At 36.7% G+C, this 55,402-nt stretch carries 73 protein-coding genes, 1 tRNA gene and 6 pseudogenes (2 of these 80 running past the window's edge); 44 read left to right on the forward strand and 36 right to left on the reverse strand.

What is annotated here, in order from left to right; all coding sequences use genetic code 11:
- The 4 genes from ACWYN3_RS10375 to ACWYN3_RS10390 form a co-directional block, all read right to left on the reverse strand.
- On the reverse strand, positions 1-133 hold the 5' end (the start) of the coding sequence (locus ACWYN3_RS10375) for a PAS domain-containing sensor histidine kinase (RefSeq protein ID WP_456221079.1). The gene continues 1,247 nt to the left of window position 1, outside the view; 133 of the gene's 1,380 nt are visible here — the first part of the coding sequence; it begins with the start codon at positions 131-133; its stop codon lies beyond the left edge, outside the window.
- 8 nt (positions 134-141) lie between these two features.
- Positions 142-633 (reverse strand): hypothetical protein, encoded by a 492-nt coding sequence (locus ACWYN3_RS10380; protein ID WP_456221080.1) that lies wholly within the window; start codon positions 631-633, stop codon positions 142-144.
- 290 nt (positions 634-923) lie between these two features.
- On the reverse strand, positions 924-1,121 hold the full coding sequence (locus tag ACWYN3_RS10385) for a phosphatase PAP2 family protein (protein ID WP_456221081.1): 198 nt from the start codon (positions 1,119-1,121) through the stop codon (positions 924-926).
- Positions 1,088-1,570, reverse strand: a complete 483-nt coding sequence (locus tag ACWYN3_RS10390; protein ID WP_456221082.1) for a phosphatase PAP2 family protein — start codon at positions 1,568-1,570, stop codon at positions 1,088-1,090. The genes ACWYN3_RS10385 and ACWYN3_RS10390 overlap by 34 nt, the downstream gene beginning before the upstream one ends.
- Positions 1,571-1,790: 220 nt before the next feature.
- Here ACWYN3_RS10390 and ACWYN3_RS10395 point away from each other — a divergent pair, with 220 nt between their 5' ends.
- The 4 genes from ACWYN3_RS10395 (at position 1,791) to ACWYN3_RS10410 (ending at position 3,178) form a co-directional block, all read left to right on the forward strand.
- A complete protein-coding gene (locus ACWYN3_RS10395; protein ID WP_456221083.1) occupies positions 1,791-2,366 on the forward strand; it encodes a Crp/Fnr family transcriptional regulator in 576 nt (191 codons plus the stop codon).
- Between the two features lie 96 nt (positions 2,367-2,462).
- Positions 2,463-2,663 (forward strand): MauE/DoxX family redox-associated membrane protein, encoded by a 201-nt coding sequence (locus tag ACWYN3_RS10400; RefSeq protein WP_456221084.1) that lies wholly within the window; start codon positions 2,463-2,465, stop codon positions 2,661-2,663.
- On the forward strand, positions 2,660-2,899 hold the full coding sequence (locus ACWYN3_RS10405) for a MauE/DoxX family redox-associated membrane protein (RefSeq protein WP_456221085.1): 240 nt from the start codon (positions 2,660-2,662) through the stop codon (positions 2,897-2,899). The genes ACWYN3_RS10400 and ACWYN3_RS10405 overlap by 4 nt, the downstream gene beginning before the upstream one ends.
- A gap of 84 nt (positions 2,900-2,983) precedes the next feature.
- Positions 2,984-3,178: a DUF6520 family protein gene (locus ACWYN3_RS10410; RefSeq protein ID WP_456221086.1), complete on the forward strand. Its 195-nt coding sequence runs from the start codon at positions 2,984-2,986 to the stop codon at positions 3,176-3,178.
- A gap of 131 nt (positions 3,179-3,309) precedes the next feature.
- Here the strand turns inward: ACWYN3_RS10410 and ACWYN3_RS10415 are convergent, their stop codons facing one another.
- From ACWYN3_RS10415 to ACWYN3_RS10445, 7 genes are read right to left on the reverse strand one after another with little or no spacing between them, the layout of a single operon-like run.
- Positions 3,310-4,113: a RagB/SusD family nutrient uptake outer membrane protein gene (locus ACWYN3_RS10415; protein WP_456221087.1), complete on the reverse strand. Its 804-nt coding sequence runs from the start codon at positions 4,111-4,113 to the stop codon at positions 3,310-3,312.
- Between the two features lie 17 nt (positions 4,114-4,130).
- Complete coding sequence (locus ACWYN3_RS10420; protein ID WP_456221088.1) at positions 4,131-4,721, reverse strand: RagB/SusD family nutrient uptake outer membrane protein; 591 nt, start codon at positions 4,719-4,721, stop codon at positions 4,131-4,133.
- 10 nt (positions 4,722-4,731) lie between these two features.
- Positions 4,732-6,597 carry a TonB-dependent receptor domain-containing protein gene (locus tag ACWYN3_RS10425; protein WP_456221089.1) on the reverse strand — a complete coding sequence of 622 codons (1,866 nt, stop codon included), beginning with the start codon at positions 6,595-6,597 and terminating at the stop codon, positions 4,732-4,734.
- Positions 6,598-6,632: 35 nt separating this feature from the next.
- A complete protein-coding gene (locus ACWYN3_RS10430) occupies positions 6,633-7,142 on the reverse strand; it encodes a hypothetical protein (protein WP_456221090.1) in 510 nt (169 codons plus the stop codon).
- Entirely contained in the window at positions 7,123-7,944 is an 822-nt protein-coding gene (locus ACWYN3_RS10435) for a TonB-dependent receptor plug domain-containing protein (RefSeq protein ID WP_456221091.1), read from the reverse strand. The genes ACWYN3_RS10430 and ACWYN3_RS10435 overlap by 20 nt, the downstream gene beginning before the upstream one ends.
- 3 nt (positions 7,945-7,947) lie before the next feature.
- Positions 7,948-8,088, reverse strand: coding sequence for a hypothetical protein (locus ACWYN3_RS10440; protein WP_456221092.1), 141 nt, complete (start codon positions 8,086-8,088; stop codon positions 7,948-7,950).
- A gap of 20 nt (positions 8,089-8,108) precedes the next feature.
- Positions 8,109-9,332, reverse strand: a complete 1,224-nt coding sequence (locus ACWYN3_RS10445; RefSeq protein ID WP_456221093.1) for a TlpA family protein disulfide reductase — start codon at positions 9,330-9,332, stop codon at positions 8,109-8,111.
- Between the two features lie 647 nt (positions 9,333-9,979).
- Between ACWYN3_RS10445 and ACWYN3_RS10450 the strand changes: the two genes are divergently transcribed.
- Together ACWYN3_RS10450 and ACWYN3_RS10455 are read left to right on the forward strand one after the other, a co-directional pair.
- Positions 9,980-10,309 (forward strand): hypothetical protein, encoded by a 330-nt coding sequence (locus tag ACWYN3_RS10450; RefSeq protein ID WP_456221094.1) that lies wholly within the window; start codon positions 9,980-9,982, stop codon positions 10,307-10,309.
- The gene (locus tag ACWYN3_RS10455; protein WP_456221095.1) at positions 10,306-10,581 is read left to right on the forward strand and encodes a hypothetical protein; all 276 of its coding nucleotides are present in this window, start codon (positions 10,306-10,308) and stop codon (positions 10,579-10,581) included. The genes ACWYN3_RS10450 and ACWYN3_RS10455 overlap by 4 nt, the downstream gene beginning before the upstream one ends.
- Before the next feature lie 44 nt (positions 10,582-10,625).
- On the opposite strand, the gene ACWYN3_RS10460 is transcribed toward ACWYN3_RS10455, so the two are convergent.
- Positions 10,626-11,768, reverse strand: coding sequence for a histidine decarboxylase (locus ACWYN3_RS10460; RefSeq protein ID WP_456221096.1), 1,143 nt, complete (start codon positions 11,766-11,768; stop codon positions 10,626-10,628).
- Between the two features lie 164 nt (positions 11,769-11,932).
- On the opposite strand from ACWYN3_RS10460, the gene ACWYN3_RS10465 reads away from it, so the two are divergent.
- From ACWYN3_RS10465 to ACWYN3_RS10545, 17 genes and pseudogenes are all read left to right on the forward strand, one after another.
- Positions 11,933-12,193, forward strand: coding sequence for an Lrp/AsnC family transcriptional regulator (locus ACWYN3_RS10465; RefSeq protein WP_456221097.1), 261 nt, complete (start codon positions 11,933-11,935; stop codon positions 12,191-12,193).
- Positions 12,194-12,227: 34 nt separating this feature from the next.
- Positions 12,228-12,404: an Lrp/AsnC ligand binding domain-containing protein gene (locus tag ACWYN3_RS10470; RefSeq protein ID WP_456221098.1), complete on the forward strand. Its 177-nt coding sequence runs from the start codon at positions 12,228-12,230 to the stop codon at positions 12,402-12,404.
- Positions 12,405-12,536: 132 nt separating this feature from the next.
- The gene (locus ACWYN3_RS10475; protein ID WP_456221099.1) at positions 12,537-13,070 is read left to right on the forward strand and encodes a GNAT family N-acetyltransferase; all 534 of its coding nucleotides are present in this window, start codon (positions 12,537-12,539) and stop codon (positions 13,068-13,070) included.
- A 60-nt stretch (positions 13,071-13,130) separates the two neighbouring features.
- Complete coding sequence (locus tag ACWYN3_RS10480) at positions 13,131-13,460, forward strand: ArsR/SmtB family transcription factor (RefSeq protein WP_456221100.1); 330 nt, start codon at positions 13,131-13,133, stop codon at positions 13,458-13,460.
- A 38-nt stretch (positions 13,461-13,498) separates the two neighbouring features.
- Entirely contained in the window at positions 13,499-14,032 is a 534-nt protein-coding gene (locus ACWYN3_RS10485; protein WP_456221101.1) for a DUF6428 family protein, read from the forward strand.
- A gap of 13 nt (positions 14,033-14,045) precedes the next feature.
- Positions 14,046-14,465, forward strand: coding sequence for an arsenate reductase ArsC (locus ACWYN3_RS10490; protein ID WP_456221102.1), 420 nt, complete (start codon positions 14,046-14,048; stop codon positions 14,463-14,465).
- Between the two features lie 13 nt (positions 14,466-14,478).
- Positions 14,479-15,563 (forward strand): annotated as a pseudogene (gene arsB / locus ACWYN3_RS10495) (ACR3 family arsenite efflux transporter).
- A 222-nt stretch (positions 15,564-15,785) separates the two neighbouring features.
- The gene (locus ACWYN3_RS10500; protein WP_456221103.1) at positions 15,786-16,721 is read left to right on the forward strand and encodes a carboxypeptidase-like regulatory domain-containing protein; all 936 of its coding nucleotides are present in this window, start codon (positions 15,786-15,788) and stop codon (positions 16,719-16,721) included.
- Positions 16,722-16,834: 113 nt separating this feature from the next.
- Positions 16,835-17,356: a hypothetical protein gene (locus tag ACWYN3_RS10505; RefSeq protein ID WP_456221104.1), complete on the forward strand. Its 522-nt coding sequence runs from the start codon at positions 16,835-16,837 to the stop codon at positions 17,354-17,356.
- A 152-nt stretch (positions 17,357-17,508) separates the two neighbouring features.
- Positions 17,509-17,691, forward strand: a complete 183-nt coding sequence (locus ACWYN3_RS10510) for a hypothetical protein (RefSeq protein WP_456221105.1) — start codon at positions 17,509-17,511, stop codon at positions 17,689-17,691.
- Between the two features lie 44 nt (positions 17,692-17,735).
- Entirely contained in the window at positions 17,736-17,897 is a 162-nt protein-coding gene (locus tag ACWYN3_RS10515) for a hypothetical protein (RefSeq protein WP_456221106.1), read from the forward strand.
- A 52-nt stretch (positions 17,898-17,949) separates the two neighbouring features.
- The gene (locus tag ACWYN3_RS10520; protein ID WP_456221107.1) at positions 17,950-18,204 is read left to right on the forward strand and encodes a hypothetical protein; all 255 of its coding nucleotides are present in this window, start codon (positions 17,950-17,952) and stop codon (positions 18,202-18,204) included.
- Positions 18,182-18,598 (forward strand): hypothetical protein, encoded by a 417-nt coding sequence (locus ACWYN3_RS10525; RefSeq protein WP_456221108.1) that lies wholly within the window; start codon positions 18,182-18,184, stop codon positions 18,596-18,598. The genes ACWYN3_RS10520 and ACWYN3_RS10525 overlap by 23 nt, the downstream gene beginning before the upstream one ends.
- Positions 18,599-19,192 carry a hypothetical protein gene (locus tag ACWYN3_RS10530; RefSeq protein ID WP_456221109.1) on the forward strand — a complete coding sequence of 198 codons (594 nt, stop codon included), beginning with the start codon at positions 18,599-18,601 and terminating at the stop codon, positions 19,190-19,192.
- 47 nt (positions 19,193-19,239) lie between these two features.
- Positions 19,240-19,701, forward strand: coding sequence for a sensor histidine kinase (locus tag ACWYN3_RS10535; protein WP_456221110.1), 462 nt, complete (start codon positions 19,240-19,242; stop codon positions 19,699-19,701).
- Positions 19,694-20,212, forward strand: coding sequence for a LytR/AlgR family response regulator transcription factor (locus tag ACWYN3_RS10540; RefSeq protein WP_456221111.1), 519 nt, complete (start codon positions 19,694-19,696; stop codon positions 20,210-20,212). Before ACWYN3_RS10535 ends, ACWYN3_RS10540 begins: the two co-directional genes overlap by 8 nt.
- Positions 20,213-20,250: 38 nt before the next feature.
- Entirely contained in the window at positions 20,251-20,448 is a 198-nt protein-coding gene (locus tag ACWYN3_RS10545; protein ID WP_456222951.1) for a LytTR family DNA-binding domain-containing protein, read from the forward strand.
- A gap of 86 nt (positions 20,449-20,534) precedes the next feature.
- Here ACWYN3_RS10545 and ACWYN3_RS10550 read toward each other — a convergent pair whose 3' ends face one another.
- The 5 genes from ACWYN3_RS10550 to ACWYN3_RS10570 form a co-directional block, all read right to left on the reverse strand.
- A complete protein-coding gene (locus tag ACWYN3_RS10550; RefSeq protein ID WP_456221112.1) occupies positions 20,535-21,152 on the reverse strand; it encodes a sensor histidine kinase in 618 nt (205 codons plus the stop codon).
- Entirely contained in the window at positions 21,149-21,610 is a 462-nt protein-coding gene (locus ACWYN3_RS10555; RefSeq protein WP_456221113.1) for a PAS domain-containing protein, read from the reverse strand. The genes ACWYN3_RS10550 and ACWYN3_RS10555 overlap by 4 nt, the downstream gene beginning before the upstream one ends.
- Positions 21,611-21,621: 11 nt before the next feature.
- Positions 21,622-22,587, reverse strand: a complete 966-nt coding sequence (locus ACWYN3_RS10560; protein WP_456221114.1) for a PAS domain-containing protein — start codon at positions 22,585-22,587, stop codon at positions 21,622-21,624.
- An 85-nt stretch (positions 22,588-22,672) separates the two neighbouring features.
- On the reverse strand, positions 22,673-23,134 hold the full coding sequence (locus ACWYN3_RS10565; protein WP_456221115.1) for a hypothetical protein: 462 nt from the start codon (positions 23,132-23,134) through the stop codon (positions 22,673-22,675).
- Between the two features lie 11 nt (positions 23,135-23,145).
- Positions 23,146-23,508: an NmrA family NAD(P)-binding protein gene (locus ACWYN3_RS10570; RefSeq protein ID WP_456221116.1), complete on the reverse strand. Its 363-nt coding sequence runs from the start codon at positions 23,506-23,508 to the stop codon at positions 23,146-23,148.
- A 399-nt stretch (positions 23,509-23,907) separates the two neighbouring features.
- Between ACWYN3_RS10570 and ACWYN3_RS10575 the strand changes: the two genes are divergently transcribed.
- Together ACWYN3_RS10575 and ACWYN3_RS10580 are read left to right on the forward strand one after the other, a co-directional pair.
- Positions 23,908-24,198: a hypothetical protein gene (locus ACWYN3_RS10575; protein WP_456221117.1), complete on the forward strand. Its 291-nt coding sequence runs from the start codon at positions 23,908-23,910 to the stop codon at positions 24,196-24,198.
- Between the two features lie 59 nt (positions 24,199-24,257).
- Complete coding sequence (locus ACWYN3_RS10580) at positions 24,258-25,097, forward strand: FAD-dependent oxidoreductase (RefSeq protein ID WP_456221118.1); 840 nt, start codon at positions 24,258-24,260, stop codon at positions 25,095-25,097.
- Here ACWYN3_RS10580 and ACWYN3_RS10585 read toward each other — a convergent pair.
- The gene (locus tag ACWYN3_RS10585; protein WP_456221119.1) at positions 25,039-25,527 is read right to left on the reverse strand and encodes a VOC family protein; all 489 of its coding nucleotides are present in this window, start codon (positions 25,525-25,527) and stop codon (positions 25,039-25,041) included. The two genes, ACWYN3_RS10580 and ACWYN3_RS10585, sit on opposite strands and share 59 nt — an antisense overlap.
- 191 nt (positions 25,528-25,718) lie before the next feature.
- On the opposite strand from ACWYN3_RS10585, the gene ACWYN3_RS10590 reads away from it, so the two are divergent.
- Together ACWYN3_RS10590 and ACWYN3_RS10595 are read left to right on the forward strand one after the other, a co-directional pair.
- Entirely contained in the window at positions 25,719-26,204 is a 486-nt protein-coding gene (locus ACWYN3_RS10590; protein WP_456221120.1) for an amino acid permease, read from the forward strand.
- Positions 26,198-27,184, forward strand: a complete 987-nt coding sequence (locus ACWYN3_RS10595) for an APC family permease (RefSeq protein WP_456221121.1) — start codon at positions 26,198-26,200, stop codon at positions 27,182-27,184. Before ACWYN3_RS10590 ends, ACWYN3_RS10595 begins: the two co-directional genes overlap by 7 nt.
- Positions 27,185-27,219: 35 nt before the next feature.
- Here ACWYN3_RS10595 and ACWYN3_RS10600 read toward each other — a convergent pair whose 3' ends face one another.
- From ACWYN3_RS10600 to ACWYN3_RS10625, 6 genes are all read right to left on the reverse strand, one after another.
- Complete coding sequence (locus ACWYN3_RS10600; RefSeq protein WP_456221122.1) at positions 27,220-27,612, reverse strand: hypothetical protein; 393 nt, start codon at positions 27,610-27,612, stop codon at positions 27,220-27,222.
- 35 nt (positions 27,613-27,647) lie between these two features.
- On the reverse strand, positions 27,648-28,583 hold the full coding sequence (locus ACWYN3_RS10605; RefSeq protein ID WP_456221123.1) for a hypothetical protein: 936 nt from the start codon (positions 28,581-28,583) through the stop codon (positions 27,648-27,650).
- Positions 28,584-28,654: 71 nt separating this feature from the next.
- Positions 28,655-29,695, reverse strand: coding sequence for a hypothetical protein (locus ACWYN3_RS10610; RefSeq protein WP_456221124.1), 1,041 nt, complete (start codon positions 29,693-29,695; stop codon positions 28,655-28,657).
- Position 29,696: 1 nt separating this feature from the next.
- Positions 29,697-29,945: a hypothetical protein gene (locus ACWYN3_RS10615; protein WP_456221125.1), complete on the reverse strand. Its 249-nt coding sequence runs from the start codon at positions 29,943-29,945 to the stop codon at positions 29,697-29,699.
- A gap of 427 nt (positions 29,946-30,372) precedes the next feature.
- Positions 30,373-31,230, reverse strand: coding sequence for a hypothetical protein (locus tag ACWYN3_RS10620; protein ID WP_456221126.1), 858 nt, complete (start codon positions 31,228-31,230; stop codon positions 30,373-30,375).
- 40 nt (positions 31,231-31,270) lie between these two features.
- On the reverse strand, positions 31,271-31,738 hold the full coding sequence (locus ACWYN3_RS10625) for a hypothetical protein (protein WP_456221127.1): 468 nt from the start codon (positions 31,736-31,738) through the stop codon (positions 31,271-31,273).
- 517 nt (positions 31,739-32,255) lie between these two features.
- Here ACWYN3_RS10625 and ACWYN3_RS10630 point away from each other — a divergent pair.
- The 3 genes from ACWYN3_RS10630 to ACWYN3_RS10640 all read left to right on the forward strand — a co-directional run bounded on the left by ACWYN3_RS10630 (position 32,256) and on the right by ACWYN3_RS10640 (position 34,509).
- Positions 32,256-33,194, forward strand: a complete 939-nt coding sequence (locus ACWYN3_RS10630) for an OPT/YSL family transporter (RefSeq protein ID WP_456222952.1) — start codon at positions 32,256-32,258, stop codon at positions 33,192-33,194.
- A gap of 65 nt (positions 33,195-33,259) precedes the next feature.
- The gene (locus tag ACWYN3_RS10635) at positions 33,260-34,225 is read left to right on the forward strand and encodes an OPT/YSL family transporter (protein WP_456222953.1); all 966 of its coding nucleotides are present in this window, start codon (positions 33,260-33,262) and stop codon (positions 34,223-34,225) included.
- Between the two features lie 211 nt (positions 34,226-34,436).
- A tRNA-Lys gene (locus tag ACWYN3_RS10640) sits at positions 34,437-34,509 on the forward strand.
- Positions 34,510-34,583: 74 nt separating this feature from the next.
- Here ACWYN3_RS10640 and ACWYN3_RS10645 read toward each other — a convergent pair.
- Positions 34,584-34,973, reverse strand: coding sequence for a hypothetical protein (locus ACWYN3_RS10645; RefSeq protein WP_456221128.1), 390 nt, complete (start codon positions 34,971-34,973; stop codon positions 34,584-34,586).
- Positions 34,974-35,115: 142 nt separating this feature from the next.
- Positions 35,116-35,724: a hypothetical protein gene (locus ACWYN3_RS10650; RefSeq protein ID WP_456221129.1), complete on the reverse strand. Its 609-nt coding sequence runs from the start codon at positions 35,722-35,724 to the stop codon at positions 35,116-35,118.
- Between the two features lie 629 nt (positions 35,725-36,353).
- On the opposite strand from ACWYN3_RS10650, the gene ACWYN3_RS10655 reads away from it, so the two are divergent.
- Both ACWYN3_RS10655 and ACWYN3_RS10660 read left to right on the forward strand, forming a co-directional pair.
- Positions 36,354-37,484, forward strand: a complete 1,131-nt coding sequence (locus tag ACWYN3_RS10655) for a DEAD/DEAH box helicase (RefSeq protein WP_456221130.1) — start codon at positions 36,354-36,356, stop codon at positions 37,482-37,484.
- Positions 37,485-37,761: 277 nt separating this feature from the next.
- Positions 37,762-38,145: a DoxX family protein gene (locus ACWYN3_RS10660; protein WP_456221131.1), complete on the forward strand. Its 384-nt coding sequence runs from the start codon at positions 37,762-37,764 to the stop codon at positions 38,143-38,145.
- Between the two features lie 70 nt (positions 38,146-38,215).
- On the opposite strand, the pseudogene ACWYN3_RS10665 reads toward ACWYN3_RS10660, so the two are convergent.
- From ACWYN3_RS10665 to ACWYN3_RS10675, 3 genes and pseudogenes are all read right to left on the reverse strand, one after another.
- A pseudogene (locus ACWYN3_RS10665) lies at positions 38,216-38,982 on the reverse strand (3-keto-disaccharide hydrolase).
- A 60-nt stretch (positions 38,983-39,042) separates the two neighbouring features.
- A complete protein-coding gene (locus tag ACWYN3_RS10670; protein WP_456222954.1) occupies positions 39,043-39,213 on the reverse strand; it encodes a helix-turn-helix domain-containing protein in 171 nt (56 codons plus the stop codon).
- A gap of 1 nt (position 39,214) precedes the next feature.
- Positions 39,215-39,907 (reverse strand): hypothetical protein, encoded by a 693-nt coding sequence (locus tag ACWYN3_RS10675; protein WP_456221132.1) that lies wholly within the window; start codon positions 39,905-39,907, stop codon positions 39,215-39,217.
- Between the two features lie 124 nt (positions 39,908-40,031).
- On the opposite strand from ACWYN3_RS10675, the gene ACWYN3_RS10680 reads away from it, so the two are divergent.
- The 6 genes from ACWYN3_RS10680 (at position 40,032) to ACWYN3_RS10705 (ending at position 43,279) form a co-directional block, all read left to right on the forward strand.
- The gene (locus ACWYN3_RS10680; RefSeq protein WP_456221133.1) at positions 40,032-40,226 is read left to right on the forward strand and encodes a carboxymuconolactone decarboxylase family protein; all 195 of its coding nucleotides are present in this window, start codon (positions 40,032-40,034) and stop codon (positions 40,224-40,226) included.
- On the forward strand, positions 40,219-40,446 hold the full coding sequence (locus tag ACWYN3_RS10685; RefSeq protein WP_456221134.1) for a carboxymuconolactone decarboxylase family protein: 228 nt from the start codon (positions 40,219-40,221) through the stop codon (positions 40,444-40,446). The genes ACWYN3_RS10680 and ACWYN3_RS10685 overlap by 8 nt, the downstream gene beginning before the upstream one ends.
- A gap of 36 nt (positions 40,447-40,482) precedes the next feature.
- Positions 40,483-41,112, forward strand: coding sequence for a zinc-dependent alcohol dehydrogenase family protein (locus tag ACWYN3_RS10690; RefSeq protein ID WP_456221135.1), 630 nt, complete (start codon positions 40,483-40,485; stop codon positions 41,110-41,112).
- Positions 41,112-41,504 (forward strand): zinc-binding dehydrogenase, encoded by a 393-nt coding sequence (locus tag ACWYN3_RS10695; RefSeq protein WP_456222955.1) that lies wholly within the window; start codon positions 41,112-41,114, stop codon positions 41,502-41,504. The genes ACWYN3_RS10690 and ACWYN3_RS10695 overlap by 1 nt, the downstream gene beginning before the upstream one ends.
- Before the next feature lie 423 nt (positions 41,505-41,927).
- The gene (locus tag ACWYN3_RS10700; protein WP_456221136.1) at positions 41,928-42,242 is read left to right on the forward strand and encodes a serine hydrolase domain-containing protein; all 315 of its coding nucleotides are present in this window, start codon (positions 41,928-41,930) and stop codon (positions 42,240-42,242) included.
- 14 nt (positions 42,243-42,256) lie between these two features.
- Positions 42,257-43,279 (forward strand): serine hydrolase domain-containing protein, encoded by a 1,023-nt coding sequence (locus tag ACWYN3_RS10705; protein ID WP_456222956.1) that lies wholly within the window; start codon positions 42,257-42,259, stop codon positions 43,277-43,279.
- A gap of 230 nt (positions 43,280-43,509) precedes the next feature.
- On the opposite strand, the gene ACWYN3_RS10710 is transcribed toward ACWYN3_RS10705, so the two are convergent.
- Positions 43,510-44,337, reverse strand: a complete 828-nt coding sequence (locus ACWYN3_RS10710) for a metallophosphoesterase family protein (RefSeq protein WP_456221137.1) — start codon at positions 44,335-44,337, stop codon at positions 43,510-43,512.
- 197 nt (positions 44,338-44,534) lie between these two features.
- Between ACWYN3_RS10710 and ACWYN3_RS10715 the strand changes: the two genes are divergently transcribed.
- The 6 genes and pseudogenes from ACWYN3_RS10715 to ACWYN3_RS10740 all read left to right on the forward strand — a co-directional run bounded on the left by ACWYN3_RS10715 (position 44,535) and on the right by ACWYN3_RS10740 (position 49,320).
- On the forward strand, positions 44,535-45,344 hold the full coding sequence (locus ACWYN3_RS10715; protein ID WP_456221138.1) for a DUF6597 domain-containing transcriptional factor: 810 nt from the start codon (positions 44,535-44,537) through the stop codon (positions 45,342-45,344).
- Between the two features lie 75 nt (positions 45,345-45,419).
- Positions 45,420-45,800 carry a VOC family protein gene (locus ACWYN3_RS10720; protein WP_456221139.1) on the forward strand — a complete coding sequence of 127 codons (381 nt, stop codon included), beginning with the start codon at positions 45,420-45,422 and terminating at the stop codon, positions 45,798-45,800.
- 83 nt (positions 45,801-45,883) lie between these two features.
- Complete coding sequence (locus ACWYN3_RS10725; protein WP_456221140.1) at positions 45,884-46,492, forward strand: hypothetical protein; 609 nt, start codon at positions 45,884-45,886, stop codon at positions 46,490-46,492.
- A gap of 255 nt (positions 46,493-46,747) precedes the next feature.
- Positions 46,748-49,029, forward strand: a pseudogene (locus tag ACWYN3_RS10730) (TonB-dependent receptor domain-containing protein).
- 107 nt (positions 49,030-49,136) lie between these two features.
- A pseudogene (locus ACWYN3_RS10735) lies at positions 49,137-49,211 on the forward strand (YegP family protein); the annotation flags it as partial.
- 52 nt (positions 49,212-49,263) lie between these two features.
- Positions 49,264-49,320: a hypothetical protein gene (locus tag ACWYN3_RS10740; RefSeq protein WP_456222957.1), complete on the forward strand. Its 57-nt coding sequence runs from the start codon at positions 49,264-49,266 to the stop codon at positions 49,318-49,320.
- A 102-nt stretch (positions 49,321-49,422) separates the two neighbouring features.
- On the opposite strand, the pseudogene ACWYN3_RS10745 reads toward ACWYN3_RS10740, so the two are convergent.
- From ACWYN3_RS10745 to ACWYN3_RS10770, 6 genes and pseudogenes are all read right to left on the reverse strand, one after another.
- Positions 49,423-50,611: pseudogene (locus tag ACWYN3_RS10745) on the reverse strand (glycoside hydrolase family 88 protein).
- 111 nt (positions 50,612-50,722) lie between these two features.
- Positions 50,723-51,709 carry an alginate lyase family protein gene (locus ACWYN3_RS10750; protein WP_456221141.1) on the reverse strand — a complete coding sequence of 329 codons (987 nt, stop codon included), beginning with the start codon at positions 51,707-51,709 and terminating at the stop codon, positions 50,723-50,725.
- 243 nt (positions 51,710-51,952) lie between these two features.
- Positions 51,953-54,429 (reverse strand): annotated as a pseudogene (locus ACWYN3_RS10755) (glycoside hydrolase family 2 TIM barrel-domain containing protein).
- Positions 54,430-54,431: 2 nt separating this feature from the next.
- On the reverse strand, positions 54,432-54,773 hold the full coding sequence (locus ACWYN3_RS10760) for a malectin domain-containing carbohydrate-binding protein (RefSeq protein ID WP_456222958.1): 342 nt from the start codon (positions 54,771-54,773) through the stop codon (positions 54,432-54,434).
- Positions 54,746-55,240, reverse strand: a complete 495-nt coding sequence (locus ACWYN3_RS10765; protein WP_456221142.1) for a DUF4982 domain-containing protein — start codon at positions 55,238-55,240, stop codon at positions 54,746-54,748. The genes ACWYN3_RS10760 and ACWYN3_RS10765 overlap by 28 nt, the downstream gene beginning before the upstream one ends.
- A gap of 17 nt (positions 55,241-55,257) precedes the next feature.
- On the reverse strand, positions 55,258-55,402 hold the 3' end of the coding sequence (locus tag ACWYN3_RS10770) for a glycoside hydrolase family 2 TIM barrel-domain containing protein (RefSeq protein ID WP_456221143.1). It continues 317 nt past the right edge of the window; 145 of the gene's 462 nt are visible here — the last part of the coding sequence; its start codon lies off the right edge, out of view — the gene reads right to left on this strand; it ends in the stop codon at positions 55,258-55,260.

A 55,402-nucleotide genomic window follows, 5' to 3' on the forward strand; every position in this document is an offset into this window, starting at 1 on the left:
TACTGCTAAAGGGAATTCCTGAAGTATAAACTTGTTGTAATAAATTTGGAAATACCTGGTCAGTGATTTCTGGCATAAACTCTAATAAAGGCAACCCCAGAATAGAATTATTCCGACCCCATAAGTTCAGCATTCCTTCATTTAAACCTCCAGTATCATTTCTCTACCAGATAAAATACATAACGCAACAGGGATATGGCTGATAACACTGGAAAGCTCCGGATGGTGCTGATGTTCAATATCTTTCTTGTCTTTTTGACGCTGAATAGTAAGGATAACATATTGAAAATGATCATCTTTAGCCCCTACCGGCGTAATTTCAAGATCCCAGTACTTTACAGTTTTTCCACTTACAGGAGTGCAATACTTAAAATCATGGAGATATACTTTTTGTTTATGCTCAGCCGATTGAATCAGGCTATTTCTGAGCAAAGTTAAGTTATCAGCATCAGTGTTTTCTGTTTTAAACACATCCCAGATATTTTTCCCGATATTACTTACAGCTGTATTATAGCTGGCAAGTTTAAAAGCATGATTATCACAGATGATTTTATAATCTGAATCAACGGCATTTAATAATAAACGCGGCGATGGTGTCTCGAAAAGAGCTTGAAAAAGAGCATCAGTTAGCATAGTTATCCATAAAATATATCATCAGATTTTAAAAGCAGTAAATATATTAAACCTTTATAACTCATTTTGAGTATAAAAGTTTTGTATATAATTATATTATTGACGTCAGTTTAAAAAAAGCCAATTATAATCGATAATATACTATTCGGTTGAAAATGGGTGTGAATTCACCTCAGTTTTAGAAGGCATATATAGTGAGTCCATCTATTTTCAGGAAAAGGCGGACTCACCGTGGACCCGACGTGGACTTGACGTGGACTCACACGCATGTTCGTACGAACCGAGGTACATTATGCCTGTGCTTTTTTTAAATATAAAACGCTGATTATATATAAGCAGATTAAACCAAGAATCAAACCACCTAATACATCGGTAAACCAATGAGCTCCCAGGTATATTCTTGAAAACGGTATTGTTAAGATCAAAAATGCCGATATTACTACTACAGTTACTCTCACGATATTGTTAATCTGTTTAAGATTCCACATGAGTACCAATAAAAACCCAAAGAAATGGTATAAAAGAGTGTATGCCCACTTGGAAAACTCTGTTGCCTGGCAACTTCTACTATTCTGACCAGGTTCACAGTTGGTCTTGGCCTGTTCACGATGAGCTTTATGATCGTACTGATTGCTCCGGAGGTAAATGTTAGCAGAACAAATATTGCTTCTCTACGTAATTTAAACAAGTAAAAAGTCATTGCAACCAGTAATCCAATGAACATGGGAACAGGAAAAGCACCAAACCAGCTTATAAATTTCATTGCACTGTCTAATCCAGGACTCTGAATTGACTGTACAGCTGTTGAAATCCCCAGGTCGATAGTTGATGGTGGAAATAAGGCTACTATAAAGGTTAAAAAAATAAATCCTGAACACAGGATCACGAATAACCAGATCAGAACTCTTTTTCTATTTGATGTTAAAGTATTTCCCAATTTATGCAAGATTACAAAAAAACAAAAGTACAAATCCTATTCACAAATCGATTATCTAATAGTTTAAATGGTTTGTCAATATTTTTTGATCAAAAAATTAAATCAAAAAATATATAATAATTTATCCAATTAAATTAAGTTAGTAAGTAACAGGAAATATTATCATTATATTGTTACTATAGCCTGTCTCATTATTGGCCAGGACAGCAACCCGAAAATCATGGAAAAAGAAAGATTATTTAACCTTTTCAGTCAGTATCACCCCGTATCAGAAGCCCTTAAAGAGTATATGGGTAAGGTATTAGTAAAAGAAGACGGTATCAAGGGGCATCACTTGATAAACGCCGGACAGATACCGAATAGTTGTTGGTTTATGATTAAAGGCTCGGCAAGGGTTTATATTGACACACCCGCTCAGCAAACAACTATTTGGTATTGGTATCCCGACCAGATGACATATGCTCATTCTGGTTTTTCTACTCAAAAAGCAACAAATGAAAATATTGAATTGCTGGAAGATTCTATCTGGTTTAGTTTAGCGTATACTGCCATCCCTAAATTAATCAGGCTGTTTCCTGCATTTTATAAAATTGAATTTGGGTTAAAAGAACTGCATCAACACGATTTGCTTGAACAAAGCGTGGATCTGAAAGTATTAAATGCTGAAGAACGCTTCGTTAAACTTTTCGGACGTTTTCCTTCTTTAATGAATACAAGCTTACAGAAAGATATTGCTTCTTACCTGGGCATGGCCCCTGACACATTAAGCCGGTTGCGTGGTAAAATTAAGTTTTGATATAACAACCCGACCAAAATCAGACCTACTGATCCTGGTCATTTTCTGATTTAGGTCGGGTTGTTTAGCAGGTATCTTTAATAAAAGAAAGATATCATGAAAAAGCCACTAATTATAGAGGTGATTTGCGGAAGTCTTGTTTTGCTTTTTGCTTATACAGCATTTAGTAAACTGGCTGATTTTGAAGATTTCCAAAGGCAGTTAAGCATGCAGGTATTTCCGCCATTCGTGGTGGAAGTTTTGTTGTATCTCATCCCTGGGATAGAACTAGTAGCGGTTATTTTAATTATAGTGTGAAGGGTTCTCGTTTGTTGGGATTGATTTTGTCTGCCTTGCTTATGGTATTGTTTACAGGATATATCGCTCTGGTATTATCCGGTTATTATGACCACATCCCTTGTTCCTGTGGTGGTGTACTGAATAGTTTGGAATGGCGGACACACTTGTGGTTTAATGTATTTTTTCTGGTTCTTGCAGGCGTTGGGTTAATGTTTCAATATCAAATTCTAAAAGGAGGCAGGATGAAAAAATGAGAAAAGTGGTTAGGTATGCCTGGGATAGTTCCAGGATACAGGATGTAAGAAAACAAGAATCGTTAACAATTAAATCTTAAAAAAATGAAAAATTTAAAGTTCAATTTACCTGTAGTGGCTATGCTGCTAGGGTTAGGTGTCGTTTTTACTCAAAGTGCTTTTAAAACAGATAAGAAGCTTTTGAATTTTTATGGGTATAATTATACGACGGGGCAATGGATACCTGAGAATCCAAATTACACCTGTAAATCGCATCCGAAATCTCGTTTGCAAATTTAAATTCGTGGGTGTACCTCAACTAGGTGAAACCCCATACAATACTTCAGCAGAACCAACGGGTGATAGGGGAAATTATGTCCCAATTGACTAGACAATGGTAACAATCAGTTGAGTATAAAGCAGAGCCGGCATTAACACCCGGCTCTCTTTTTTATCTTGGATTTTGAATCATACCATCTTTTTATTTCATTATCTGGAAGTGAGAACACATACCGCAAATCATTCGGCTTCAACACATATATTTTACCATTTATATTCCTTCGCAGTTCTATTGCATAAATAGGGTCTTTGTTTAACCTTTTCAGATCATCCCACCTTAAACCTCTGGTAATCAACTCCTTTTTACGCTCTTCTAAGATAACCCGCAAGGCTTCAGCCTTGTTAGAAGCTACTTTATCAATGTAAGTACTTTTTCTCCATCTTGTTAGGAGCAATTTATTCAGCGTAGCCATTGCTTCTTCAATCCGGTTTTGCCTTGCCATACATTCAGCACTAATTAAATACATTTCATCAGTAGCTAAACCGGCAAAAAGCACGTTATTATTATTCCCTGCATAAGTTCCTCTGAAAGTCATTCGTTCATTTCCAGAACGTTCCCGAAAAAAAAGCAATTTTCTTAAATCATTGTTATTATAAGTTTTATAAAGAAATGGATCAATAATTATATTAGAATCAAAAGTTGGAAAAGTGTAGCTTATAATTCCTGAAAAAAAAAGTATCTCCAAATTTCCAACAGGAAAAGCCGATGGGAAAGGGCGGGCTGTACCAACTTGACTAATTGTATTGTAATCAATTAATTTACTTTGAAGTGCAAGACAAGAATCTGCATATTTACCTGCATTGCTATAATCCTCCATACTTAAAAACACTCTTGCCAATAGCGCTAAAGATGCCTTTTTATCCGGACGCGTCTTAACCTCCTCATTTAAGGCCAATAAATCATTTGCTATAGTTATATCTTTAATGATCTGACCATAAGACCTTTAAGACTTGCTCTTACGGAAGGTGTATTGATAGCTGATTTTAATCTAAGTGGAATCCCCGGAAGCTGACCAGCATTTTGTTTATCATATTGTGCAGCAAATAGTTTAGTCAGGTTATAAAATGCAAAGCCACGATAAAAATACGAGATTCCCTTAAGCCTATTCCACTCCTTTTTATCTTTTTCTGGTGGGTTAAGTTTTTCAAGTGTCTCCAGAGCTATATTAGCATAAAAAACCTGCTTATAAGGAATGGACCAATCGGTCACATCGACTTCCCCCGGATAAATATCTTTTTCCCATAAATAGCTATTTCGTTCAAAAATATCCAGGACTGACAATGTACTTTCATCCGTTATATATTCATCACCACTTATCACATGAAGACCAGGAGAAATATTAAATACCTGACTACTATTATCAAGCAATTGCTTAACATCAAGTAAGGTTTCAGGGATCAGTAAAGCTTTATCAGGCTTTTTATCTAAAAAACCCTTTTTGCAGGCTATCAGATTCAATGTAATTAATAATAATAAAAAGCCATTATATAGTTTGTTTCTCATATTTATATCATTAAAAATCAATTTTCAAACCCAAAGCAATAGTTCTTGGTAATAGTATATATTGATAATCCGGATCAATATTTTTATTATTTGCAGTCCAGATCAGACCAATATTATTCGCATAGATAAAAATCTGAGCATGCATAAATGGTAAGGTCTTGATATTCTCTTTTGAAAAATCATAACTTATCTTCACATCCTGCAAACGAAAATGGTCCCCCTTTTCTACCAATACCTCAGAATATGCGTAAAAATCATTCTGGTTGAAGTTTCTAACTGCTGGCAATGAAGGAATTTGTGTAAATTTCTCATCCCCGGGCTTCTGCCATCGCTTGCCAAAATCTCCATGCCCACCCATTCCCTGAAGGATATTACTATAATTGACTGAATTACGTCTAAAATAATACCCTAACCTAAAGCTCACATTGGCGGAAACAGAGAAGTTTTTATAAGAGAATGTATTTCTGATTGCTCCATAGTAACTAGGCCGGGACGGCCCATTATAAATGATTTCTTCTAATTTGGTGTTTTGAACAATCTTATCGTAATCATTACTAACCTTCCCATCAAGATACCCTTGCGCATCCCCTGTATTACCATTTAAGCCAGCCCACTTATAGCTGTAAATAGCATACAAAGGCTGACCAACTATCGGAAAGCTGCCGTCAACACTACCAGCGAGGTAATTAGCAACTAATACTTTAACATCATATTGACTAACCACTTCTTTATTGTAATTGAAAATGAGATTTGTATCCCACTTGAACGCTCTATCAATATTCCTGTTATTAACCGTTAATTCTACACCTTTGGATCTTGTACTGGCGGTGTTACTTCTAAAAACGGCCACACCGGTAGAGCTGGGGAACGGTGCATTGCCTATCAGATCCAGACCATACTTATGATAAAAATCAATAGTCCCGGAGAAAGTGTTTCCTTTACCTCCAAAGTCCAGCCCCACATTAATAATTTTAACCCTCTCCCATCTCAGCTCTGGATTCGGAGGGTTTATAATACGGGCAAAAGGTAAACCTGTGTAGGTCCCACTACCATTTTCATACTTAGCGGTTGTATAGCCAGAAATACTTTTATCAATATTTCCATTATAACCATAAGTCAATCTCAATTTTAAGTAGGGAAGCCAGGTCAATTTATAAAATTTCTCCCGATCAATATTCCATCCTATTCCTGCTGAATATAAGGGAACGCTTTTTTGATTAGTTTTCACCCCAAAAAGGTTACTCTGATCTATTCTGCTACTGACGGTCAGCGAATACTTTTGCCTCCACGTATAAGCAGCATTGGCATAAAAAGATAAAAAGCGATCAGTTAAATCATTTCCCATTTCACTATTGGGTACCTGTATAAGATTATCTTCATTATAAGATTGCGGAAACCGATTTATATAATCTACCGGTTTACTAATTGCGTGAACGTTATCGTAACCATATAAACGATATGAATTACTCCTGCTGTTCATATTGTTAATTTCGTAACCTCCTAATGCAGTTAACTGATGGCTACTACTCCAGTTTTGATTAAAGTTCAACTGGGTTCTGAAATTATGATGGTTAGTTTCTGAATAGCTTTTATCCAATATATCACCTAAAGGAATATTTCTGGTCAGGCTTCCATCAGGATTTATAGCAGTAAAACTGTTAATCAAATTACGGGTATAGTAACTGTCAGCTAATCGCTGAATATTATATTCGCTGTTACTGCGGGTATACTGATACAAAACCTCAGCTCTTAAAGTGGGGAATAATTTATAGTTTATCCCAAAGTTAAGTCTGTAATCACTAGCCTTATTATCATTTTTGATCCGATTGATCTCCTCCAGAGGATTAAAATTCCAATCCAAAAACCCTTTTTTCACTGAGGATGTCAGAAATGACTGTCTGTAGCCACTTGTTATACTAAGAGGATTACCCCGGTCTCAGCTAATCGTGCTAATCGTGCATAAGGATAAACAGATGAATTGTTGAATCTGATAGCAGACTCTCCGCTATTGTTATTCTCAGTTTTACTATTTGTAAAATAAACACCCGTCGTCAACTCCATCCTATCTTTCAATACTTTGAATGTATGATTCGCATTTAAACTGAGTCTTTTGTATCCATTACCTACCAGACTGCTCTTATTCTCATCATAACCGACAGATAAATTAAAACGCTGATTATCTTCGCCACCCATTATACTGATTGCATACTGCTGATTAAAACTGTTCCGGTATAAATACCTGCTGATATCCCGCCTTACATCCTGATCTTTTAAAGCGCTGATCTGACCATCAGCCTCTTTTCCCTCTATTTTACCATCTCTTTTTGCAATCAACAATTCAACTACGGGTGATATCGGAGCATTGATAAGCGAATTTTCCACATTTTTATAGAACCCCTGGTTAAATAATTTTTGCTCCATTTCGATATAATCTGCAGAAGTCATTTTTAGGTTCAAAAAAAAGATCAGGTCTTCCGCTTGTTACCACATTCGCATTAAATGATATTTTTAGCGGCTGTTTGTATTTTCCTTGTTTTGTATTGATTACGATAACACCGTTACCAGCTCTGGCCCCCCAGATTGAGGCCGCCGCCGCATCCTTTAAAACAGTTATGTTATCTACATCATTTGGATTAATATCATTGATATCACCTTCATAAGGAAAATTATCGATAACAATCAATGGCTTTTTATTAGCAAAAAGGGTACTCTGTCCGCGAATGCTAATGCTGTTTTCTCTTTGTGCAGTAGTCGTATTCTTATTAAAGATCAACCCCGGAACCACATCAGCCAGTCTGCTAAGCACATCCGTACCTACACTTCTATTAAATAGTTTATTATTGACTACCGAGAAAGATCCAGTAGTCCGTTCTTTAGCTATTTTTTGATAACCAGTACTGACGACAATGTTTTTCAGTTGATTCTCTTCTCTTTCCAAATTGACTATCAGATCATTGGGGTATGGAAACCCCAGTGTGATTTTTTTTGATCTATATCCCACATAGCTGAAATAAAAATCACGAGCCCCATCTGGAGCATGTATAGTAAATTCTCCCTTATCACCAGTAACATATACCTTGTTACCCGGATCTATCTTTATAATTGCACCAACCAAAACTGACTGGTCTTCTCCAGATAGTACTTTACCTCTTAAAGGCTGCTGAGCCATACCTGCTAATGCAAGTATTTGCAAACTCAGCAAAATACAGATACATCTGATCATGATTTATTTAATCAGCTGTTTTTCACCTTTTTTATTAGATAGAGGTTCCTTCATAGTATCACTTATGATGAGCATTTCCAGCTTTCGTTCTACCTCTTTAAACTGCAATCCATACTCCTTGATTGCTGCATTAACCTTATTCATATTTCCCAAACCACCTTTAATCAAGATGTCAACTTTGCCTTTATAGTGAGTTTCATCAATAATCGGCATTGGAGAAGTTGCTGATAGAAAAACTGCAGCTGATCAACAAAAGCCTCCAGGGAAATATTTTCGAGTTTCATTCCGGTCGGATCAAAATCCATAACTGGCTTAGCCAAAGGATCTTTTGTTTTGATCTTATCATCTGAAGTTGTCCGGGTAAGTGCCAGACATTTAACCATTCGCATTTCTACCTTTGCCTTATATTGAGGAAAGAATCGTTTTAAATCTTCTTTCATAATCTGAAAGAACTGATTAGCCATATAAGCAGGAACAAATAACTCATAAGTGAATACGTTTCCCTGCTTCATCCATTCCGTTGCAGGCGCACCTTCCATATCACAGTTCAATTTACCAGCATCTCTCACTTCAAATACAACACGATTACTATTGTTGAATTTAAAACTTCCTTCACCGTAGGCACATTTATAGAACCATGGAATACTACTATTAAATATGACCACCCGCTTACCTTGTGTACGGGTAGATGGCCCGAAAAAACCACCATTGCCCAGATCATCACTATACCCGGCAAAGACTGAATGATAGACCAGATTCTTTCCATCACCACCGTTATTATTGATTAAGAATGGTTTTGTACGGTCGAAAGGCACTTTACTGATCACATCAGCTTTCACAGCCAGCTTCATAGTTTTATTAGTCAGACTTTCTGTAATAATCGCTTCCGTTATTTCATCATCCCCCGTAATAGCCTTCACTATCCCATCCGGCCCTATCCATACATAATGTGGCAATTGCTGATGGGGAAATAAAAGATGAAGATCCTGATCTTCAAAAATTGAGGGAATGGTATACCCTGCTTTCTGCTGTTCTGTAAAGAGGGTCAGAAAAGGCAATACTTCCTTTTCCGCCTGATAAGTCACAGACAGGAACTGCAGCTTTCCATCAAATTTGCGCTGCAGCAAATCCATTTTAGGCAGCATAGCCACGCAAGGAGAACACCAGGTAGCCCAGAAATCAAGGATCAGTAACTTTCCTTCAAAATCTGAGATCTTAGCCGTTTTTGTTTTTTTATAGTTATGCATATTTTTCAGCAGAATATCCGGTACCTTCTGCCCTATCTGCAGCCCGTTTTTATTTGGAACAACAGGTTTATCCTGCTGTGTATAGCCATTAAAATTTAGGCATAGCAGAGCCAGTACGATGTTTATCGTTAATTTTTTCATTGTGGTTTCGATTAAAATTGATAATTGGTTGACATCCTTATCCCCGGTTCAGGATAAAGAAAATTAACAGCCAGCTCATGGCTATTTACTAATGATCAATCAGGTGGTTCAATGATTTTGACGTTTTTTACATTCATTTTGAAGTGATATATTTAAGATTTACCAGAATTCTGAAAAAGCAAGCCCATTAAGCTTATTCTAATGAATAAGCAGATCAGTTTCAAACCCATAATTACATGAGTTTTCAACGACAGCCCGTTTAAATTAAATTATGCGTATTAGTGATTCTCATTTATATTTGAATAATATAACGAGTCTTTTAGTCAGATTCACTCTATGAAGAGAGCTAGCCAACCGATGCGCTACCTTACCAAGCCAGCATAAACACAGCCTGACATAGGATTGCACGAGATGTAACAGTGTATAATCTATCATCTCTCCTGATATTTAAATCAGTTTTTGTAAATGAGATCATTGACACAATACCTAAAAAAAAATAAAGTATTTCAAAAAATATTTATTATTATGTCTCTTTATATCATTATAATTTCTATTTAAGTAAAATCATATAGTAAATATACGACTATAAAATTAGAATGCAAATTATTTGAATAATTTTTAGGACTAATTATTTATTCCTTTTGATCATGGATGATCAAAACACATCTGATTATAACAAGGCAATCAGAACACGCTTGCTCAGAATTATGGAAGTAGCTGGATTAGAGAGAACTGGCTTAGCTGAATTCACTAAAATTTCAGACAGCCATTTATATGCCCTGCTCAACGGAACAAGAAATATTACAGGAGAAATAGCGGATAAAATTGGTGCGGGATTTAAATTACATGGGGGGCACAAATCCTCAATCTCAACTTCGAAATCCCTGCTCAAATCAGAAAATCTGCCGCACTACTTGAATTTTATGAATTGTATTCAGGCAATCCGGAATTTTTTATTGAGACTAAAGCTACAATGAAAGACGCCTATTACATTGAGCATACATTATTATACACCTCATTATTTGAGAAATCAGTATACGTCTGGCAAGTAAAGGAAGCCTGCAAAGAAGACAAGAAAAACCTCACAAGCAAACAGATTTCTCAGAAATTGAACTACCTGGTTCAGAAAAAAAAGCTGATCGCTACCAAAAGAAAATTGAAGAAAAAGAATGGGGAGGATGGTGACAGAGAGGTCCTTGTTTATCGCAGAACTGATACAGATCAAATTGATCCGGTGGAAAAAAAGTAAAGGCAGAGAATCCACATTCTCTGCCTTCTGAATTAACTTATTAACTAACCTATAACCGGTGCTTTCGCAACCAGGTCTTCTTTTAAATCAGCCACAAAGTGGTCGATTTGTGCTTTACTTACGCCAGGCATACAAATCACATGACTATTACCATCTTCAGTTGCAATCTGCCATTTTTGTCTTAAAGCAATTGAAGGTGCAGGAAATACAACAGTAAGTGCAGATGGATTAGTCCATGCTTTAACACCAATATCATTCAGGCTTTTAACTGTATAAGCTGCAATTTCCAGACATTCGAGTGCACGTTGCTTCAATCCTTCCTTACCTAGTTTCTTAATCGCATACCACATAAAAATAGGACTATGACCATTACGGCTACCAGTAATTGTCGTATCTACTGTTCCGATATAAGGAATAGCCTTCCCTATTCTGTCTTTATAATTCTTTTTTACCAATACCAGTCCGCAAGGAATAGGCGAACCGATAAATTTATGTCCGCTAATAGCCATGCTATCTGTACCATTATCGAAATCAAATCCTGGTTTAAGATCCAGTAAAGCACTATACGTACCAGCTAAAGCAGCATCACAATGGATATAATGATTTTTAATCGCCTGTCTGCGCAAAATCTGCTGAATCTGCTGTAAATCATCTTTAGCTTCCATCATCGTTGTACCAATGTTTGCCAGGATAATTACAGGCTGATCACGGTGCATCTGTACCATTGCATTTAGATCTTCATAATCCATTTCTCCGTTTGCCTGCGTTCTTATCACAATACTGCGCAGATTAAGCAACTGGATATTCTTTTGCACACTATAATGAGTCGCTTCTGAATAGTAAACAATACCATTTGGATACAATTCTCTTGCTACATACAAACCATATAAGTTACCTTCAGAACCGCCATTAGTAACATATCCCCACCAGTTCTTTGCAGGTGCGTTAAATAATTCAGCGAAGAATTCCAGCACTTCAAGCTCCAGAGAACGGGAGTTCAGATCGTAGGTTGACTCAACCCATGGATCTCCGACGTTATTCAATGGCAATTTAAGCAGCGGATATAGTTCAGAATAATCGAAATCCTGCGCAATTGGATATCCGATAAAATATTTTGAGCGTTCCTCAGCCATTTTCATGTAAGTACTCAGACGATCATTATCCTGAGTGTTTAATTGTGTTTTCATTTGGTGGTCTGTCTATATATGGTATTTAATTCTTCAAAATTAGACACATGCAATATTATTTTCTTTGATTAAATGAAATTCAGAAAAAACAACTGTTTGAGAATGCTATCACAGTAAAAAACATCATATTTGTCACTTACTAAATCCTATTTCAGTAAAATACAATGATTGATAAATTAGATAAACTGGACACCCGTATATTAAATATCCTCCAAAAAGATTCTTCGTTAAGCACAAAAGATATTGCCCACCAGATTGGACTCAGTGTTTCTCCTACGCACGAGCGTATCAAAAGGCTCAAAACAGAAGGATATATTGAAAAATACGTAGCTTTAGTAAACCGGGAAAAACTCGGCAAACACTTACTTGTACTCTGCACGGTCACGCTAAAAGAACAATCCATCGAAACGCTAAAATTTTTTTGAGGAAGCAGTTATTCAATTTAAAGAGGTCCTGGAAGTGTTATGTATCGCTGGCGGACAGGATTATTTACTAAAAATTGTGGTTGATGACGTGGATGATTATCACACTTTTGTGGTTACCCACCTCTCCTCTTTATCCAATATATCTACTTTAAGCAGCAGTTTTGTCTTAAAAGAAATCAAGCGGGAAACCGCATTTTATCTTAATCCATAAAGTCATCTTAACGAAGAAGAACCTTAAATATAAATAGCAATGAAACCATCATGTGCAGCAGAACATCAACCGAAATGAGCAAAATCGGGTAGCACATGATAGCTTCATCACCATTAAAACCAAATTATACTGATGAAAAATCTGGATTTCTCAAATTTCCCCCAATTAAGCACTTCACGCCTAAAATTAAGAAAGCTGGAAGATGCTGATGCCCCGGCGATCCATGAACTGCGTTCGGACCCTGCTGTCAACAAATTTATCGGAAGAACAGCATCAACCGGAATAACTGATGCTTTAACTCATATAGCCATGATTAACAAGCTTATACAAAACAACAGCAGCGTTTATTGGGCGATCACCCTTAAGGACACACTGATAGGTACCATCTGTTTGTGGAATATCGATATTCCCAAACAAACTGTCGAAATTGGCTACGAATTAATTCCCGGATACCAGGGCAAAGGACTGATGACCGAAGCTATAAAAGCTGTGATTCATTATGGATTTGAAGAAATAAAGGCAGAAATTATTACAGCCTTCCCCTCTACTGATAATATCAGCTCAGTCAAAATCCTGGAAAACAACGGTTTCAAATTAAGTGATGAACACTACGCTAATTCACATGAAACGGTTGAAAACATACTTACCTATCTATTGAAAAAATAAATTAATAATGAAATCGTTTGGATAGCATAAATATACATCGTAATATTGCAATATATAATTATGGGACTTACAAGGACAGAAATATTTACAGACGAGCAAAATCAGTTGTCACAATTGCTAAAAGCAATGGCACATCCTGCTCGTATAGCTATCCTGCAAAGGATCTTAAAATCAAATACCTGCATTTGTGGTGATTTAGTAGAAGAATTAGGTTTAGCACAAGCAACAATTTCTCAGCATTTGAAAGAACTTAAAAATGCAGGTATTATACAAGGGACGATTGAAGGCGTTAGCGTATGCTATTGCATCAATCCAACAGTCTGGAAACAATTAGAATTACAATTAGGAGCTTTTCTTGGATCGTACAAAGGCGAAACAAACTGCTGTTAACCTTTTTTTAACCTCATCAATCGTTAAATTGCAATATTATGAATATAACAGAATTAACTAACTGGAACGACTTTAAAACAACATTACAACAGAACCCCGATCTGATTCTGCAATTTCAATATGCAGCAGATCAATGGGTAGATGCATCTTACCATATCACTGAAATCAAACAGGCACCTATTGTTTCTGTAGACTGCGGCGGCGTCATGAATTCATGGACAGAAATAATAGTTCAGCTATGGGAACCAGAAGTTAAAGACAGCGAAAGAGCTATGCAGGTACAGAAAGCATTATCAATTGTTAACCTGGTAGAGAAATCTCTGCCCCTAAATCCTTTAGGCATAGTAAAGATAGAATTTGGAAATTCAGCTTATGATACCAGGCAAATGTATCCGGGTAAGATAACAGTTGAAGGTGAAAATCTGGTTGTTAACCTTACACCAGATTTTACACAGTGTAAAGCAATTGGAAGAGGTGAAAGTTGTGGACCTGCAGTTGAAAAACCAAAATTCCAATTATTCAATTTAGCCGATGAAGGTCAATCGTGTGCACCTGGTTCCGGATGTTGCTAACTCAATCATCAATATGAAAAAAGTATTAGTATTATGCACAGGCAACAGCTGCCGGAGTCAATTAGCTGAAGGTTTTTTAAGATTTTTTGCCGGTGACAAAGCAGAAATTTATAGTGCAGGAATTGAAATCCATGGCGTAAAATCCAAAGCAGTTAAAGTGATGGATGAAATCGGAATCGATATATCAGCTCATACTTCCAATAATGTAAATGAATATACCAGCATCGATTTTGATTATGTCATCACAGTTTGTGACAATGCAAAAGAGAGCTGTCCATACTTCCCTTCTAAAGCGCTTAAATTCCACTATAATTTTCCTGATCCGGCAAAAGCCACAGGAACTGACGAAGAGATTATGCAGGAATTCAGAAAAGTCCGGGACATGGTCAAAGATTATTCTCTAACATTTGTCAAACAAAAACTCAATCACTAAAAATCAGAACAGAATGAGTGCCAGCAATTGCGCCCCTGCCAGTGACAGAAAGAAACTCAGTTTCTTAGACCGCTATTTAACTTTATGGATATTTCTTGCAATGGCTACAGGAATCGGAATTGGATATTTTGTGCCTTCTTCTTCAGGTTTTATCAATTCATTTTCCAGCGGAACAACGAATATACCTTTAGCTATTGGTCTCATCTTAATGATGTATCCACCATTAGCAAAAGTTAAATATGAAAAAATGGGTGAAGTATTTAAAGACACCAAAGTCTTAAGTATTTCACTTATTCTAAACTGGGTAATTGGCCCTCTTTTAATGTTTTTTCTGGCGATTACCTTTTTAAGGGACTATCCTGAATATATGATCGGGCTGATCTTAATTGGTTTAGCCAGATGTATTGCCATGGTTGTTGTATGGAATGAACTTGCAGATGGGAACAGAGAATATGCAGCAGGCCTGATCGCCTTAAACAGCATCTTTCAAGTATTATTATACAGTGTTTTCGCTTACATGTTTATTACTGTATTACCTCCATATTTTGGCCTTAAAGGTTTAGAAGTTAATATTACTATTGCGCAAATTGCAAAAAGCGTAGCTATTTACCTTGGTATTCCTTTTGCAATGGGTGTAATCAGCAGATACACGCTGATTCTGATAAAAGGCGAAGAGTGGTTCCAGACTAAGTTTGCACCTCTAATCTCACCAGTCACACATTAATTGCGTTATTATTTACCATCGTAGTCATGTTTAGCCTGAAGGGCAGCTTAATTGTTCAGATCCCATTTGACGTTATACGTATTGCAATACCGCTTGTCATCTATTTCTCTATCATGTTCACCCTTAGCTTTTTTGCCGGGAAATATTTTGGAGCCGATTATTCAAGAAGTACAGCCATCGCATTTACAGCTACAGGCAATAATTTTGAACTGGCTATTGCTGTTGCCATTGGCGTTTTCGGAATTAATTCAGGTCAGGCTTTTGCCGGAGTAATTGGCCCATTAGTAGAAGTCCCGGCACTTATTGCTCTGGTCAATCTCGCTTTCTGGTTCAGGAAGAAGTATTACAGTCCTGCTATAAATCAAACTCCCTGAACCAATTTAAGCAAAAATTCAATTGTTATAGGTTTTGGTATATTCCATCTTAGATATGTGTTATTAAATATTTTTCTTTCCTAATTTAAAATCGCGTAGAAATGTAGCGATTTTCCTTAAAAAATATCACCACTCATCCTGTTAATACTACCGCTCGTCGGCTTTGCCATTGTTTCCGTCACATTACCCGCCATATTCGTTCTGTAATTAAAGACAAACGCTATGCAACCTATTAAATTAACACTCTTCTTCCTTTTCTTTTTCACCCTGACCAAAGCACAAACAAAAATTTCAGGTGTACTAAAGACTACCAAAGGCATACCTGTAGCCAATGCTAATATCAGCTTAAGGAACAGCTATGATGGTACATCTACGGATAGTACAGGAAGATTCATCTTCACTACTTCAGAAACTGGTTTAAGATTCCTACAGTATTCTGCTTTAAATTTCGAGAAAGATTCTGTTCAGATTAATCTCGGTAAAGAAAACATAACAATTAACCTGACCATTAAAGAAGCACCTAATTTATTGCAAACGGTAAGTATCAGCGCAGGTTCCTTTATTACTGGTGATAAAAGAAAAGGTGCCATATTAAGTTCCATGGATATTGCAACTATTGCCGGTTCCCGCGCAGATATATTCGCTGCAATGCAATCCCTGCCAGGCGCACAAACTTCTTTTTCCGAAAGCGGACTTTTTGTGAGAGGTGGTTCTGCCTCAGAAACGAAAACTTATTTTGATGGAATGCTGGTTAAAAGCCCGTTTAATGCAACGGTTCCTGATCAGGCATCAAGAGGTCGTTTATCTGCTTTTCTATTTAAAGGCACCTCTTTTTCTGCTGGCGGATATTCTGCTGAATACGGCCAGGCACTATCCTCAGCATTGGTTCTGGAAAGCACTGATCTGCCCGAAAAAACAACAACCGGGATATCATTATTATCTGTTGGCGGAGGTATTGATCAAAACATAAGATTCAAAAATAGTTCAATTACAGTTGGCGGTTATTATTACAATCTTTCACCTATTTATAGCCTCATTAAACAAAATCATGATTATGTTAAAGCTCCCGAACAATTGGGAGGCAATATTCAGTACAAATCGAAAACCTCAGAAACAGGATTCAAAAAATTTATGCATCCTATAGCCGAACCAACCTAGCGCTGTACACGGCTAATATTGACACGCCCGCTACCCCAAAATATTTCAGCAATCATAACCTGAACATATATATCAATTCTACTTATAAAGAATACTTTGGCGACAGATGGAAAGTGGAAACGGGATTCGCTTATAATAAAGACCGCGATGCGGGTTTAATGACCATTGACAAATATAGCCGTCAGGATCATCTGCTGGAAGCCAAAGTGACAATGACTAAATCTTTCAGCCAGCTATCAAATTTCAAATTTGGTGCAGAAACGTTTCATACAGGAAGACTGGAAAGCTTAAATGGACTATCAAGAGAATATAATGATCAGGTAAGCTCAGGATTTGCTGAGACTGATTTATTTTTAACCGATAAAATTGTCGCACGCTTAGGTTTGAGAGGGGAATATTCTTCTTACCTGCAAAAATACAACCTGGCACCAAGAACATCTTTAGGTTTAAAAACAAGCGCCATTCACAGTTATCTTTTGCTTATGGACGCTTTTATCAAAATCCAGAAGACGAGTACCTTGTTATCAAACCGACTGGATTTGAGCACGCTGACCATTATATCCTTAAATATGAAATCAATACACCAGACAGGAACTTTAGAATTGAAGGATATTATAAAGATTATAATCGTCTGACTAAATTAAACAATGGTAATCCTGATAATTCAGGCAGCGGTTACGCAAAGGGTTTTGAGTTATACTGGAGAGACAAAAAAAGTATCAGAAATGCTGATTACTGGGTTTCCTATTCATTTCTGGATACCAAAAGAAATTTCAGGGATTACCCAATGATGGCCACTCCTTCTTTCGCGGCCAAACATACGGTCTCTGTTGTTTACAAACACTTTATTGAATCCTTACATACTCAATTTGGCGGGACGTATTCATTTGCATCTGGCAGACCTTATGTTAACCCAAATAATCCGGTCTACTTAGCTGATAAAACTCAAACCTACAATAGCCTTAGTTAAATATAAATGCAAGCTACCTTACTCATATTTTCAAGCAGTTCACAGTGCTTTATCTGAACATCAACAACGTACCCGGATTTAACCAGGTTTATGGTTACCAGTATAGTGCAAATGGGTTAAACAGACAGACTCTTGTACCCGCAGCAAAAAGAGATTTCCTGGTAGGAATACTACTTACAATTGGCGACAACACCTTTGTCAGATAAGACCTTTACAAAAATAATAAAATAAATATCACATACATATAAACAAATCATCATGAAAAATCTAACAAAATCGATCACATTCATTCTTGTCCTTATTGGCTTAAACAGCTTTGCTCAAAACACCGATTCAAAATTTGTACAGGCCACAAAAAATGGTCTGGCTCTGATAGCAGGTGCTAAAGGAGCTGAAGATTACATTAAAGCCGAAAACTATTTTGAGCGTATCGCAGCTGTAGAAACTAAAGAATGGACCCCCTCTTATTACGCAGCCTATTGTAATCTTTATGCTGGGTTTCAATACAGCTGACAAAGAACTGAAAGACCAATATTGGGACAAAGCATTATTAGAAATTGACAAAGCCGGTATACTATCAGCAAACAACAGTGAAATCTATGCACTGAAAGGTGCCCTTCAATTTATGAAAATGTCAGTTGATCCAAGATCAAGAATGTATTATATGAGCGATTCTGCAGAGTCTCTGGAAAAGGCAACAGCTCTCAATCCTGAAAATCCACGCATTTATTTAATCAAAGGTCAGGATACTTTTTACACACCCGAAGCTTTTGGTGGTGGGAAAGAAAAAGCTAAACCAATTTTAGAATCGGCAATAGCAAAATTTGCTATATTTAAGCCCGCAAATACTATAGAACCTAACTGGGGCGCAGAATCTGCAAAAGCATTATTAGCACAATGTAAATAAATGAATATTTTAGATAATGGCGGTAAAGGACAGGACCCGGATAAAAGTCTGAATAATTTTAGCTCCATTAGCTGGCTAAGGCTAAACCTTTACAATCTGGCTGTTGGAGCCGGAATAGGTTTGATCCTTTCAGTTTTAATTAGCGCCTTTAAAGGTGGGTGGATTGGGATGAAAGGCCTTACCTACCAGATGTTGTTCAGTACAGTTATCGCCTTTTGCATAGTCAACAGTATATATATTACTCAGAAAGTATTAAAGCTGACTAAAGGAAAAGGATGGCTGTTTCTAATCGTATATTATCTATCAAGTATAATAGGGATGTTAATTGCTATAGAAATGATATACCTGATTAAAGCATTGCTTTTTAATCAGGAGTATCATTTCTTACATCTCGAAGATGCCCGTTTCAGTATTGTTGTCGTTGTAATTGTCTGTACAGTTATTCATGTTTACACTTCTCAAAAAAGATTGATGAATGCGAAATTAGAAGAGAAAAACATCAATATGCTGAAGTTAAGCCAAATGAAAACACAGGCAGAGCTGGCTACACTCCAATCAAAAATTAATCCTCATTTTCTCTATAACTCTCTCTAAATGCAATTGCCAGCTTAGTCCATGAAGACCCGGACAAAGCGGAACGTATGACTATTCAGCTTTCAAAACTATTCAGATACAGTATCAATCAAAATCAGGAAAACCTCGTTACCGTGCAGGAAGAAATGGAAATTGTGAGTACTTATCTTGATATTGAAAGAGTAAGATTCGGAGACCGGATTGATTTCGTAATTGCAGTTGACGAAGAATTATTAAATGATAAAATCCCCAGGTTTCTGATTCAGCCATTAGTAGAGAACGCGTTAAAACACGGCTTAAAAAATGTAGCAGATCATGCCTTGTTACGTATTGAAATACAGAAAACAGATAAAATTATGATCTCAATTATTGATAATGGCATTCCTTTTCCAGAAGAACTGGAAACCGGATATGGCTTGCAAAGTACTTATGAAAAGCTTCAATTACTTTACAACGATAATTATGAAGTTCAAATTCTTAATCAACCAGTTAAACAAATAAAGATCATTATTCCCTTTACACATGGATAAGCAGTGGAACACAATAATTATAGACGACGAAGAACTGGCAAGAAAACGTCTTAAACGCTTGCTTTCAGTCCATGATTGTATCAATATTATCGGAGAAGCAGCCAATGGTGCTGAGGGTTTGCAGCAAATAGAAAAGCTTAACCCCGATTTAGTATTTCTCGATATAGAAATGCCAGTTTTGAACGGTTTTGAAATGTTAAGTCATCTGGCGAAACCACCAAAAGTAATTTTTACTACAGCCTATGATCAATATGCCGTAAAAGCTTTTGAGGAAGAGTCTATCGATTATCTCTTGAAACCAATAGAAGACGAAAGACTGGCAAAAGCTGTTAAGAGATTACAAACAAAGCAACAGGAACCGGATTACAACATCCCTCTGGACTTATTAATGCGGCAGCTTAAAATAAAAAAGGAGATTAAAACACTAACAGTCAAAATAGGTGATAGAATTCTGTTAATCAAGATTCAGGATCTGGTATATATTGATGTGAAGAAAAATATGTTTTCCTGAATACTGTAGATGGGAAAAGAAGTCTGACAGATTTCACGATAACATCTCTTGCCGAAAAGCTACCGGATCAATTTGTCAAAATCAACAGAAGTACAATTATTAATTCTGATTTGATCAAAGAAATAAAAAGAGGTTTCAACGGAGCTTTCTTTTTTATCATGAACGATCTTGAAGGGACAAAATTAAATTCGAGCCGGAGTTTTGGTCCCACGTTAAAAGACATCTTTGATATTTAAGTAAATAGAAAAAAAATTCAGCTAAACAAAAATCGACACCAGAACTAAAACCTTTATACCAGGAACTTCTAATGATCAATTAAAACTTAAAGAGGCAAAATAAACCAAAAAGTACTACCTACCCCTACTTCACTATCTGCGCCAATTTTCCCTTCATGTTTTGAGATAATTTCTGAGCTGATATAAAGCCCTAAACCTAAACCAGGCTGTTTAGACTCTTCTACTCTATAATAACGATCAAATAAATAAGGAATTTTATCAGCAGGGATTCCGGGGCCCTTATCCGTAACAGATACTTTAACTGTATTATTTATCTTTTCCAGATTGACCAGAATCTCTTTTGACTCAGGAGCGTATTTAACAGCATTAGTAAGCATATTAACCACTACCTGATCTATGCGTTCCTGATCAGCAGTAACCAGTAAATCTTTGTCACCAGTAATTACAGTATTATTCTGATCACCATTAAATACATGCTGACAGCAGCTTTCTAGCAGGCTGGATAAATTGAAGGAAGTCTTTTTAAGAACAATCCCCCCTTCAGCTAACTGAACAGGGTCTAACAGATTATTTATCAAGCCACTCACCTTCTCAACACTTCTACCAGCCAAACCTATTAAGCTTTGCATTTTTTCAGAAGAATTGTGTTTCATCCGGTCTAATAACTGCATTGAAGCTTTAAGTGAAGCTACAGGGGTCTTCAATTCATGACTCGCAATACTAATAAAATCATCCTTTTGCTGTTGCAATATATTTTGAGGTCATTGATATCAGTTGCAGTTCCAATCCACAGCAATACAGCATCTACATCATCCTTAATAGGCTGCATTCTAATCAAATACCACTTATAATCATCATTCTCATCTTTCAAACGAGCTTCGTAATACCCACTATCTTCACTGTCCAGAATAGCTTTAAATCTTTCTGAATGATTTTTCAGATCTTCAGGATGCATCATATCCTGCAAAGTCATATGCTGATCCCCTTCAGTACTGATTCCTGTATAACTGTACCACTGTTCGTTGTAAAAATTAATCTCCCCATCAATGGTATTCGTCCAGGCTATTTGTGGAATCGCGTTTAAAAGCAGACGAAAACGTTGTTCATTTTCTTCTACTTCCAATCTGACCAATACCATATCGGTAACTTCATAGACAAACAACAGAATGCCGTCTATAACTCCTTTTGAATCGAACCTAGCCTGATATATAAAATTGAAATAACGTTCTTCAGCATTTCCGTCTCTTCTTTTGCAAGTGGAATCAGCATTTCACTTCCCTGGAAAGTTTCTCCGGTGGCGTAGACCTCCTGCAAAATATCCCACATGAGTTGCCCTTTAATTTCAGGTAATGCCGTTACAAATGTTTTTCCGATAAGATTACGGCCAGGAAATAACTCCTGAAAAGAAGGATTAATCAACTCAAATATAAATTCAGGGCCATCCAATACGCAAATACCAGCTGGAGCCTGCATTAAGAATCTTTTAAGCCTGTCTTTCTGAGTTTCAATTTCAGGTTTTTTATCTGAATTACCATCAGCATGCTGGTTAACCTTTTCTTCTAATTGCTGACTTAGCTTATTTAACTTTTCCTGTGTTTGAGCTAGCTCATCATTAATAGCCTCTATTTCTTCTGTTGCCACCTCTAATTGCTCATTGCCTGTTTCGATTTGCTCATTCGCAGCAACGAGTTCTTCTCCAAGCTGTGTTTTAGTAACAGGCAAAATTTCTATATGATTATCGTTATCAATACTGTGCCATATCGAAAGCAGATATTCTACATCATTAACTAAATTCAGTACAGGTATAATTTCTATACGCCAGGCTCTTTGACCTGGAATATCCGCCGTATTCTCAATTGAAGTAAACTTAAAAAAAGGCAGTTGAATTACTTCTTTTTTTGCTTTTGACAAAGCCAGGTTATCAATAAATAATGCAAGATCTTTTGCATCTGATAAAGATTCAAACACTTCGCTGATTTTAGCACCTGTAACATCCCTGTCAAGGGTATTACTTATTATTTTATGTTGTTTATTATGCGCAATTATAATAAGCTCCGAATCATCTGCATTAACCACAAGCATTGGAAGCGTTGCATAATTAAATACAGATTGAAAAAGTTGTTCACTTGAAAGAATCATCAAAAAAAGGTAGTATTAAATAACCCCACAAAGATAAGGTTATATTTTTATTCATTTTTGACCATTGCTTTTTCAATAAATTGTTTCAAAGTCTCCTTTCCTTAACAGTAATCGTACCGTTCCCTTCTGGATTAGATTTGCCGGACACCACCGTTTCTGTCATTTCAATAAAATTCTTTATCCCATCTTTTGAGAACTTCAATGCTGCCAATATCTCTGACCAATCGTCTTTCGGAATTTGTGAAGCCGTGATTTCCTTTCCCAGGATCTCAGAAAATACCGCAGCAACATCACTGGAACTTAACCGGACCGGACCTTCTATTTCATAAATCTTACGGTCGCCATGATCATCTGCAATAACTTTTGCCAATAATTTTGCTACGTCATGAGGTGAAACCATTGGAATGGCCAGCCCAACCGGAAAAAACGTCGGTAAAACACCCTCCTTTTCTGCTTGCCTCAGATAAGGAAGCCAATTACTATAGTAATAAGCCGGGCGTATAAAAATCTGCTTAACATCGAGATCTAAAAATTCATGTTCAAGCATATACGACATCTTTAGATTTCCACTATGGTTTTTATATTGCGCCCCCATGGAAGACAAACCAACAATTTTTTTTTAATTGGCGAATCAATAATTGCCTTTCTATAATTATCAAGGATGATTTTGGTATCACCCAAAACATCTTCTATTTCCCCATCTTCGGGTGTTAAAACAAAAAGTGTTTCCCCATCCTGAAAGGACTCTTTTAAAAATTTATCATCATGTACGTCACCGATAGCCACATTCGCACCGATTTCTATGAGTTTAACTGCTTTTTTTTCATCCCTGATGATCCCTTTAACCGGCTGTCCTCTTTTGACCAGATCAGCAGCTATTGCTAATCCAACTTGTCCCGATGCACCTGATATTATGTTCATAGACTATCATTTAATTAAAAACTATCTCTGAATTCCCCAGCGCTCCTAATAACAATAGTCAAGTGATTTTGTTTCTATTTATCTACGTATTTTAAAGCCGCTTCTCCGTAACGTGACCCGGTATTTGGATAACGTAAAAGCAAGTCATCAATGGCTTTTAAATCCGCAGAAGTTAGCGTTAGATCTGTTGCTCCTACGTTATCTTCCAGATTCTTTCTCTTTTTAGTTCCTGGAATTGGTGGAACATGGTATTAACCTTAATCTAATAGCAGATAAGTTTCCAAAAGGGGTTTAAAAGCAATACATAAATTGGCGTTTTAATTTCTAATCTGATTCAGAAAATATAGTAAATCCTATTGAAATAAATAATTATATTGAAATCGGGCTTAATCAAAAGAAATGAATGAATTCGATATCATAGTTATAGGTAAAGGCTTAGTTGGATCGGCTGCTGCTAAATATCTCTCTTTAACAAATAAAAAAATTGCAATTATAGGCCCGGATGAGCCTTTAAACTACAATAAATCCATTGTATTTGCCAGCCACTACGATCAGGCCCGTGTGCAGCGGTTGATTGGTAAAGATAAAGTATGGACAAATCTAAACCTGGAATCAGTCAAACAATACCGATCAATACAAGAACAAAGTGGTATCAACTTTCAGGATACGGTAGGCTGCTTATATATATAAACCCAGCCGGGAAAGACGACTATCTTAATAAAGCAGCATTTCTGGCCAGTAATTTTAAGTTGAATTATACTTCTTACTCCAGTGGTGCAGCGATCTCCAGAGACTTTAATGACTATCATTTCCCGGAAATTTCCCAGGGCTTGCTAGAAAAATCCCCCGCAGGTTTGATTAATCCACGTTTGTTACTGAAAGCACAATTATCCATTTTTGAGAAAAATAAAGGAGTAAACTTTAGTGACACAGTTTTAGATATCACCCATCATAACCGTGGATATTCAGTTAAATCCAACGAAGGGAATACTTATCATGCTCCTAAAATTTTGCTGGCCGCAGGATCATTTGTGAACTTTTTCAACCTTTCTGCTCAGAAATTAGATTTAAAGCTAAAAAATGAAATTATCTTATTAGCAAGACTAAACCTTGAGCAAGCAAAAGAATTAGCGCAACTCCCCTCTCTGTTATATGAAATTGACAATGGGACAACTGAAGGGATTTATCTGATTAAGCCAGTTCAATACCCCGATGGTAACTATTATATAAAAATGGGTTGTAATATGCCTGAGGATATTTATTTTGACAATATTAAACAGGTTCAGCATTGGTTTAGAAAGGGTAATAGTGATCAGTTTATCAATAGATTAAAACAAGAACTTTTAAAAATCTTACCAAAGATTGAACCCATAGCATATTTGACCAAACGATGTATCATTAACCGATCCGTGCACGGAAGACCATATATTGGTGAAACAAACCAGCCTGGGTTATATGTAGCCAGTGGTTGCAACGGATATTCTGCGATGTGCTCTGATGCCATTGGAGGAGTCGCGTCTCATTTGCTGATCAACAGAAAACTTCCCGAAAATTATTCGGTAAAAGATTTTGAAGTCTTTTACCGATAATTCCGGCGTCAGGAACCAATAAATTTATAGTGTTAAGTGCCTGGAGGGATTGAATGCAAAGCGACTCTGTTCCCTTCAACATCCAAAAAAACAGCCATATATGTCCATAATCCGGACTAATTTCTGTTTTAGGAACAAGAATCTTTCCTCCTGCAGCTTCAATTCTATCTAGTACGATCTGAACATCAGGATTGGCATTCAGGTAGATCAGTGTACCGCTATCAGCTGAAACATTATGAAAACCCTCGCTTTTGGCTAAAGCACCGCCTACTCCTACCATCGGATCTTTTATTGGAAACAGCCGCATTTCAAAATCAGGCATATCCATAGGGATCATTTGCATATCAAAAATAGTCTCATAAAATTTCTGCGACCGGTTAATATCATTGGCTGGTATTTCGAACCAGCTTACAGCATTTGAAAAACTCATAATAATAAGATTTTTGGTTAAGTCTATCTAAATATAATAAGAAACCCCGATTTAATATCCAGGTAAAACGAATATAAAACCTTAGCTAATTTATTGAGAACAACAAAGACTACTATTTTAGTAGTTTAAATATAATATTTATACATTTGCCCTCCTTATGTCATACAGCGCTAATCCATTAAAAATTAAATATGTTATTCAAGAAACCAATAAATCTGCTCATAGAGGAACAAAAAAACAATGGTGAACATGGGCTAACCCGCACATTAGGCCCTTATAATCTGATTGCATTGGGTATTGGTGCAATCGTTGGAGCTGGTATATTCTCATTAACCGGCATTGTCGCTTCGGAAAATGCCGGCCCGGCTGTAATTCTTTCTTTCATTCTCGCCGGAGTTGCCTGTGCTTTTTGTGCACTTTGTTATGCAGAATATGCTTCCATGATACCTGTAGCTGGTTCAGCCTATACTTATACTTATGCAACTTTAGGAGAATTTATGGCCTGGATTATCGGTTGGGATCTGGTACTTGAATATGCGCTCGCCTCTGCAACAGTTGCGGTAAGCTGGTCTAGTTACGCCACTAAATTACTGGCACAATTACACATTAAACTGCCACCAGAATTAACAGGTTCACCTTTTGATGTTATAAAATTAGCAGACGGAACTATATGCTAAAAGGTGGAATTATAAATCTTCCGGCTGTATTTATTGTTGTAGTGCTCTCTCTTGTTCTGGTTAAAGGAACGAAAGAATCAGCAACGATTAATAATTTACTGGTGATTCTAAAAATAGGCGTTATTCTACTCTTCATCGCCCTTGGCTGGTCTTTCATCAATACAACTAATTACAGTCCGTTTATTCCTGAAAATACAGGGGAATTTGGACATTTCGGCTGGTCTGGAATTATCAGAGGTGCAGCAGTTGTCTTTTTCGGATTTATCGGTTTCGATGCTGTTTCGACTGCCGCTCAGGAAGCTAAGAACCCTCAAAAAGATATGCCTATCGGAATTATCGGATCATTATTAGTAGCAACGGTACTTTACGTAGCATTCTCTTATGTCATGACTGGTTTAGCCCCATATACAGCATTTAAAGGGGATGCCAGCCCTGCTGCTACTGCATTTGCAGTAACTGGCTATCATTTTCTAAACAGTGCGCTAATTATAGCGATCCTTGCCGGGTATACATCAGTAATTCTGGTTATGTTATTAGGTCAGTCCCGCGTTTTCTACAGCATGTCAAAGGACGGGTTATTACCTGAGTTTTTCAGTAATATTCATCCCCGCTTTAAAACACCATGGAAAAGCAACCTTTTCTTTCTTGTTTTTGTAGGCCTGCTTGCGGGTTTAGTCCCAATTTCAGATTTGGGTCATATGGTTAGTATCGGAACCTTATTTGCTTTCTCATTAGTAGCGCTGGGTGTGATCATTTTAAGACGTACAAACCCTGAAATACCAAGATCATTCAAAGTTCCTTTTGTACCGGTTATTCCAATTTTGGGAATTGTGGTATGTGTTTGTTTGATGGCTGGCCTGCCTATAGAAAGCTGGGAACGTCTTTTTATCTGGATGGCGATTGGTATTATATTTTACTTCATTTACGGGAAAAAGAATAGTAAACTGAGAAAACTGTATCAGGAGAATTCCAGTAAATAAGTCTTGAAATCATTAAACAGGTGTAATGAACCTGTTTAATCTTTAAAATACAGATAACTGAAATTAATTACTTGTTTTTTGATATTTTTCATTTCATCAACAACAGTTTCTCCATCCTCTGACATGATTTGTGTTTTAATAGTAAGACTAACTGGTCTGCCATCTTTCATTTTAAAAATATGACGACGTCTTATTCCATCAATTGTTTTATCTAAAACCAAGTTTCCTTTAGCATCTATAAATTGTACCTCAGTTAGCTCACTGAACTTAGAATCGTAATATATCTTGTATTTAATAGTAAGTGGTAATGTTCCTTTTGTCGAACTTACATAAGTTAGCATTGGCTGAGACTCTTCATTAACAGCTGGCCTTGTCAGCATATCCAGTACATCCCCATTTGGATTATTAGCTTGCAAGTCAAGTTCCACACTACCATTAGCTTGTTTAATTAACTCATTCTGGCTTAAAACCAATTCTTTCCTAAATGGAACTGGTTCATAAAGCAGATAGATCTTGTTTTAAAATAAAAATCACCGGCCATTGTGTATCGATCAAGTTTGTGATTCCATTTATTAGCAATAATAACTGTATCTCCGGAATAACTAAATTCCTGAAACGGTACGGAATTCTCTGTAAACAAATAAGGTGCATCATTTTTGTATTCAATTGATACGGTACCCAATGCATTAAGCATATTTGTGACTTGTCCTTTATCATTAAAATCTAAAATGATATTCATATAATGATGAGTATCGTTAATTAGTTTCATCTCTTTAACACCTTTAAGATTAAAAAGCTGCAGCGGCAGATAATGATCCTTATAATTTAGATTGACAGCAAGAAACATAGCCTGCCTGGCGGCTGCGCTGGTCGGGCTGAATACAGTCCTGTAATGTACAATGGCCATAGAGTCCAGTTCATTCTTCAGCATATAGGCAGAACGAAATTTAGCTTTCCTCTGTTTTGCAACAAGCTCTGTTAACTGATACATCTTCTCACTTTTAAGAATTTTATCTCTTGGTTTACCACTCCAATAAATAAACCCCTTGTACTCATCAGGCAACGTCAGCATATTTACAGTCTCTGCACTGCCGTTCACGACTTTGAGATAAGTATGTTTGAAAAGATATTTATAATTGAACTTCTCTTTAGGAAAATATTTATGAAGCTCATTCCACTCCCGTTTTGCATAAGATAAAGCAGAAAGATCAAATTTATAATCAATAGATAAATCATTCAAATCGCTTTCTTTTAATTGCTGCACATGGCGAAATTCATCATCACTAATGATGGCAGGTATATTATGAAAGATAAATGTCGGTTTACCTGGTTTTAAAATTAATGTATCACAGCTTGTACAAGCCCATTTGTTTATACGGATTATATTTTCTTTTTTCATCTGTGCTTTTATACCACAGGTAATAAAAAGCATAAGCACTACTAATATTTTTTTCAATTACGTCTTGTTTTTTAGAATAGACCGGGAACTTTCTCTAATAATCTCTTTCCCTTGTCCTTTAAATCATTACCCTTATCCATGAGAGATTTAGGATCAGTCATTTTCTGCATTTCAGTATTGATAACCTCAAACTGATCAATCGTATCAAAGATATGATCGGTATGTTTAATGTTATTTTCTTTTAACAGTTTTTTCCAGTCAATTTTCGCCAGAATGACCAGCATTTGCCGGGTTGCTATTTTACCTATAAAGAACTTGTCATAAACAAGGTTAAGTTTGGCATCAGGTTTTCTTTCATTTAAATAGTCAATAGATTCTTGTATAGACTTTCCTTCACTTTCAGAAAGCAAAGGGCTTTTTTTAAGCTTATTCAGTGAAGCTATTGCCTGAGCATTCTTTCCTCTTTTAATATATACATAGCTTTCTATACTCAACACTGTTTCATTCTGAATCCCCAATTGATGTGCATCAGTCAGGAAAATTTCAAAATCATCCAATGCTCTTTCTTCATCAATATCACGTTTCATCATTAAACGATCCAATCCTCTGAAAACATGATTTAAACCATGAAAAGCAATATGCGTTTGTTCATTATTAAATTTCCCCCAATTAAAAAAAAATGATCTTGTATAAGGTAAATCAACATGAGGCTGATTATCAAGCCATTTTATATTATTGCTAAGCTCATCCTCAGACAGGTAATGAAATTTATTTGTAAAAAACAATAAACCACGTACAAACTGTAATAATGTTTTTATTTCACTATCCGGTAATTTATCTGGCTGGGTTTTACTGCATTCATATAGAGATATTTCCATTCCCAGATCTCTTGCAGCTAATGCAACCATACTCAGAATAGCGTGTTCCGCATTTTGTAATACAAGCTTATCAGCCTCAGCACGACGAACAGGAACCTTTCCCGGTTGCAGTCCATCTAGTAAAGGAGGAAAAATATCTTCGTCTGTTCTGATCACAAAATCTTTAATCCTGCTATAATCACGATATAATAAAGCAGCATCAACGAATGATATGCTTTTTTCTCCAGCTTTCATTTTATCGATCGATAGTCTGAGATACAGTTGATAATTCTTTAGCATGCTCGCGGTAAGCAGGCATAGTCGTATCCTTCACAGCAGAGGCACGCAACCCCATTTTAACAAACTTCCAAACTATGATTTTATCAGATGTCAGGCTTTTGACCAATGCTATACGATCTTTTTCGAGCAACAATTTGTCTGTTTGTTCACTTGAACATCCGGTCATTGTTAAAGCAATAGCTGAAAACATTAAATACTTTCTCATCCTGAGCAAAATAATACTTTTTATTGTTAACTCAGCTACCAACCTGCATATTTGGGTTTATTCCAATTTTCGACATCTGCACAGTTCTAAGAATGTATATTTGAAAATGAAATTGAATCGTACATTAACCTGGCTGGTTTTGGGATACTTATTTATTAATATGTACCTGGAAGGACTAGCTAACACTGGTTCAGTGTATGAGACTGATTATTATCTTTATCAGCTGCTTTTGTTTTGGATCCTGGCCCTCATAGGGTTTAAGCACCTGTGCGATTATCCAAAGACATAACTGGTTCCATAAGGAGAAACTAATATCGACAATAATTCTTTTACCACTGTGTACCCCTATACCATTTGTACTGTTCATTAAACTCTGTACAAATCACCAAACGTTCTCCTGATTTAGTCTATGATGCCTATGAAAAGATTAACATCCACCAAAACCATAAGAGACAATCACGCCATCTTTTGTTTCTTTAAGTGTAACCTTTGACGAACCACCCTCCTGCTCATAGAAGAATTCCAGGTCAACATTTTGATCTTGTTTATCTCCTTTATTATACCACCAGCTAAACTGGTCATACGGGCTATTAGTCACCTGCCTCTTTTTTGTTTTTTTAACATTGTCAATCGTGTTATTATAGGAAGTTAACTTTAATAATAACAAGACTGCTTCATGTTTTTTTAATCCTTTCAGAAAGAGTTTATAGGTTTCACCGCCCGGGCCACCTTCTTCAAAATAGCTAAAGGATGCTAAAAAATAATTGCCATTTTTATAACGGTAGCTTTTCTCATAATTAATTTCATCCTTACTCTCTTTTGGTAATTCTTTTTTATGTTTTAATACAGGAGCCCCAAACAACCTGGCCAGATAATCGGCTGTTATTTCTTCAAAAGAGTTGTTAGTAGTTTTAAGACTTTGTAAATCAGCCAGGCGAGATAAAAACAGATCCGGAACATAACCAGTTTTACCTTGATAACTAACCATTACCCAATTTCCAGGCATCACATAAAAAGTACCGCCAGTACCGTATATATCACCGTTTTCTGGAAGTGCAGTACTACCGTAATAACTCAGCACAACATTAAAAGACGGTGATCCTTTAGCAGGATCAATTTTTTGTACTGATCCGCTTTTTGGAATGTTGATCATAATATTACTTTTCACATTCGGCTTTGCATACAAAGGGAGACTACTGCCCTTCCAATTATAGTATGGTTTAACCTGCGCATTTGTATAAAAACTTACAAACAGAAAAAAAAACAGGATTATCATTTTTTTCATTGAAACAAAGTTAAAATAAATTCTCATCTCCCTCCTGAGACTATTCAAAATGGAAAACAGGCTTTTTAACCGAAGGCTTTCCTTTAAAAGATTTAGGTGCCAATGCATCTGTACCTTTAATTTTAAAAATTTTGATATCTCTAACAGAGGCTTTGCCACTTACAGCAAAACCGATCTGACCTCCCGGCTTGACAAAGTTCTTAGTATCAGTAAAAGAGATAATATCTTCATCATTGATCCAGACAAAAAATTGGCTCCCTGTTTTTTGTATTTTCCAATTTTGCCAGGTATGTAATTTAACCCTGTCCACTTTCGGCATTGTACCAATGTGACCAGTACTTTGGATAAAACTCCCTCTGTTATCCAGATTAGCTAACAGTGAACGGTCTTCAATTGCAACTCTGTCTTCTAACTGATTAAGCATGATCCCCAGAAACTTAGGACCATTCAAATTGAGAATTACTTCAAATAAATTAGATTCAGGTTCTACTATTGATGAAAAAGTCAAAATGTAATTCTCTGGAATTGATTTATTACAAAGTAGAATAGCCCAGTTTACATCTCTGCTCCCATGGATTGTATGATCTTTAATCTCCCATTCTCCATTTACTGTCAGCCAGTTTTTTTTTGAAGGTTATTCTTTCCAAATGTTTCCTCAAATACAACTTTTCTTTGTGCATTAGTAATAAGCACTGTACTGATAATCAAAAATAATGATAGAAGGATTTTGTGATAGTTCATTGTTGACATTTAATAATACTGGCCAAAGATATCAGGATAATATAAATGACCGGCTTAAACCCAAAGGAATCTACAGTGGATTGTGTACCATTTACACTACCTAAATACTAAAATACACGGTTTATTTACCTTTAGCCTTGTTAGGTGGGCAAAAAAAGATACCTTTAAAGCATATTTTTTTACAATGATTAAAGAAGAATTTAAGCCTTTCATACCTGCAGAAAGTAATGTAGCAGAGTTTTTACAATTAAGTCCATTTTTTATTAGGATGTATAGCCGGGATTATATTTGGTGCCGCCACAGTATATCTCGCATTAAAAGCAGGGTTAACCGTCTCAGCATCAATACCTATTGCCGTATTGGCTATTACGCTGGGTAAAAAGTTTTTTAAAACAACCATTCTGGAGAATAACATTATTCAGACCACTGGTTCGGCTGGTGAATCAATAGCCGCCGGAGTCGTATTTACACTTCCTGGGTTTTTATTCCTGAGTACCGATATTGGTGGACAAAGTTCAGGAGAAGCTTTCTTTAACTACATGACCATCCTGATTTTAGCAATTCTGGGGGGAGTGTTAGGAACAATGATGATGATTCCTTTACGAAGGTCATTGATTGTTAAAGAGCATGAAACCTTGCCTTATCCGGAAGGAACAGCTTGTGCATCAGTATTAAAAGCAGGAGAAAGAGGCGGATCATTTGCCCGTACAGCCTTTTGGGGTTTAGGCTTCGCCATGATGATTTACGCGTTGATGCAAAAAGTATTCCATGTGATTTCAGAGGCACCAACCTGGGTGACCACTCAAGCAAACAAGTTTCTGCCTTCTGCACAGGTTAGTGGAGAAATCACTCCTGAATATATGGGGGTTGGTTATATTATCGGACCAAAAATTGCAGGAGTATTAGTTGCCGGTGGAGTATTAGCCTGGCTTGGTCTTATCCCATTACTAGCCACATTAATTGATCCTGCATTGGCAGCTCATCAACTGGTAAAGCTGGGATTACTTGCTGATATTACCAAAGCAGGTGGCTCTGTAGGCTGGAACCCGGCAACACAAACTTTTTCAGATTATCCACTGGCAATTTACCAGGCCTATGTGAAACAAATCGGTGCCGGGGCGGTAGCAGCCGGAGGATTTATTACTTTGTTAAAAACCATTCCAACTATCATCTCTTCATTTAAAGATAGTCTTGGTTCTATAAAAAAGAAGGAAAAACCGTAGCAGATACTAAAAGAACCGACCGTGATCTTTCACTTAAAGTTGTTGGTGTTGGTAGTTTAGCCTTAATTATCCTGGTTGCTGTTTTACCGCAAATTCCAAGTAATGGAATTTTAAGTAATCTATTAATAGGTGTTCTGGTAGTCCTGTTTGGTGCGTTCTTCGTTACAGTTTCAAGTCGTATTGTAGGTTTGATCGGATCGAGTAACAATCCTATTTCTGGAATGACTATTGCCACAATCATGGGAACTTGTCTCGTTTTCATTGCAGTTGGCTGGACAGGTAAGGTTTACGAGCCTATGGCATTAGTTGTAGGTGGTATGATTTGTATTGCAGCAGCAAATGCAGGTGCAACTTCTCAGGATCTTAAAACTGGTTATATTATTGGTGCAACGCCAAGGTATCAGCAAATTGCATTATTCATAGGTGTTATTGTATCATCTATCGTAATTGGACTTACGGTTCGCATATTGGACACGCCTACTCCGGAAATGCTTGCACAGGGTATTAAACATGCAATTGGTACTGAATTATATTCTGCGCCACAAGCTACATTAATGGCTACCTTAATTAAAGGTATGCTTTCTTTTAACCTGGATTGGCAATATGTACTGGTTGGTGTGTTCATCGCTATCACTATAGAGTTATGCGGTATTAATGCGTTGTCATTCGCTGTAGGTGCTTATTTACCTTTATCTACTACCCTTCCAATTTTTGTTGGGGGAGCGATTAAAGGAATTGTAGACTGGAAAGAAAGGAAAAAAATAAAAACACCAGAGGAAGAAGAATTGGGCCCGGGAAATCTCTTTGCCACGGGGCTTGTAGCTGGTGGTGCACTGGCAGGAGTTGTCGTCGCTATTTTGATGGTTATCCCTTCAGTACGGAGTAATCTGAGCAAAATAGATGTTCAGCCTTTATTTACCCGCTGGTTTGGTGCCGGTGGTTACGAATTACTAGGTGTACTGATCTTCCTTTTCATGGGATTTGTTTTATACAACATCTCAAAAAAGAAAAATGAGGCAGAAGAGATATAAAAATAGACAATGATAAAGGAGGTTTTAGCAATCATAAACCTCCTTTAAAACGTTAATTTAACAGTTTTTTAACGTTAACCGTAATTAATCAGGCTTAGAATCAGGCTACTATAAGATAAGCGCAATATTTATTTGCAGTATACGTATCCTACTCCTATATTTGCATCACTTTAAACGGAAACGCTTAAAGTATTGTTCTGAAAAGAATGATGATTCCGTAGCTCAGCTGGTAGAGCATTACACTTTTAATGTAGTGGTCCTGGGTTCGAATCCCAGCGGGATCACGAAAGAGGGCAATCAAAATTGATTGCCCTCTTTTTTATTTATAACAACTCCTTGTTTTTTTTAGCGAGTTAGTTTACTTTTCGAAAACTTCGAAAAACCAATCTCCTCCATTTTCAAACACTATAGCTACAATCAAAAGCACAACAAAGTATAGTATTAATTGCATGAGAAACAATATGATATTTGTTTGCCTGCCTACAGGAAGTTCTCTATTGCGAAAGAATATATAATATCTTAAAATAAAAAATATCAATGCTGTAATTACTCCACAAGGGATGCCGGCCCAAAATGCTATAAATCCCTGAAGCCATCCCCCGGCCCCGTAAATATACCAGCACGTTGCACTTACAATAGCACTCAATAATATGAATGCTAAGTATTTTATAAAACGACCGCCTGTGAGCCCATACAGGATAGATACAATAGACAATCCAAGCCCTATATATGAGAAAGTGAATTCCATTATAGTAGTGGATGTAGAACGCTCCAGCGGATAAATAACAAACAGATTAACTAAACAAATAACAATCCCCGCGATGAGAATTATTTTTCTGAGTTTACTATACTTACTTATTTCCATAGATTTAGTTCACATAAGCAAGTAATCAGATAATTTCCAGATCTGTTTTACCCAATGGAATATAGAATGTAAAATCTAATGATAGTTCTTCATTATCTTTCTCATTTTTAAATATTAAAGCAGGCTCACCATCAGGCCTGACCAAGATTGCAAGTTTTCCATTACCGAAGGTCTTCAAGATGGCATTTGCGGGTATAGGCTCCAATTTATAACCGGATTTTAAGTTGCCAATCATACCTGTAAGCCTATCGTCCGATTCTTCTTTGCTCAGGTACATTGTAACAGCAGCAATACTTTCTCTATTGGCTATCAATTTTTTGATTTGCTCCAGATCACCTTTTACAATCAAATCTGCAAGTTGCTGATAAGCACCCCGTAGTTTATCCTTTAATCCTCCAACTGATCCAAGATCCGTAGCGGTCTGGTAGGCGATTACTGTGTATGGGACCTCCGCATTAAAAGTAGCCGTATGCGTTAGGAAGCTGTTTTTCTTTGCAGGATCAACTTTCTCTACAGCATACTCTCCGGGAAGTTGTTCTTTGAAATGAAGATTATTAGCGGCATCAAAAACCTTGATATTATAGCTAAACTGTGCATTCGGGTGTAAAACCTTCTGACCAGCAATGGGCAGCAAACTTTGATCGTAATCTGCTGTTTTCCGCTCTGCAAAATACCTGAATTGATTGGAATACTCGTAGAAGTTTGGCCTTCCAAATTAAGTGTAAATACAAGCACATCATTAACCCTGATTTCAAACAGGCAAAATGCTGCGCTAAAATCTACTTGATAATAAGGTTGTACGGTTGCATAGCTTGCTGTTTTTTTAATTTCCAATGGAGTCGAATTTAAAGAAACGCGATTTTGTGAATGGCATCCAAGACATAGCAAGAGACACATGAACAGTAAGGAGATTTTTATTTTCATAAAAAGGGAAACAATTAAAATATTTGTTTATTACTAATAAAAATAGGAAATATATTTTTCAATTCAAATATAAAGATAGACTGTAGAGACAACATTATAAATGCCCAATATAGAAGCAGCATTCCATTCTTTCCAAACGCAACGTCAGGATTAACTTTTCAAAGAAAAGAGTATTCTTCTGTATTTATAAACCTGGGGAACTGCGGTTATTTTCCAGAATGATACCTTTATAAGCTTAAGCAGAGCCAGTACATAGCGACGAAAACAGGATTGCATTACATCAATCAGTTAAATAACAACGTTTTTTGTTTATTTTTACAAAAAAAAAAATCTAGTAACATGCCTTTTACATCCTTAGGTTTATCACCTGCTTTATTAAAAGCATTGGTAAATCAAAATTTCACAGTACCCACTCCTATTCAAGAAACAGCTATACCAGCCATATTAAATAAAAAAGATATTTTAGGCATTGCTAAAACAGGATCCGGCAAAACTGCCAGTTATGTTTTGCCACTTTTAATGAATTTACAACAAACATCAGGAGTAAAAAATCGCCATGCAAATGTATTAGTTTTAGTACCTACCCGCGAACTTGCAGAACAGGTAAAAAATGTTTTCCAGAGTTTTAGCCAGGCACTACCAGAGTCTATCAAAACACTGGCAGTATATGGTGGAGTTTCCATTAACCCGCAAATGATGGCTATGCAAGGCGTAAATGTCTTGGTGGCTACACCGGGAAGGCTATTGGAATTAGTGGATTCAAATGCAGTACACCTATCAAGCATTGAAACTTTAGTACTGGATGAAGCTGATAAGATGCTCAACTTAGGGTTCAAAGAAGAGGTGAACAAAATTTTTGCTCTTTTACCTGAAAAACGTCAAAATATATTGTTTTCAGCGACATTGAATGATGATCTACAGCATATTCACCAAATCCTGCTACATGATCCTGTAGTTATTAAGATAGAGGATGACGAAGGTTCGCTTGATCTGATCAACCAGATAGCCTATATAGTTTCGGACGAAAAGAAAGGCCCCTTTTTACGTTATCTGATCAATCACCACGAAATGAAGCAGGTACTGGTATTTGCTTCTTCAGTTAAACAGGCTGAAGCTATCGTGAACAAGCTTCGCAAAAATAATATTGACGCAAAAGCTATTCACAGCAAAAAAAGTCAGGGCAACAGAACCGATTCTTTACAACATTTTAAATCAGGCAAACTTAGGGTATTAGTTGCCACAGATTTAATGGCAAGAGGAATTGACATTAATTTCCTTCCTTTTGTGATTAATTATGAATTACCACGATCACCTAAAGATTATATCCACCGCATAGGCAGAACTGGCCGTGCAGACACAGCAGGAGATGCTATTTCGCTGGTGAGTCAAAATGAACTCCATCATTTTGAAGTAATCCAGAAGAAAATGGGTAAACAAGTAGAGTTAATTGATAGCGAAAACATCCTGTAATAAGAAAACTGATCAGCTTCAGCTAATACGATTAGATTTGAAATCCAGGTAGAAATCAGGAAATAAGAAATGCCTCAGAAAATATTTTTTGTGGCATTTCTGTTTGTTATACATCCAAAATTCAGCTATCAATCATAATAATTCACAACACTAAGTCATTGATTTACAAAATTAAAACAGTAATTTAAATCCTCATAAAAATCTGGTGACAGAAAGAAATAGATCTGATCAAAAAAGAACGTTGGATTAAAAATTATTAACAACTAAAATCAATAAAATGAAAATCTTGAAAACCGTATTATGCATTCTTTTCGCCCTCATGTTTATCAATGCGGGGTTAAACAAATTCTTTAATTATATGCCTATGCCAGAAATGACGGCAGAGCAAATGAAACTAATGGGAGCTTTTGGTACAATTACCTGGTTAATGCCTTTAATAGGCACTATTGAATTAATTGGGGGCCTGCTTTTTATATTACCAAAATACCGGGCGCTTGGCGCCATTGTGATTTTGCCTGTCATGGTTGGCATTATAGTCCATAATACTATTTATGAACCATCAGGTTTACTTATAGCTTTACCATTTTTCCTGATCAATCTTTGGATAATTGGAGATAACTGGAGTAAATACAAACCTATGATCAGTGATTCAAAAGTTTAGACGCTACTCTTCCAGAACCTTTGCTATTACCTGGGCCAACTTTGCCTTGTTTTTCGCATAAGGTTCTAAATTATAAAAGCCTTACCTTTTTAAATTCGATAGGATGACTTTCACTCTGCAAAGAGATATAGCCGCCTGTTAAGGCTTTACCATCTATTTTCATTTTCGGATCGTAGTTGGCTACATTGCCCCCACCGATCTGAGGTTTCGTATATTCCAGCACCACCTCTTTATCAATAATATGCTTAATCACTGAATCTCCTAAAACCAAAAATTCGGCTGTAACCCACTGATCACCTGCATACGTTTTCGATTTAGAATCTAAACAATGTGGTGTAAATAACTTCCCTTCGTAAACGATTTGTGTACCAGGGGTGCAGACATTACTTGTATGACGGTCATGTGTACCATCACCACCTAAAATTTGCCCCTCCACGGAAATTGGAAAATCCTGATCCTTAAGCATAGTTTCAGGTGCCTGACAATGCAACATAGCGCCACTATTTCGTAAAGCCCAACCCTCTCCGCCTTTGGCCTGTTCACCAACAAAACGATAGGTTACTTTTAACAGATAATAGAAAAAGGTTTCTTGTAAAAAATATGGCCATATTGCTGATCAAAATCTCCATAACCATCATAACTCACTTTCATCAAACCATCTTCTACACGAAATGTATTTGCATAGTTCTCTTTATAATCATGTTTAGAAATTTTAATGTTCCAGTCTTTCAAATCTTTTCCGTTAAAAAGATCAACCCAGCCTTTTTGGGCAGAAGAATGGTTTACAAATAAGAAAGTCAGGGATATAAAAAGCGATAGACTGATTTTTAGTTTCATACTCAAAAGCAAATGGTTTATTTTAAAAGTAGGGATTTAAATCAGACCCGGCAATATTTATCAATGTAACGATTTAGGTATAACATTACGTGCACCTTTTCTGATCTGTAACATCCCTGTTCCATAATGCCTTTTCATCATTCTGTTCAGGTGGCTGCTATCCGTAAACCCCAGTTCCCACGCAATCTCTTTTATTGGAGTAGCAGTATAAATCACGCGTGATTCTGCAATCTTAAGGGGATTTTAATATGTAATCCTGAAAACTTTCCCCGGAATTTCTTCTAAAGTATTCACTAAAATAAGTTGATGAAATCCCGAAACGTTCAGAAAGATACTCAACGGTAATCATATTCTTATTGAGAATATGGAAACTAATAAAACTTAAAAGCTCTGCAAACCTGGAATCGCTAATCATTCTTCCTTCTAAAATCCCTTTCTGAGCATTGCGTGAAAGAATTGCAAGAATAGAAACCAGTGTGGTTCTTATAATGAAGGCAGAGCAAAGATCCTTATGTTCATATTCATAAAGTACAGAATCGAGTAACCTTTTAACTTGCTCTCTATCTCCAAAATCCTTAATAAGTTCACCAGGATGATGGTTATGATTAGCCAGAATAAAATTTAAACGGCTAAACCAAGAACTATAGTCAACCTGATCATTTGATAAAGGGATAAAGTAACTGCTGGTAAAACGTACAAATAGAAAACGTGCAGATTCTTCGATAACATATTTGTTGTAACATTTTGCAGCTGGCAAAAGATGTATATCATTCTGTTGAAATGGTAGTTTAATACTGTTTACACTTTGCAGACCACTTCCTTCCAGTATATAAACCAGTTCGAAAAAATTATTGGTTCGGCTTCTCTCCTGCCATTCTGCATAACTGGCAATCTCGATGGCAAAGCTATCATGTAAAAAATCCATAGCACAAAACTAGCTATTCTCTGACGCCATAAAACATAATCCAAGAATATTACTGTTTTTTCAAATCTGTTTACCATTCGCAAAGATACCACTCTCCTACTTTTGAGGCATAAAATAATTACATATGAACTATCAGGAAATATCAAAAGAGACCATAGGTTATTTATATAAATCACATCAAAGTATCAGAAAATCTGAAATAGATATTCATTTGATCGCTTTAGCTGAATTATATGTATCACAAATAAATGGGTGTGCATACTGCTGTAGTTTTCATTCGGGTGAACTTCGCGAATTAGGTATAAAGCAAAGTGATTGATCAGTTACCGGGCTGGAAACACTCAGATGCATTTGATCACAAAGAAAAATTAGTATTACAGTGGGCTGAATCAATTACCAGGATGCAAGGGAATCTAAAGGATTACAGAAGTCAGCTGGAGGCATCTTTCAGCGAAAAGGAAGTAGTAGATCTTACTGCCAGTATTTCATTAATGAATGCGTTGAACCGTCTTCGGATTACGCTTGGTGATTCGCATTAACCAGTACAGACTAATAGAAATTTTAAATAAAAAAAAATGAAAGCAGTACAACTAACAAAATTTGGAATTGAGCATTTCACTGTAAATGAAGTTGAAACTCCCAAACCACTAGACAATGAAGTTTTGGTTAGAATAAAAGCAGTATCATTGAATTATCTTGATCTGATTTTAGCGCAAGGAAGCTTTAACCCTGATCTTGCTTTTCCATATATACCAGCTTCAGACGGTTGTGGCATTGTAGAACAGATCGGAACAAACGTTACTAAATGGAAAATTGGTGATGATCGGGTTGCCATCCAATATGTACAAAAATGGACTAAAGGTAATATTGATAAGGAAAGTAATTCGATTCGTGTAGCGTGGCAAACTGCGGGAGTAATGGCAGAATATGCATGTATCCCGGAATATGGATTGGTAAAAGCACCCGATAATCTCAGTTTTGAAGAAACTGCAACACTGCCAATTGCCGCATTGACAGCATGGCATGGTTTAATAAACCAGGCAAAATTGCAACCAGGTCAAACTGTACTTACACAGGGTACAGGCGGTGTTTCTTTATTTGCACTGCAAATAGCAAAGGCTGCTGGCGCGAGAGTTATTGCAACGACAAGCAGTGACGAAAAAAAAAAACCAGAAAACTCAAAGAAATCGGGGCTGACGAAGTAATTAATTATACCGATTACCCTGAATGGCATAAACAGGTACTTGCATTCACTAACGGCGAAGGTGTTGATATCACCATGGATATTGCCGGAACCAAAACAATTGAACAATCACTCTTATCAGTTAGGGAAAATGGTTTTGTGGGTACTGCAGGTTTCATTTCCGGCACCGTCCTCCCCTTAGATATACATAAGCATAAGATCAACATGTCTTTTCTTCGGATACAAGGATTGGCCGTAGGCAGTGCCGAAAGTTTTTCAGCTTTAAACAGGGCTATTGAAATTGCAGATATCCATCCACTTATTGATTCTGTATTTACCATTGATCAGGTTAATGAGGCTTACAAAAGACTTAAAGAAGGAAAGCATTTTGGGAAAATTGTCATCTCAGTTTAGGCTGATTTCTGATAACGCCTGGATTCTGATTGACAATTTACGCTATCGCGAATTGTCAATCATTTCTCTTTCAACAATGATCATCTTCCTAAAGCTAGTTACCAATCGAACTTACAATATAGCATCCATCCAGACTGTGTATATAGTCAGTAGTTTAAAATTCAGTCCGGGAACTGCAAAAAGATCAAGTTTCCCTTCCTCATTATTCCTATAGTATGGCAGCAGGTACACTTTTTTTTTTTCTTCATAAGTTAATAATCAGGATGTTATTTTTTGTACCGTCTATTTAAGACTAAATTATCAATAATTTCTTTATTCTATACACAGAAACCAGTAAATACCTATGTTTTTAAACAATATTATCTATTTGTAACATAAAACTTCAGTCCTTGTCTTATCAATGAATTAACGCTCCAATTAACCATGAATCCTAAACAACTAATAACAGCTTTTTTATTCTTTGGAATACTCGCCCCTGTTTTATCTAAAGCGCAGAAAATTAATCAACCAGATAGTATTGATCTGTTTTTAACTCAAAAAATGCATGATCAACAAATTCCGGCCCTGCAACTCGCAATAATCCGTCAGGGAAAAATTGTAAAATTAAACAGTTATGGAACCGCCAACCTCGAAAATGCTATTCCAGTAACCGATCAAAGTATTTTCTCTATAAATTCGATTACCAAAGCTTTTACGGGCGTAGCAATTATGCAGTTAGCTGAAGAAGAAAACTACTAAAGATAACTGACCCTATTTCCCTTTACCTTGACAGTCTTCCTGTATCCTGGCAAAAAATAACCATGAAACAAGTATTAACCAATACCTCAGGATTACCAGATATTTTGGATGCTAATGAGCAGGTATTAGAAAATGGAGATGAAAACCTGGCCTGGAAGAAAGTACAAACATTACCTTTGGAATTCAATGCAGGTGATAAATTTAGTTACAATCAAACTGGTTATGTTATTCTTGGAAAAATCATTACAAAACTGAGTGGTGTACACTTTACAAAGTTTATTGAGGATAGACAATTTAAAATGGCAGATATGCCATTAACAAGGTTTGGAGATTCATTTGATGTGGTTCAGCATTCAGCAGGAGCCTACACCATGGTTAAATATGTTGGTGGCCAACCAGTAAGAAGTAAGAGCCCAGGAACTGGCTACATCCAATTTCCCGTTTTTTTCAGAACTGCCGCGGGAATTTTGTCTACAGCAAAAGATATGGGAAACTGGATTATTATTGCACTAAAAAGCAGTAAATTATTAAAACAAAAAGCCAGTCTGGAAACATTATGGGACCCTGCAATATTAAATAATGGCAAAATAGGTGGTTTTAATCAGCTTACAAATGGTTATGCACTTGGATGGCCAACAGTGACCAGAGCAGAGCACCCAGCCGTTGGCCCTGTTGGTGGTGGAAGATCTGCACTATTTATCTATCAAAAGGATGATCTCTCTATTGTCGTACTCACTAATCTGATGGGTGCGAATCCCGAAAGATTCATTGATGAAATAGCAGCATATTATATCCCGGAAATGCACAAATCAAATGGTTTTGGCTTATCCCCTGCTATTCGAAAATTAAGGACTGAGCTAATGAAGCAAGGTTTTGATCAATCAATGGCAGTTGCAGCGGACTTAAAAAAGAAGGACCCGTTATTTAGTCTGGATGAAAATGAGCTTAACGGATGGGCATACCAGTTATTAGGTCTGAAAGAAACAAATAAAGCACTCTCTCTCAATTTTCAAACTCAATGTAAAACTTTATCCTGAAAGTGCTAATGCTTATGATAGTCTTGGAGAAATCATGGAATTCACTGGCGATACTAAAGAGGCTCTTTTAAACTACAAAAAGTCTCTGTCACTCGATCCTGATAACAAGAATGCAAGACAGCGTATAAAAGTTCTTTCGGGCAGTTAAACCTGGAAAATCCAAGAACAACAACATATACAATTAAAGCATTATATCGTTTATTCCACAATTCCCTAAAACGAAGTTTCATTCAGCATTGGGGTTTTACTTGCATTAACCTGATAGGTGGTAATTTTATTTGTTTCATCAACTTCAACAATCCGATACCCGCGGTAGCTTGTCCCCCAGTTGCCACCGATATGTGAATCAAAGAAGTGTGGTAGTTTATTCGTGTAAAAAACAGCATCCAGACTGTGATCATGCCCATGAAACACAGCCTTAACATTTGGATAACTATGCAATAGACTAATAGTCTCCGGACTTCTATAAAAGGACTCTCCGGAACCCAAAGATGTGGTGGAATATGCAAAATAACAAATACAGTTGTCAAATCCTTGAATTTCTCAAGCTCTCTTTTCATAAAATCACCATTCGGCGCGATATAGGTTCCTTTGGTATTTGAGGTATTAGCCAGTATAAAACCAATGCCGTTATTTTCAAACGAGAAATTATCTTCATACCCAAATACAGATTTCCATATCGCACTATCTGCATGATCATGGTTTCCCGGAATGGCGAAAAAAGGAACTTTAAGACGATCATAATAATCCTTTTTCACTTCTTTAAGTAACTCCGGCTGGTCATGCACAAGATCACCGTTAATAATTACAAAATTAAGCGGGCTTATTTGATGTGCTTCATTGAGCCATTTCACCATGTTCTCATGATCTTTTTTATAGGGTGTTCCCAGCTGACCGTAGTGCCCGTCAGATGCAATTGCGAAACGCAATTTTAGTTTACCTGCTGTATTATTCACGGTATCCTGTTCAACCGGAAGCATTGCAGAAACAATTCCAGGTATACCAGCTAATGCAAGACCTGTTAAACTACTTTTAATAAAAAATCTTCTTGATGACATATATTATAATTTATACATTAAAAAAACACTGATCTAAATCTATTGAGAAAATATTGACCAATGATAGTTTCTTCTGTAATTGTTTTATTTTGAAATAAATTTAATTCCAATATTATTTATCCGATTCCAAAACCTTTATTGAATTTGATATAGAAATGTTACCAGATTATCACTAACTTACATGTAATAACCTGGCAATGAAATACTTCACTATAAATCCATCTGATACACTCTCAAAATATGTAAGATATTTCTGGATACTTGAGGGAGAAGCCACTTTAGAAAACCCTTATATTCATCGTTCTATGGCGGACGGTTGCACAGAACTCCTATTCCACTACAACGGGGTCTTTGATGAACTGGTTAATGAAAAACCAACTCAAAAGTCATTTGTATCTGGCCTTGCGGGGCCATCTCAGTTAGTGAGACGTTTTTTGATCCATAGTAATTTTGGAATATTCGGTGTTTACCTCTACCCTTTCGCTGCTTCCTTGCTTTTTCCAATCCAGGCTTCGGACCTTAAAAATCAAATGATTGATTTAAGAACACTGCCCGGGATTGACATCAACGAATTAGAAGAAAAAATGATGCTGGCAGCTAATAACAGCCAAAGGGTAATCATCATCACCGATTTTCTAGAGAAGAGATTAATAACGGCTAAGAAACAGCCACCAGGCATCTTTGAAACGATCAGAAACATGATTCAGGCTACTGATCTTACTAAAGTAGAGGATCTTGCAAAACACAACTATTTATCGACCCGGCAATTCGAAAGGAACTTCAAACAGTCAGCAGGGTTTAGTCCCAAATTATTCTCAAGAATAATTCGTTTCCAAAATGCTTTAGCCTTATATAATCACCAAAACAAGTCGCTTTCAGAAATTGCTTATGAATGTGGCTACTATGACCAATCTCACTTCATTCAGGATTTTAAAGAGTTTTCCGGACATAACCCAAAAGAATATTTCTTAAATCATGCAGAAGGCACAGCGTGGAGAGCGGATTAAGAATGTCGCGTTTTTCCTATTTCAAAGATGATCAGTCTTCTACCTTTAACGTAGATTAACAAATAACTTAAGAAAATGAATATTCCAAAAAAACATCAGGCTGTAATGCCTTATTTAATGCTAAAAGATGCATTAAAGTTTATTGATTTCACAAAGGAAGTCTTCCACGCAGAATTAATAGAAGATATGCATAAGTTAAAAGAAGATGGTACAGGTGTCATGCATTCCGAAATTACTATCAATGGGAGTACCATTATGTTCTGTGATGCCAGTGCCCAATGGCCACCACAAAATGCAAATCTGTTTGTGTATGTTGAAAATGCAGATAAGACCTATAAAAAGGCATTAGAGGCAGGAGCAGAATCATTAATGGGGTTATCAGATCAGAATTACGGCAGAACATGTGGTATTAAAGACCAATTTGGAAATGTCTGGTGGATAACATCGGTAAATTAAATTATCAGTGTTTTAAATAAAATTAATTACAAATTTTATTTATTTACATATATTCACTGATTGTCTGAATCTAATCAAAACCTATGAAAAAAACATTATTACTCAATCTATTAATCCTGCTAGGCATCAACAATGTATTTGCTCAGAATCAAACCATTAAAGATTTATATTTTGATTATACTCAAACCAGAATGGACGACTCCAAAGATGCGGTAACAATTGAGACAGCCTTATCACTCTTGAGTCGTTCATCAGAATTGAGCGAAAAACAAATTGCCAATATTAGTTTTCATCTGGGAAGAATATATGAGACAGCTGGTACCCCTGAAAAGGCTGCTCCACTATATGAAAATGTTATCAGATTAGTTCCGGGTTATTATGTTACTTACCGTGCACTGGGATATATCAACTTAAAGAAATGCAATGTTTTAGGCCAGAAGGTTACAGAATCAGAATCAGCGAAACTTAAAGATGCGGCCTTGAATACTGAAAGTTATAAAGCATATAAAATTCAGGTATTAAAAACCATTACCTGCTTTGAAAAGTCTGAAGCATGTGAAGCTGATGAAAGAACACACGATATCCTCGCCTCACTTTACAAAAGCATTAAAGACACAACTTCCCTGACTAATCTTCCAACCCGTCTTGCTGAGCTTGGTAAGAACTGCGTTTCTCTGCTTGAAGATGAATAACAATACTATAAAAAACTCATTACGGGGTAATTAACAAAAGTCGTACGCTTACAAAAAAAAGTCGGACCATTTTTCTGAGAAGAAAATAGTCCGACTTTTTTTTGTCGGTCGTGCATCCGAATTTTCTACAGCAGATTTGTATTCATAAAGAAAAACATATGAAAACAATCGTCTTATATGCCTTTTTAATCCTACCGCTATGGGCAAGCTCTCAAATACAACTAAAAGGAAATGTCAAAGATAATAATGATGATCATGATCTGGGCAAATATCATTTTAACAAATCAGGAAGGTAAAATGATTACTGGAACGCTCACTAAGGAGGACGGTTCTTTTGAAATGAAAGTTAAAAACGGCTCTTATAAAATAAAGATCAGTTACCTCGGGTTTACAGCCTGGGAGAAAGATATCCTTATAGAAAAGGACACTGATTTAGGAATCATCACTCTGCAAAAGAACAATGATCTTCAGGAGATCAAAATTGTAGTTAAGAAAAAACTAATTCAGTATAAAACAGATCGCCTCATTTTTAACGTTGAAAATAGTATTTCAGCGTCCGGTGGCAATGCTGTTAGCGCAATAAGTGCAGCTCCTGGTTTAATGGTTCAGAACAACGTGATCAGCATATTGGGCAAAGGTGCATCCCGCGTAATGGTAGACAGCAGGATGATTGAATTAACAGGCGATGATCTGATTAATTATCTGAATTCAATAGCTGCGAGTGATATCGCAAGTATCGAAGTAATTACTAATCCTCCCGCCAAATATGATGATGCCGCCGGAGACGGTGGGCTTATTAATATTATCTTAAAAAAAGGTATCCGGGATTCCTGGAAGAACTCAACAACAATGTCCTATGATCAAAGCACCTATAGCTTTTTCACCTTAAGAGATAACTTTCTTTACAACAAAAACAAAGTAAAATTCTCTTTGAATATAGGTGGTAAAAAGGGGTATATTAAGGAAACAGAGGCCTTAAACACCTATTATCCAAATGGATTGTGGGTATTGGATCGTTTGGGAAAACAAAAACAGAATAACCTGTCCGGTGGCCTTGCATTTGATTATGATATTTCAAAGCAAACCACAATTGGTATTCAATACATTGGAAATCAAAACAACCCGGATTCAAAAGATCTGACTACTATAAAAATCAGAAATGTAAGTAATCAAATAGATTCCCTGTTAATTAATGATGGATTCAATAACCTGAGCAATGCCAGTCAAACCTACAATGCCCACATGGTTACTCAACTGGATACATCCGGTAAAAAAATAGCTGTTGATCTTGACTATTTCACTTATAACTCAAAAATTGACAACAACTTCGTTACCAAAGTATTCTTACCTGACATGCAATTCTTAAATACCAACCAGGCCGCAAGAAATATTTCTGCTCAGGATATTAATAACTACAGCATCAAAGCAGAGATGGAACACCCTTTGAAATTTATGAAGCTCTCTTATGGAACCAAGTTAAGTTTTATCAAGAGTAAAGCAGATATAGCTTATTACAATACAATTACTGGGGATGCTGTTTTAGACCCTAACCGCTCTAATGAATTTGAATACACAGAGAACAATCAGGCCGTATACGTCAATGGGATTAAAAACATCACCACCAATTTAAGTTTACAATTAGGGTTAAGGCTTGAAAATATTCAGACAAACGGGTATTCCAGTACCATGAATCAAAAAACGCAAAATAACTATCTCAAATTGTTCCCTACCGTTTATCTCTCCTATAAAAAAATGAGAACAACAGCTTCCTGTTTAATTACGGAAGAAGGGTCAGCAGGCCAGTTTTCAGAGATTTAAACCCATTTCGTTCTTACTTAAATAGTAAAAGCTATTCCGAGGGAAATCCATTTTTAAAGCCCTCATACAATGATAACTTTGATTTCACCTATGTATATAAAGGAAATCTGAGGACTAATGTATTTTTCAATATTACCAATGATGGCTTTGGTGTTGTATTTAATTCTGATCCTCAAACAAATACGCAGATTATAAGCAGACAGAATTACTTCAAAGAATATTACTATGGAATAGGAGAAAGCTATACACTTCATGTTTCCAGTTGGTGGCAAAGTCAGAACCTGGCCTATCTTCTGGGGTCAAAAAGCATCTTCAACGGTATTGTCAGTGCAACTCCTGAAAATAGTGCTCAATTGTACCTGACAAGTAATAACACTTTCTCATTAAGTCCATCAACAAAACTACAGGCTGATTATTTTTACAGCTCTACTGTTAAACGGGGATTATATGAAACCGGACAATTATCAGGACTAAACATCGGTGTCAGACAAAGTATGCTTAAAAATAGGATACAGTTATCGTTACTGGTTAATGATGTATTTAACACCGCCTATCTGAAAGATTACACTTCCGTTGTCAATGGAATCAAACAAGTTTATGGTCAGAATAACAGCAGCAGATTTTTCAGATTCTCTTTAACCTACAGTTTTGGAAATGACAAAATCAATGTAAAACAACGTAGTTTCGGAAATGATGAGGAAAGGAAAAGAACTGATTAATAAAGGTTTTCTACTTTTTTATAATAAAAAACAAGTATTTTAGTATTGAATTCAATGATTTATTAGCTTTCATAACTCTGATTTTTTAACCACCAATAAATATACGTATGGGAAAATTTGTGATTACAAAAAGGAAGAACGACGAATTTCAATTCAATCTAAAAGCAGACAACGGGCAAGTTATCTTAGCAAGTGAAGGATATTCGGCAAAATCAGGATGCCTAAATAAATGGCATCGCATCAGTTCAGAAAAATGCTCCAGCCGCATCAGTTGATGATCAAACCATTTAATCCAAAAGAGATCTTTTAAGGATTTGACAAAATGCAGAAGATGCTGATCATTTCATGAATGATCAGCATCTTTTATTTATGGAATTTTAAAAGATCAGTGTACTAATACTTAACCCCGCCTTTACTTCTAGACAGTGCTTCCAGATAATAATAATCAGCATAGATAATTGGCACATCTATTTCAGATTTCGCAGGTTTATGCCCTGTGCTATGTGCTAATATAAACCCCTCATTAGCTCCGCTCCTGCTTGTATATTTCGAAGTCAGGTTATTCAATATCTGATCAGCCGTTTTTCTATAGGTTTTCCCTTCTTTACTATAGCCACTTAATTCGTACAATCCAGAAGCGATAATTGCAGCCGCTGATGCATCTTTTGGTGTATTTGGAATCAGAGGATCATTAAAGTCCCAGTAAGGCACTTTATCAGCCGGGGTGTTGGATTACTCAATATAAACTTAGCAATACCCTCTGCCTGTTTCAAATATGTTTTGTCTTTTGTTTCACGGTAACACATGGTATAACCATATAAAGCCCATGCCTGTCCACGTGCCCATGCCGATGAATCAGCCAATCCCTGTGCAGTACCTTTCCACTTTACAGCACCAGTTTCAGGATTATAATCAACTACATGATAAGAACTGTAATCTTTACGGAAATGATTTTTAAGCGTTGTATTAGCATGACTAACCGCAATTTTATAAAACGAAGAGTCACCTGTTAGTTTAGTCGCTTCAAAAAGCAATTCCAGATTCATCATATTATCTATAATCACAGGAAACTGCCATTTATCTGCATTGTGATCCCATGAACGCAATACTCCTGCGACAGGATTAAATCTTTTTGAAAGACTTTTTGCAGCTTGTATAATCACAGACTTATAACTGGTATCCTTAGTTAAACGATAACCATTACCATAACTGCAATACACCATAAGCCTAAGTCATGGGTACCTGTATTGTATTGCTGAGGTGCCAGTTTCCCGGTAAATTGCTTAGCCGGAGCCAGCCATTTAGGATCTTTGGTTAAATCATACAGGTACCAAAGCATTCCGGAAAAAAAAAAACCACTGGTCCAGTCCCGTCCTACTACTAATTTTAACTGATTATTTTCCAATGTACGAGGTGCAATAAATTTTGACTCTCCCGTTGTTGCTGCTTCTGATTTTTCAAGCAGTATAGCTACTTGCTTTTCGGCAGGGATCAATGCCTTAGCCACGTCCACCTTTTGTGCGTTTACTGCCGAGGTTAAACACAATAACACAGCCAATGTTAAGTTTATTTTCAAATTCATACGCTCTTGGTTATAGTTGATTTATTATTGTTTTCTAAATATTTACTGTTTCAAAGACAATTTACATCCAGATCAGCGGATGGCGAATAGGCAGATTCCTGATTACCTCTGCTACTTGCGGGTCATGATCAAGGTTTTTCCATGTTGTATATACCAATCTTTCTCCTGATAAGCATTTGCACCAAATAAAAGGAATGGCTGCGCTACAGGCCAGTTATCCCAATACATCACATCAGGTTTCAGGCTCCACTTACTCTTATCTGCGATGAAAGGATACAAGTAAGAAATTCCCAGTTTTATAGACTTACCATCTGCTGTTTTAAAATTCCATAAGTTATCCTCAGGAGTAGAAAGGATCTGACAAAGAATAGTCATTGCATCGAGGTTAAATATGGAATACCCATAAGGTTTGGTACGTGACATTTCCAATGGAAAACTTCCATCAGCGCCCATTTGATTAGGTAAAAGCACGGTTTTATATCTTATTTTCATCGAATCCAGCATCGGCTGATCATTGCATAATTTAGCAAAAGAAGCCACCTGAATTGCCCAGCAGGTAGCGTGATTGTTTTTAACCATTTTCTCCTGAATACCAGGTTTACTTGTATTTAACCAGTTTGTATATTCTGCAAACCATGCTTTTACAGCTTTGTTTGTTTGGGAATCAAAAGCACCTGCTTTCTCCATAACAATCATCCCCTGTGCAACCTCCATTAAGTGGATCGTATCAATAATACCATAATTACGTCCTGTAAATTTCCCCTTAACCGCTTGTGCAAAATTAAGGTTTGGGTTCATTAAAGTTTCAGGATTTACAAACCATGCTTTTAAATGAACTACAGCTTGTTTAACATATTTTTCATCTCCTGTTAATTTATAAGCAGATGCTAAAGCACCGATTACTTTACTTAAACGGATCATCGCCTTACGATGTTCTACAAAATTGTCAGGGTTGGTTAATCCATCTCTGTTGATATACGGGCCATCAGGGTTTTGAGGATCCGGCCAAAAATAATCAGCCTCAGAAAAGAAATCATGCTTACCCCCTGCACTTCTGGGCGATGAGGCAGCGGTTATTGTAACCGGTTTTTGAGTCATTGCCCATGCTGCTTCTGCTAAAATTTGTTTGCGCAGTACAATTTCGGAGCCTTTGCTATATTCTCCTTTACAGATGACTTATAAGGTGCCGAAACCCCTGATGTATCAGAAACATAACGGTCGTGGTCAACATGGGGTGCTGCGGTAACTACCACAGGGCTTATATAAATAACAGCAGCCGATAAAACAGAAAATATTACATTCATAACTCAATAATTAAATCAACATATTTAATATATAATCTTAAAGATTAGTAAAAGCCACTGGCAAACCGCCAGACTGCACAGCAACTATACTTTTTCCTTTATTCAATTTCACTCTGATCGTTGCACGCCCATTATAAACCTGCACCTTTCTTGAACCTGACGAAGTCCCTAAGTTGTCGATCAGTTTACCATCACCCGCTAATGAAAAATCAACCCAGTTCATCGCATCCAGACACTGTACATTTTGATCATCGTATAACTTTACTTCTACAGTAGCTATATCGCCCTGCTGATCAATCTTTGTTAAAGTCATTTTTGCAGGTTTGGCCCATTTTTGGCCCATTTTTCGGTCCGATAACTAAATTTAATTTAATTTCATCTTTTACAGTTACTTTACCTTTTTTAGCGATCACAGCAACGACATTTTCGCCTTTAATCAATGGAAGATTCCAGCGTAATCCCGCAGCAGGAAAGTCCTGACTGTCCCTTTTTTTAATGCCAAAACTTTTGCCATTCAGAAATAACTCAGCTTCGGTACAATTAGAATAAACCTTTACCATTTTCTCTTCTCCCTGTTCTCCCCATCTAACAGGCCAGCTATGTCCATAAATATGTACCATTGGTGGAGCTGTCCAATACGACTGGAAAACATAGTAAGCTTCTTTTTTAGTCAGATCCCTTTCTACTACACCTTTCTGGTTCATATAAGGAATTGGATTATCAGGTCTTACAGGTGTAGAAAAATCTTTAAAGAGCCAGTAAGCAGTTCCGCTCAACCAGGGCATAGTTTCCTGTTCTTTCAAATGCCAGTCTACCAGGTTAACCAGGTAAGATTCACTCCAGTCGCCATCTTTAGAAATTCTGGCTGCGCCACCAAATAAAGAAGCATCGCCAGCCCGTTCATCAGCACCAACACCAGTTTTAATTTTACTTAACGCCTTATCAGGATTTTCCGAATGACGCATGGCATGACTGTCCCCTCCCCACTCGACATGAATAAAACGTTTCACCTTTTTAAATTCCTCTTCAGTAACACTTTTGTAATCCGTATAGTTACCACGATACCAGCCTGCCCAGATTGAAGGCGAATACACATCTACAATATCACTGCAAAAGTCACATCGCCGGATGGCAGTTAAACGCGAAATATCCAGTTTGTGAGACAGGTCGTTCAGCTCTTTCATAAATACCCTGATCTTTTGTTTATCAAATTCGGGGAAGTCACCCGGCCAGTCATTTTCATTCCCCATCCCCCAGATAATAACTGAAGCATGGTTATAATGCTGTTCGATCATATTGGTAAGCATTCTGCGGGCTTGTTCTTTGTAAATATCCCCACCTAAACCGCCACGGCACACGGGATCTCTTCCCAAACCATAATACCCAGACTGTCACACAGATTCAGCACAATACGTGACTGCTGATAATGTGCCAGACGGATGAAATTAACCCCCATGTCTTTCATCAGTACCATTTCTTCGCGGATCGTATTTTCTGTCATTGCAGCTCCTACACCAGCATGATCCTCATGACGATGCGTACCTCTTAATAGCAAACGTTTTCCGTTAAGTATAAAAGGCCCTTTTTCTAAAAACTCAAAATTTCTAAAACCAATTTTCTCTGTTCCTTTTGCCACTCCTCCAGAAGACTCGATTTCATATTGCACTGTATATAATAATGGCTGATCTGTAGACCACAATACAGGTTTTTTCACCTGTAAGCTCCACAGCTCAGTATCATTTGATAAGCCACTGACTTTCTTTTCAATTTTCGTGATTACTTTACCTGACGGATCAACTAATTTCAATAATACAGTTGCCTCATTGATCGCTGAAGGATTATAAAACCGGGCTTAATATTCAATTTCCCCGATTTCCCAGTTGCATCGACCTCTGCCTTGGCAAAAAGTTTATCTACTGAAAGTGCTGGTGTATAAACAAGATTCAAATAACGGTAAATCCCACCATAAATATTAAAATCAGAAAGACTTGAAGGTATCATTTCCAAATCTCTTGAGTTATCAGTACGAATAGAAACCGGTACTTTTCCTTTGAATTGTTTTTGATAAACTTCTGTCTTTTTGAAAGCATTTACAGCATCCGTAATGTCGACTGTCCATTCATCATAACCACCTACGTGTGACCCTACTTTTGTTGTATACACATAAACATCAGTTTTCTGTCCCGCCCCTTCAAAATGTAATAGCGTACGACCATTCTGATAAGGATTAATGACATCAATAGATGTACGATACCATGATGGCCCCTGATAATAATTCACATCAGGATCAACCGCGTCCATCGCATTTACGCAATGAGGTAACTTTACAGACTCCCAAAGCGGCACACTTTCAGGATTCCCTTTTCCAACAGGGCGCACAGCTTCCCAAACCCCACCTAAATCCTGCTTTAAAAATTCCCAGTTATTGTTTAACCGTTTAGATTCCTGTGCCTCTACCGGACTAAACCTAAGTAGAGATCCAAGAACAACAAACACACGCAAATATTTTATCATTATTAATAAATTTTTCTAAGCTGTAAAGCATTTAATACTGGTAATCCTTTTATAATCGTAAAATCTAAACTGATCCCCTTTCCACCTTGTACAGTAACCCTTGTCTTTTTCTTTACCGCAGTTGTATATCCATAATCAACAGCAAGATTCAAGTTTTCTAAAAAGACATCACCGTTGATATACACACTAAAGATGCGCTGTTTAGCTTCCTCTTTTTGATGATTATTATCCAAATTATAAGCTAAAGATTCTTTAGTTGCCCCACCAATCAGTTCTGCAAAATGAAGTGTAAGTTCATATTCACCATCTGGTACATCTAATTTGAATTGTTTAATACCAACAATTTCTGGGTCTGATAAACAGGGTCGTTATCAGTTTCCAGAATATTCTTATCACTTCCGTAAGACATCCTGTTATTTGTACCTTTAAAAGCATCGCCACCAAGATATCCCCATCCGCCTTTTCTGTAAGGCTGATCCGGCATCCAGATCTGATGTGCTGTTTCATCCCTATAAAACCGCTTCGCTCCTAATAAGACATTCATTTCCTTAAAAGGAATATTACGGTCAGCAAAATTGAATGGCTGCAAGGTAAAATCAACATCCATTACGTCACTGCTATTTTCGGCTGTTACCTTTAATTTATTTAACCCGTTCGCAAATGGAACCTGCCATATACAAACATGATCTACGGCATCTTTAAACCCTAAACTTTTGCCATTTAAAAACAATTCTGCTGTTTTCAAATTTGTAGTAACCTGCACAGGCTGGGTAGAAAAAAGGGTTGCAGAATCAGCTGTTCCAGTCCTCATTTTCCAGGCTGCTGAAGCTATTTTAAGAAAGGCCTCTTCAGTAAATAGGCCTGGTAAAGAAAATAGAGATCTTTTGGCTCCCGTCCCAAAGTCAGCAAACCTTTATTGTTAATATGAGGCATCGTTTCTTCACGGGTCTCAGAATTAAAATCTGCCAGATTC

The organism is Pedobacter sp. NJ-S-72 (assembly GCF_053890575.1).

Excerpts from the sequence above, each read along its gene's own strand:
- ACWYN3_RS10455 (WP_456221095.1), top strand. The coding sequence starts at position 10,306 with ATGAAAGACGCCTATTACATTGAGCATACATTATTATACACCTCATTA.
- ACWYN3_RS10410 (WP_456221086.1), top strand. The coding sequence starts at position 2,984 with ATGAAAAATTTAAAGTTCAATTTACCTGTAGTGGCTATGCTGCTAGGG.
- ACWYN3_RS10465 (WP_456221097.1), top strand. The coding sequence starts at position 11,933 with ATGATTGATAAATTAGATAAACTGGACACCCGTATATTAAATATCCTC.
- ACWYN3_RS10765 (WP_456221142.1), bottom strand. The coding sequence starts at position 55,240 with ATGAGGACTGGAACAGCTGATTCTGCAACCCTTTTTTCTACCCAGCCT.
- ACWYN3_RS10605 (WP_456221123.1), bottom strand. The coding sequence starts at position 28,583 with ATGAAAAAAGAAAATATAATCCGTATAAACAAATGGGCTTGTACAAGC.
- ACWYN3_RS10590 (WP_456221120.1), top strand. The coding sequence starts at position 25,719 with ATGTTATTCAAGAAACCAATAAATCTGCTCATAGAGGAACAAAAAAAC.
- ACWYN3_RS10715 (WP_456221138.1), top strand. The coding sequence starts at position 44,535 with ATGAAATACTTCACTATAAATCCATCTGATACACTCTCAAAATATGTA.
- ACWYN3_RS10595 (WP_456221121.1), top strand. The coding sequence starts at position 26,198 with ATGCTAAAAGGTGGAATTATAAATCTTCCGGCTGTATTTATTGTTGTA.
- ACWYN3_RS10535 (WP_456221110.1), top strand. The coding sequence starts at position 19,240 with ATGACTATTCAGCTTTCAAAACTATTCAGATACAGTATCAATCAAAAT.
- ACWYN3_RS10570 (WP_456221116.1), bottom strand. The coding sequence starts at position 23,508 with ATGAACATAATATCAGGTGCATCGGGACAAGTTGGATTAGCAATAGCT.
- ACWYN3_RS10655 (WP_456221130.1), top strand. The coding sequence starts at position 36,354 with ATGCCTTTTACATCCTTAGGTTTATCACCTGCTTTATTAAAAGCATTG.
- ACWYN3_RS10620 (WP_456221126.1), bottom strand. The coding sequence starts at position 31,230 with ATGAAAAAAATGATAATCCTGTTTTTTTTTCTGTTTGTAAGTTTTTAT.
- ACWYN3_RS10400 (WP_456221084.1), top strand. The coding sequence starts at position 2,463 with ATGAAAAAGCCACTAATTATAGAGGTGATTTGCGGAAGTCTTGTTTTG.
- ACWYN3_RS10565 (WP_456221115.1), bottom strand. The coding sequence starts at position 23,134 with ATGCTTGAACATGAATTTTTAGATCTCGATGTTAAGCAGATTTTTATA.
- ACWYN3_RS10450 (WP_456221094.1), top strand. The coding sequence starts at position 9,980 with ATGGATGATCAAAACACATCTGATTATAACAAGGCAATCAGAACACGC.
- ACWYN3_RS10395 (WP_456221083.1), top strand. The coding sequence starts at position 1,791 with ATGGAAAAAGAAAGATTATTTAACCTTTTCAGTCAGTATCACCCCGTA.
- ACWYN3_RS10725 (WP_456221140.1), top strand. The coding sequence starts at position 45,884 with ATGAAAAAAACATTATTACTCAATCTATTAATCCTGCTAGGCATCAAC.
- ACWYN3_RS10525 (WP_456221108.1), top strand. The coding sequence starts at position 18,182 with ATGCTGGGTTTCAATACAGCTGACAAAGAACTGAAAGACCAATATTGG.
- ACWYN3_RS10440 (WP_456221092.1), bottom strand. The coding sequence starts at position 8,088 with ATGAATAAGGTTAATGCAGCAATCAAGGAGTATGGATTGCAGTTTAAA.
- ACWYN3_RS10500 (WP_456221103.1), top strand. The coding sequence starts at position 15,786 with ATGCAACCTATTAAATTAACACTCTTCTTCCTTTTCTTTTTCACCCTG.
- ACWYN3_RS10445 (WP_456221093.1), bottom strand. The coding sequence starts at position 9,332 with ATGAAAAAATTAACGATAAACATCGTACTGGCTCTGCTATGCCTAAAT.
- ACWYN3_RS10710 (WP_456221137.1), bottom strand. The coding sequence starts at position 44,337 with ATGTCATCAAGAAGATTTTTTATTAAAAGTAGTTTAACAGGTCTTGCA.
- ACWYN3_RS10560 (WP_456221114.1), bottom strand. The coding sequence starts at position 22,587 with ATGATTCTTTCAAGTGAACAACTTTTTCAATCTGTATTTAATTATGCA.
- ACWYN3_RS10585 (WP_456221119.1), bottom strand. The coding sequence starts at position 25,527 with ATGAGTTTTTCAAATGCTGTAAGCTGGTTCGAAATACCAGCCAATGAT.
- ACWYN3_RS10430 (WP_456221090.1), bottom strand. The coding sequence starts at position 7,142 with ATGGAGCAAAAATTATTTAACCAGGGGTTCTATAAAAATGTGGAAAAT.
- ACWYN3_RS10700 (WP_456221136.1), top strand. The coding sequence starts at position 41,928 with ATGAATCCTAAACAACTAATAACAGCTTTTTTATTCTTTGGAATACTC.
- ACWYN3_RS10610 (WP_456221124.1), bottom strand. The coding sequence starts at position 29,695 with ATGAAAGCTGGAGAAAAAAGCATATCATTCGTTGATGCTGCTTTATTA.
- ACWYN3_RS10680 (WP_456221133.1), top strand. The coding sequence starts at position 40,032 with ATGAACTATCAGGAAATATCAAAAGAGACCATAGGTTATTTATATAAA.
- ACWYN3_RS10675 (WP_456221132.1), bottom strand. The coding sequence starts at position 39,907 with ATGGATTTTTTACATGATAGCTTTGCCATCGAGATTGCCAGTTATGCA.
- ACWYN3_RS10420 (WP_456221088.1), bottom strand. The coding sequence starts at position 4,721 with ATGAGAAACAAACTATATAATGGCTTTTTATTATTATTAATTACATTG.
- ACWYN3_RS10510 (WP_456221105.1), top strand. The coding sequence starts at position 17,509 with ATGATGGCCACTCCTTCTTTCGCGGCCAAACATACGGTCTCTGTTGTT.
- ACWYN3_RS10530 (WP_456221109.1), top strand. The coding sequence starts at position 18,599 with ATGAATATTTTAGATAATGGCGGTAAAGGACAGGACCCGGATAAAAGT.
- ACWYN3_RS10460 (WP_456221096.1), bottom strand. The coding sequence starts at position 11,768 with ATGAAAACACAATTAAACACTCAGGATAATGATCGTCTGAGTACTTAC.
- ACWYN3_RS10690 (WP_456221135.1), top strand. The coding sequence starts at position 40,483 with ATGAAAGCAGTACAACTAACAAAATTTGGAATTGAGCATTTCACTGTA.
- ACWYN3_RS10380 (WP_456221080.1), bottom strand. The coding sequence starts at position 633 with ATGCTAACTGATGCTCTTTTTCAAGCTCTTTTCGAGACACCATCGCCG.
- ACWYN3_RS10385 (WP_456221081.1), bottom strand. The coding sequence starts at position 1,121 with ATGTGGAATCTTAAACAGATTAACAATATCGTGAGAGTAACTGTAGTA.
- ACWYN3_RS10660 (WP_456221131.1), top strand. The coding sequence starts at position 37,762 with ATGAAAATCTTGAAAACCGTATTATGCATTCTTTTCGCCCTCATGTTT.
- ACWYN3_RS10475 (WP_456221099.1), top strand. The coding sequence starts at position 12,537 with ATGAAAAATCTGGATTTCTCAAATTTCCCCCAATTAAGCACTTCACGC.
- ACWYN3_RS10645 (WP_456221128.1), bottom strand. The coding sequence starts at position 34,973 with ATGGAATTCACTTTCTCATATATAGGGCTTGGATTGTCTATTGTATCT.
- ACWYN3_RS10490 (WP_456221102.1), top strand. The coding sequence starts at position 14,046 with ATGAAAAAAGTATTAGTATTATGCACAGGCAACAGCTGCCGGAGTCAA.
- ACWYN3_RS10520 (WP_456221107.1), top strand. The coding sequence starts at position 17,950 with ATGAAAAATCTAACAAAATCGATCACATTCATTCTTGTCCTTATTGGC.
- ACWYN3_RS10575 (WP_456221117.1), top strand. The coding sequence starts at position 23,908 with ATGAATGAATTCGATATCATAGTTATAGGTAAAGGCTTAGTTGGATCG.
- ACWYN3_RS10485 (WP_456221101.1), top strand. The coding sequence starts at position 13,499 with ATGAATATAACAGAATTAACTAACTGGAACGACTTTAAAACAACATTA.
- ACWYN3_RS10540 (WP_456221111.1), top strand. The coding sequence starts at position 19,694 with ATGGATAAGCAGTGGAACACAATAATTATAGACGACGAAGAACTGGCA.
- ACWYN3_RS10750 (WP_456221141.1), bottom strand. The coding sequence starts at position 51,709 with ATGACTCAAAAACCGGTTACAATAACCGCTGCCTCATCGCCCAGAAGT.
- ACWYN3_RS10480 (WP_456221100.1), top strand. The coding sequence starts at position 13,131 with ATGGGACTTACAAGGACAGAAATATTTACAGACGAGCAAAATCAGTTG.
- ACWYN3_RS10720 (WP_456221139.1), top strand. The coding sequence starts at position 45,420 with ATGAATATTCCAAAAAAACATCAGGCTGTAATGCCTTATTTAATGCTA.
- ACWYN3_RS10435 (WP_456221091.1), bottom strand. The coding sequence starts at position 7,944 with ATGATCAGATGTATCTGTATTTTGCTGAGTTTGCAAATACTTGCATTA.
- ACWYN3_RS10615 (WP_456221125.1), bottom strand. The coding sequence starts at position 29,945 with ATGAGAAAGTATTTAATGTTTTCAGCTATTGCTTTAACAATGACCGGA.